The 57,671-nt window shown below is 63.5% G+C and carries 49 protein-coding genes, 4 tRNA genes, 1 pseudogene and 1 riboswitch (2 of these 55 cut by a window edge); of the genes and pseudogenes, 33 read left to right on the forward strand and 21 right to left on the reverse strand.

Annotated elements, in window-relative coordinates; translation table 11 throughout:
- The 8 genes from purQ to AB0I57_RS13855 form a co-directional block, all read left to right on the forward strand.
- On the forward strand, nt 1-619 hold the 3' portion of the coding sequence (gene purQ, locus AB0I57_RS13820) for a phosphoribosylformylglycinamidine synthase subunit PurQ (protein ID WP_358335809.1). 59 nt of this gene lie to the left of the window's left edge; the window shows 619 of its 678 coding nt (coding positions 60-678); the start codon falls outside the window, past its left edge; it ends in the stop codon at nt 617-619.
- Between the two features lie 107 nt (nt 620-726).
- Nucleotides 727-1,080 carry a VOC family protein gene (locus AB0I57_RS13825; protein ID WP_358335812.1) on the forward strand — a complete coding sequence of 118 codons (354 nt, stop codon included), beginning with the start codon at nt 727-729 and terminating at the stop codon, nt 1,078-1,080.
- A 29-nt stretch (nt 1,081-1,109) separates the two neighbouring features.
- Nucleotides 1,110-2,393: a M18 family aminopeptidase gene (locus tag AB0I57_RS13830; RefSeq protein WP_358335814.1), complete on the forward strand. Its 1,284-nt coding sequence runs from the start codon at nt 1,110-1,112 to the stop codon at nt 2,391-2,393.
- Nucleotides 2,394-2,587: 194 nt separating this feature from the next.
- Nucleotides 2,588-3,919: a DUF4185 domain-containing protein gene (locus AB0I57_RS13835; RefSeq protein ID WP_358335817.1), complete on the forward strand. Its 1,332-nt coding sequence runs from the start codon at nt 2,588-2,590 to the stop codon at nt 3,917-3,919.
- 127 nt (nt 3,920-4,046) lie between these two features.
- Nucleotides 4,047-6,323, forward strand: coding sequence for a phosphoribosylformylglycinamidine synthase subunit PurL (gene purL, locus AB0I57_RS13840; RefSeq protein ID WP_358335820.1), 2,277 nt, complete (start codon nt 4,047-4,049; stop codon nt 6,321-6,323).
- A 3-nt stretch (nt 6,324-6,326) separates the two neighbouring features.
- Nucleotides 6,327-8,096: an alpha/beta hydrolase gene (locus tag AB0I57_RS13845; RefSeq protein WP_358335824.1), complete on the forward strand. Its 1,770-nt coding sequence runs from the start codon at nt 6,327-6,329 to the stop codon at nt 8,094-8,096.
- Complete coding sequence (locus tag AB0I57_RS13850; RefSeq protein ID WP_358335827.1) at nt 8,093-8,734, forward strand: CPBP family intramembrane glutamic endopeptidase; 642 nt, start codon at nt 8,093-8,095, stop codon at nt 8,732-8,734. Before AB0I57_RS13845 ends, AB0I57_RS13850 begins: the two co-directional genes overlap by 4 nt.
- A 9-nt stretch (nt 8,735-8,743) precedes the next feature.
- Nucleotides 8,744-9,139 carry a sterol carrier family protein gene (locus tag AB0I57_RS13855; protein WP_358335830.1) on the forward strand — a complete coding sequence of 132 codons (396 nt, stop codon included), beginning with the start codon at nt 8,744-8,746 and terminating at the stop codon, nt 9,137-9,139.
- Here the strand turns inward: AB0I57_RS13855 and AB0I57_RS13860 are convergent.
- Nucleotides 9,136-10,503 carry a cyclopropane-fatty-acyl-phospholipid synthase family protein gene (locus AB0I57_RS13860; RefSeq protein WP_358335833.1) on the reverse strand — a complete coding sequence of 456 codons (1,368 nt, stop codon included), beginning with the start codon at nt 10,501-10,503 and terminating at the stop codon, nt 9,136-9,138. The two genes, AB0I57_RS13855 and AB0I57_RS13860, sit on opposite strands and share 4 nt — an antisense overlap.
- Before the next feature lie 173 nt (nt 10,504-10,676).
- Between AB0I57_RS13860 and purF the strand changes: the two genes are divergently transcribed.
- A complete protein-coding gene (purF, locus tag AB0I57_RS13865) occupies nt 10,677-12,254 on the forward strand; it encodes an amidophosphoribosyltransferase (RefSeq protein ID WP_358335836.1) in 1,578 nt (525 codons plus the stop codon).
- A 236-nt stretch (nt 12,255-12,490) separates the two neighbouring features.
- Nucleotides 12,491-13,570, forward strand: a complete 1,080-nt coding sequence (gene purM, locus AB0I57_RS13870) for a phosphoribosylformylglycinamidine cyclo-ligase (protein ID WP_358335839.1) — start codon at nt 12,491-12,493, stop codon at nt 13,568-13,570.
- 140 nt (nt 13,571-13,710) lie between these two features.
- On the opposite strand, the gene AB0I57_RS13875 is transcribed toward purM, so the two are convergent.
- The 4 genes from AB0I57_RS13875 to AB0I57_RS13890 form a co-directional block, all read right to left on the reverse strand.
- Nucleotides 13,711-13,911 carry a DUF3073 domain-containing protein gene (locus AB0I57_RS13875; protein WP_358335842.1) on the reverse strand — a complete coding sequence of 67 codons (201 nt, stop codon included), beginning with the start codon at nt 13,909-13,911 and terminating at the stop codon, nt 13,711-13,713.
- Nucleotides 13,912-14,092: 181 nt separating this feature from the next.
- The gene (locus AB0I57_RS13880) at nt 14,093-15,046 is read right to left on the reverse strand and encodes an asparaginase (protein WP_358335845.1); all 954 of its coding nucleotides are present in this window, start codon (nt 15,044-15,046) and stop codon (nt 14,093-14,095) included.
- Nucleotides 15,046-15,711, reverse strand: a complete 666-nt coding sequence (locus AB0I57_RS13885) for an MOSC domain-containing protein (RefSeq protein ID WP_358335848.1) — start codon at nt 15,709-15,711, stop codon at nt 15,046-15,048. The genes AB0I57_RS13880 and AB0I57_RS13885 overlap by 1 nt, the downstream gene beginning before the upstream one ends.
- Nucleotides 15,708-16,829 carry a folate-binding protein gene (locus AB0I57_RS13890; protein ID WP_358335851.1) on the reverse strand — a complete coding sequence of 374 codons (1,122 nt, stop codon included), beginning with the start codon at nt 16,827-16,829 and terminating at the stop codon, nt 15,708-15,710. The genes AB0I57_RS13885 and AB0I57_RS13890 overlap by 4 nt, the downstream gene beginning before the upstream one ends.
- A 61-nt stretch (nt 16,830-16,890) precedes the next feature.
- Between AB0I57_RS13890 and AB0I57_RS13895 the strand changes: the two genes are divergently transcribed.
- The 5 genes from AB0I57_RS13895 (at nt 16,891) to cydC (ending at nt 23,812) form a co-directional block, all read left to right on the forward strand.
- Nucleotides 16,891-17,763: an aminodeoxychorismate lyase gene (locus tag AB0I57_RS13895; RefSeq protein WP_358335854.1), complete on the forward strand. Its 873-nt coding sequence runs from the start codon at nt 16,891-16,893 to the stop codon at nt 17,761-17,763.
- 133 nt (nt 17,764-17,896) lie between these two features.
- Nucleotides 17,897-19,393: a cytochrome ubiquinol oxidase subunit I gene (locus AB0I57_RS13900; RefSeq protein WP_358335857.1), complete on the forward strand. Its 1,497-nt coding sequence runs from the start codon at nt 17,897-17,899 to the stop codon at nt 19,391-19,393.
- Nucleotides 19,394-19,405: 12 nt separating this feature from the next.
- Complete coding sequence (gene cydB / locus AB0I57_RS13905; protein ID WP_358335860.1) at nt 19,406-20,443, forward strand: cytochrome d ubiquinol oxidase subunit II; 1,038 nt, start codon at nt 19,406-19,408, stop codon at nt 20,441-20,443.
- Nucleotides 20,440-22,143 carry a thiol reductant ABC exporter subunit CydD gene (cydD, locus tag AB0I57_RS13910; RefSeq protein WP_358335862.1) on the forward strand — a complete coding sequence of 568 codons (1,704 nt, stop codon included), beginning with the start codon at nt 20,440-20,442 and terminating at the stop codon, nt 22,141-22,143. Before cydB ends, cydD begins: the two co-directional genes overlap by 4 nt.
- Nucleotides 22,133-23,812: a thiol reductant ABC exporter subunit CydC gene (cydC, locus tag AB0I57_RS13915; RefSeq protein WP_358335865.1), complete on the forward strand. Its 1,680-nt coding sequence runs from the start codon at nt 22,133-22,135 to the stop codon at nt 23,810-23,812. The genes cydD and cydC overlap by 11 nt, the downstream gene beginning before the upstream one ends.
- 285 nt (nt 23,813-24,097) lie before the next feature.
- Here cydC and AB0I57_RS13920 read toward each other — a convergent pair whose 3' ends face one another.
- The 4 genes from AB0I57_RS13920 to AB0I57_RS13935 form a co-directional block, all read right to left on the reverse strand.
- Entirely contained in the window at nt 24,098-24,739 is a 642-nt protein-coding gene (locus AB0I57_RS13920) for an FABP family protein (RefSeq protein WP_358336435.1), read from the reverse strand.
- Between the two features lie 320 nt (nt 24,740-25,059).
- On the reverse strand, nt 25,060-25,362 hold the full coding sequence (locus tag AB0I57_RS13925; RefSeq protein ID WP_358335868.1) for a DUF1416 domain-containing protein: 303 nt from the start codon (nt 25,360-25,362) through the stop codon (nt 25,060-25,062).
- 3 nt (nt 25,363-25,365) lie between these two features.
- Nucleotides 25,366-26,202 carry a sulfurtransferase gene (locus tag AB0I57_RS13930; protein ID WP_358335871.1) on the reverse strand — a complete coding sequence of 279 codons (837 nt, stop codon included), beginning with the start codon at nt 26,200-26,202 and terminating at the stop codon, nt 25,366-25,368.
- Between the two features lie 541 nt (nt 26,203-26,743).
- Nucleotides 26,744-27,514, reverse strand: a complete 771-nt coding sequence (locus AB0I57_RS13935; protein WP_358335874.1) for an LmeA family phospholipid-binding protein — start codon at nt 27,512-27,514, stop codon at nt 26,744-26,746.
- Between the two features lie 136 nt (nt 27,515-27,650).
- On the opposite strand from AB0I57_RS13935, the gene AB0I57_RS13940 reads away from it, so the two are divergent.
- The 6 genes and pseudogenes from AB0I57_RS13940 (at nt 27,651) to pstB (ending at nt 33,586) form a co-directional block, all read left to right on the forward strand.
- Nucleotides 27,651-28,421 carry a response regulator transcription factor gene (locus AB0I57_RS13940; protein WP_358336438.1) on the forward strand — a complete coding sequence of 257 codons (771 nt, stop codon included), beginning with the start codon at nt 27,651-27,653 and terminating at the stop codon, nt 28,419-28,421.
- The gene (mshD, locus tag AB0I57_RS13945; protein WP_358335877.1) at nt 28,421-29,341 is read left to right on the forward strand and encodes a mycothiol synthase; all 921 of its coding nucleotides are present in this window, start codon (nt 28,421-28,423) and stop codon (nt 29,339-29,341) included. Before AB0I57_RS13940 ends, mshD begins: the two co-directional genes overlap by 1 nt.
- A gap of 248 nt (nt 29,342-29,589) precedes the next feature.
- Nucleotides 29,590-30,708, forward strand: coding sequence for a phosphate ABC transporter substrate-binding protein PstS (gene pstS / locus AB0I57_RS13950; protein WP_358335880.1), 1,119 nt, complete (start codon nt 29,590-29,592; stop codon nt 30,706-30,708).
- A 67-nt stretch (nt 30,709-30,775) separates the two neighbouring features.
- Nucleotides 30,776-31,854 (forward strand): annotated as a pseudogene (gene pstC, locus AB0I57_RS13955) (phosphate ABC transporter permease subunit PstC).
- 3 nt (nt 31,855-31,857) lie between these two features.
- Nucleotides 31,858-32,766, forward strand: a complete 909-nt coding sequence (gene pstA / locus AB0I57_RS13960) for a phosphate ABC transporter permease PstA (protein WP_358335883.1) — start codon at nt 31,858-31,860, stop codon at nt 32,764-32,766.
- 43 nt (nt 32,767-32,809) lie between these two features.
- Nucleotides 32,810-33,586: a phosphate ABC transporter ATP-binding protein PstB gene (gene pstB / locus AB0I57_RS13965; protein WP_358335886.1), complete on the forward strand. Its 777-nt coding sequence runs from the start codon at nt 32,810-32,812 to the stop codon at nt 33,584-33,586.
- Nucleotides 33,587-33,658: 72 nt separating this feature from the next.
- Here the strand turns inward: pstB and phoU are convergent, their stop codons facing one another.
- From phoU to AB0I57_RS13985, 4 genes are all read right to left on the reverse strand, one after another.
- Entirely contained in the window at nt 33,659-34,357 is a 699-nt protein-coding gene (gene phoU, locus AB0I57_RS13970; protein ID WP_358335889.1) for a phosphate signaling complex protein PhoU, read from the reverse strand.
- An 86-nt stretch (nt 34,358-34,443) separates the two neighbouring features.
- Nucleotides 34,444-36,303, reverse strand: coding sequence for an LCP family protein (locus tag AB0I57_RS13975; protein ID WP_358335891.1), 1,860 nt, complete (start codon nt 36,301-36,303; stop codon nt 34,444-34,446).
- 121 nt (nt 36,304-36,424) lie between these two features.
- The gene (dusB, locus tag AB0I57_RS13980) at nt 36,425-37,567 is read right to left on the reverse strand and encodes a tRNA dihydrouridine synthase DusB (protein ID WP_358335894.1); all 1,143 of its coding nucleotides are present in this window, start codon (nt 37,565-37,567) and stop codon (nt 36,425-36,427) included.
- Between the two features lie 78 nt (nt 37,568-37,645).
- Nucleotides 37,646-38,602, reverse strand: coding sequence for an acyl-ACP desaturase (locus tag AB0I57_RS13985; protein ID WP_358335897.1), 957 nt, complete (start codon nt 38,600-38,602; stop codon nt 37,646-37,648).
- A 790-nt stretch (nt 38,603-39,392) separates the two neighbouring features.
- Between AB0I57_RS13985 and AB0I57_RS13990 the strand changes: the two genes are divergently transcribed.
- Together AB0I57_RS13990 and AB0I57_RS13995 are read left to right on the forward strand one after the other, a co-directional pair.
- Nucleotides 39,393-39,944 (forward strand): hypothetical protein, encoded by a 552-nt coding sequence (locus AB0I57_RS13990; RefSeq protein WP_358335900.1) that lies wholly within the window; start codon nt 39,393-39,395, stop codon nt 39,942-39,944.
- 229 nt (nt 39,945-40,173) lie between these two features.
- A complete protein-coding gene (locus AB0I57_RS13995; RefSeq protein ID WP_358335902.1) occupies nt 40,174-41,496 on the forward strand; it encodes an MFS transporter in 1,323 nt (440 codons plus the stop codon).
- A 181-nt stretch (nt 41,497-41,677) separates the two neighbouring features.
- On the opposite strand, the gene AB0I57_RS14000 is transcribed toward AB0I57_RS13995, so the two are convergent.
- Nucleotides 41,678-41,750, reverse strand: a tRNA-Lys gene (locus AB0I57_RS14000).
- Between the two features lie 340 nt (nt 41,751-42,090).
- On the opposite strand from AB0I57_RS14000, the gene AB0I57_RS14005 reads away from it, so the two are divergent.
- From AB0I57_RS14005 to AB0I57_RS14025, 5 genes are all read left to right on the forward strand, one after another.
- Nucleotides 42,091-42,747 (forward strand): TetR family transcriptional regulator, encoded by a 657-nt coding sequence (locus tag AB0I57_RS14005; protein WP_358335905.1) that lies wholly within the window; start codon nt 42,091-42,093, stop codon nt 42,745-42,747.
- Between the two features lie 98 nt (nt 42,748-42,845).
- Nucleotides 42,846-42,918: transfer RNA gene (locus AB0I57_RS14010), tRNA-Glu, on the forward strand.
- Between the two features lie 114 nt (nt 42,919-43,032).
- Nucleotides 43,033-43,106: transfer RNA gene (locus AB0I57_RS14015), tRNA-Asp, on the forward strand.
- A 66-nt stretch (nt 43,107-43,172) separates the two neighbouring features.
- Nucleotides 43,173-43,249 (forward strand) — tRNA-Phe (locus AB0I57_RS14020).
- A gap of 120 nt (nt 43,250-43,369) precedes the next feature.
- Complete coding sequence (locus tag AB0I57_RS14025; protein WP_358335908.1) at nt 43,370-44,023, forward strand: TetR family transcriptional regulator; 654 nt, start codon at nt 43,370-43,372, stop codon at nt 44,021-44,023.
- Between the two features lie 22 nt (nt 44,024-44,045).
- Here AB0I57_RS14025 and AB0I57_RS14030 read toward each other — a convergent pair whose 3' ends face one another.
- The 5 genes from AB0I57_RS14030 to AB0I57_RS14050 form a co-directional block, all read right to left on the reverse strand.
- On the reverse strand, nt 44,046-45,101 hold the full coding sequence (locus AB0I57_RS14030; protein WP_358335911.1) for a YbhN family protein: 1,056 nt from the start codon (nt 45,099-45,101) through the stop codon (nt 44,046-44,048).
- 233 nt (nt 45,102-45,334) lie between these two features.
- Complete coding sequence (locus AB0I57_RS14035; protein ID WP_358335914.1) at nt 45,335-46,219, reverse strand: universal stress protein; 885 nt, start codon at nt 46,217-46,219, stop codon at nt 45,335-45,337.
- Nucleotides 46,220-46,488: 269 nt separating this feature from the next.
- Nucleotides 46,489-47,397, reverse strand: coding sequence for a universal stress protein (locus AB0I57_RS14040; protein ID WP_358335917.1), 909 nt, complete (start codon nt 47,395-47,397; stop codon nt 46,489-46,491).
- A gap of 145 nt (nt 47,398-47,542) precedes the next feature.
- Nucleotides 47,543-49,096 (reverse strand): CYTH and CHAD domain-containing protein, encoded by a 1,554-nt coding sequence (locus AB0I57_RS14045; RefSeq protein WP_358335920.1) that lies wholly within the window; start codon nt 49,094-49,096, stop codon nt 47,543-47,545.
- 42 nt (nt 49,097-49,138) lie between these two features.
- On the reverse strand, nt 49,139-50,038 hold the full coding sequence (locus AB0I57_RS14050; RefSeq protein WP_358335923.1) for a pseudouridine synthase: 900 nt from the start codon (nt 50,036-50,038) through the stop codon (nt 49,139-49,141).
- 188 nt (nt 50,039-50,226) lie between these two features.
- On the opposite strand from AB0I57_RS14050, the gene AB0I57_RS14055 reads away from it, so the two are divergent.
- Nucleotides 50,227-52,227 (forward strand): CocE/NonD family hydrolase, encoded by a 2,001-nt coding sequence (locus AB0I57_RS14055; RefSeq protein WP_358335926.1) that lies wholly within the window; start codon nt 50,227-50,229, stop codon nt 52,225-52,227.
- Between the two features lie 40 nt (nt 52,228-52,267).
- The gene (locus tag AB0I57_RS14060; RefSeq protein WP_358335929.1) at nt 52,268-53,146 is read left to right on the forward strand and encodes an oxidoreductase; all 879 of its coding nucleotides are present in this window, start codon (nt 52,268-52,270) and stop codon (nt 53,144-53,146) included.
- A 24-nt stretch (nt 53,147-53,170) separates the two neighbouring features.
- Here the strand turns inward: AB0I57_RS14060 and AB0I57_RS14065 are convergent, their stop codons facing one another.
- Nucleotides 53,171-53,593 carry an organic hydroperoxide resistance protein gene (locus AB0I57_RS14065; protein ID WP_358335932.1) on the reverse strand — a complete coding sequence of 141 codons (423 nt, stop codon included), beginning with the start codon at nt 53,591-53,593 and terminating at the stop codon, nt 53,171-53,173.
- Between the two features lie 3 nt (nt 53,594-53,596).
- Nucleotides 53,597-54,055, reverse strand: a complete 459-nt coding sequence (locus tag AB0I57_RS14070; RefSeq protein ID WP_358335935.1) for a MarR family transcriptional regulator — start codon at nt 54,053-54,055, stop codon at nt 53,597-53,599.
- 62 nt (nt 54,056-54,117) lie between these two features.
- Nucleotides 54,118-54,223: riboswitch (TPP riboswitch) on the forward strand.
- 46 nt (nt 54,224-54,269) lie between these two features.
- Here AB0I57_RS14070 and AB0I57_RS14075 point away from each other — a divergent pair.
- The 3 genes from AB0I57_RS14075 to AB0I57_RS14085 all read left to right on the forward strand — a co-directional run.
- Entirely contained in the window at nt 54,270-55,034 is a 765-nt protein-coding gene (locus AB0I57_RS14075) for a 3-oxoacyl-ACP reductase (protein WP_358335938.1), read from the forward strand.
- A 1-nt stretch (nt 55,035) separates the two neighbouring features.
- The gene (locus tag AB0I57_RS14080) at nt 55,036-56,325 is read left to right on the forward strand and encodes an LLM class flavin-dependent oxidoreductase (protein ID WP_358335941.1); all 1,290 of its coding nucleotides are present in this window, start codon (nt 55,036-55,038) and stop codon (nt 56,323-56,325) included.
- Between the two features lie 100 nt (nt 56,326-56,425).
- A protein-coding gene (locus tag AB0I57_RS14085; protein ID WP_358335944.1) for an ATP-dependent Clp protease ATP-binding subunit crosses the window boundary here: on the forward strand, nt 56,426-57,671 show its 5' portion. Its footprint extends 1,175 nt past the window's final position; 1,246 of the gene's 2,421 nt are visible here — the first part of the coding sequence; its start codon is at nt 56,426-56,428; its stop codon lies beyond the right edge, outside the window.

The following is a 57,671-nucleotide window of genomic DNA, read 5'->3' on the forward strand; positions in this document are numbered from 1 at the left end:
ACGAGCGGTGAGCCTCGCCGGCGGCGAGGCCGTCAGCCTCTGGCACGGCGACGCCGACCTCGAGGGTGTGGACGCTGTCATCGTGCCCGGCGGCTTCTCTTACGGCGACTATCTGCGTGCGGGCGCTATCGCTCGATTCGCTCCCGTCATGGGGAAAGTCATTCAGGCGGCGCGGGGTGGTATGCCGATCTTGGGCATCTGCAACGGGTTTCAGATTCTGTGCGAAGCAGGCCTCCTGCCCGGCGCACTCACCCGCAACCAGGGCCTGCATTTCATTTGCCGCGACGAATGGCTGAAGGTCGAGTCGACCTCTACGGCGTGGACGTCCCGCTACGAGCCGGGTGCTGAGATCCTCATCCCACTCAAGTCGGGTGAGGGCCGTTACCAGGCCTCGGAGGATGTCCTCGATGAACTCGAGGGCGACGGCCGCGTGGTGTTTCGGTATGCGGGCGACAATCTCAACGGTTCACAGCGTGGCATCGCCGGTATCGCGTCAGCCGATGGCCGAATCGTGGGCCTCATGCCGCATCCCGAGCATTCCACGGAGGCGCTCACGGGCCCCAGTGACGACGGACTCGGCATGTTCTACTCCGTCCTCGACAGTGTGATCACCGCCTGACCACGCAGGCGGGGTGATCACCGCCTGACCACGCAGGCGGGGTGATCACCGCCTGACGCATCGGGCTCTGGCCGAAGTGTGTCGGTGGCCATCTCTACGGTGCAGGCATGGCAATCACACTCGGCATGATCACGTTCGATACAACGGATCCCAGGTCGCTCGCGGCTTGGTGGGCGAAGCAGATGGGCGGCACGATCGAGCAGGAGAATGAGGGTTGGTTCTGTGTCGTCGGCCTTCCGAAGTCTCCGCAGAAACTTGCGTTCCAGAAGGTCGACAGCCCCACCCCGGGAAAGAATCGCGTCCATCTCGATCTGGGGTCCGACGACCTCGACGGCGAGGTGACCAGACTGACCTCGGACGGCGCGAGCATGGTCGATCAGCACGATATGAACGGTTTCCGCTGGGTCACGCTCGCCGATCCGGACGGTAACCAGTTCTGTATCGCGGGTCACGAGGCTTAGACAGTCACGAGGAAGGCATGATTGGCGCCATGCCTTCCACAACGTGGGCCGACGCCCAGGGACTGTGTACCTTCATCGACGCGTCACCGTCGCCGTTCCACGTGTGCGCGACGGTGGCGATGTCGCTCAGCGGCAACGGGTTCACCGAGCTGCAGGAAACGGATTCGTGGCCGGGGGAACCTGGACGCTACTTCGTGGTACGCGGCGGATCGCTCATCGCGTGGAGTACTGAACACGTCGGTCGGACAGCGCCGTTCCGTATCGTCGGTGCGCATACGGACAGTCCGAACCTGCGTGTCAAGCAGCATCCGGATCTGACGTCGGCCGGATGGCAGATGGTGAGCCTGGAACCGTACGGAGGCGCCTGGCTCAACTCGTGGCTCGACCGCGACCTCGGTATCTCGGGTCGGCTCAGTGTGCGGGTCGGCAACAAGGTGGAGCAGAAGCTGGTCCGGATCGACCAACCGATTCTGCGGGTGCCGCAACTGGCCATCCACCTTTCCGAGGACCGCAAGGGTGTGCATCTGGACCCGCAACGCCACCTCAACGCGATATGGGGTGTCGGGACCGAGCGGCGGTCGTTCATCGACTTCGTGGCAGGTCACGCAGAGGTGCCGGCCGACTCGGTGCTCGGGTGGGAGCTGATGACCCACGACCTTGCACCCAGCGCGCTGGTCGGAGCTGAACAGGACCTGGTCAGCGCTCCGAGGCTCGACAACCAGGGAACCTGCTACGCGGGAACCCTGGCATTGCTTGCGGCCGCCGAGAATCCGGGCGTCCACGCCCCAGTCCTCGTGCTGTTCGACCATGAGGAAGTGGGCAGCATGTCGGATCGCGGGGCATTCTCGGATCTGCTGAACACGGTTCTCGAGAGGATCGTCCTCGGGCGCGGCGGTGGACGAGAAGAATTTCTGCAAGCCATGGCGGGGTCGGTGTGTGCGTCCGGCGACATGGCGCACGCAACTCACCCCAACTACCCGGACCGGCACGAGCCCACCCACCGGATCGCCATCAATGGCGGGCCGGTACTCAAGGTCAACCAGAACCTGCGATACGCCACCGACGCGGCCGGAACAGGCGCGTTCGCTTTGGCCTGTGACCAGGCGGGGGTGCCTCTGCAGAAGTACGTACACCGGGCTGACTTGCCGTGCGGATCCACCATCGGTCCGATCACCGCGTCGCGAACCGGGTTGAGCACCGTCGATGTCGGGGCTGCCCAGCTGGGGATGCACTCGTCGAGGGAACTCATGGGCGCCCGTGACATACGGGCATACTCCGATGCCCTTGCGGCCTTTCTGGCGCCGCTGGACTAGCATGGCTCGGCCCGTGCTCGCCGAGGAGGACGGGCATCAAGTGTGCCCGATGCTGTTGACAGTTAATAACAATTGTCACATCAGACACTACAGTAACTGATTGTTCGTGCCAGGCTGGGCCTGGCTTTCTTCTGTCCCATTTGTCGAACCCCGAGAGGACCTTGCCTGTGCGCCCACCGAAATTGTCTTGGCCTGTGACGTTGTCTGCGGCTGTGGTCGCAATCACCCTCTCGGCGTCGGCGGTCGCGCCTGCCTCGGCAGCGGGCGGACCTTGCGGTCAGGGCGGATCGGGAAGTTCCAGCGGCAGCAGTGGTTCGAGCGGCAGCAGTGGTTCGAGCGGCAGCAGTGGTTCCAGCGGCAGTCTCCGCGTGCTGGCCGCGGCGATGCCGTGGATCATCGGCCCTCCGGACGGCGGCGTCCCTCAACTGACCGGCAGGACCAAGGCGATTGAGATGGTCACCGGTCCGGGCAGCCCGAACGACACCATCAAACGCTTCAACGTCTCGGGCACCGACCTGGGCATCATGTGGGACAACGGCAACGCCGTGGGTCAGAATGACGTGCTGATGGCCTTCGGTGACACCGTCGGCGACTGCGATGCCCCCGGCGACGATTGGCGCAGCAACGTGCTCTTCCGCAGCTCCGATATGGACTTGTCCGACGGCATGCGCATCGACAGTTCACCGCTGAACGGGCCGAACAACTCGAAGGAGATCATCCCCGGTTTCGGCATCCCGGGTGAGTTCACGACCATTCCCACCGCGGGCATCGCGGTGGACGGCGTGCAGTACGTCCGGTTCATGTCGGTGAAGTCCTGGGACCAGCCGGGTTACTGGACCACCAACTATTCGGCCATCGCGTCCTCGATCGACAACGGCGAGAACTGGGTCTTGGAGCCCACGACCGTCCGCGCCAACATCGAGGGCATCGACATTCCGGGAATCGCGGCGGTCACCCCCGGCAACTCGAACTTCCAGCAGAGCGCCTTCGTCCACGGCGACGACGGCTACGTCTACGAGTTCGGTACCCCGTCAGGCCGACAGGGTAGCGCGCTGCTCGCCCGGGTTCTCGGTCCGCAGATCCGCGACCTGAACGCGTACGAGTACTGGGACGGCGAAGATTGGACCCCTGACCTGAAGCTCGCGGTACCGGTGATCAAATCGCCAGTCAGCGAGCTGGGTGTCCAGTGGAACGGCTATCTGAACAAGTACGTGGCGATGTACACCGACGCCTCGAACTCGCTAGTGATCCGGCAGGCGGACCGCCTCGAAGGCCCGTGGAGTGGGACCCAGACCATTCTGAGCGGGCATCTGGTTCCGTCGCTCTACGGCGGCTTCATGCATCCCTGGTCGAGCGGGCAATACCTCTATTTCGTGGCCACCACCTGGGACCGCTACAACGTTATCTACATGCGCACTGACCTCGACGGTCTGCAGATGGCGTCGACCGACAAGATTGACCGGCCGGACCCCGCGACGACCGGCGAGGCGCAGCTGCTGAAGATCGAATACCCGGACGAACAGTGATCGGCCGACGCAGCTGATCGACTGCGGCCAGTCCGTACGTGGGCGGGCCGCCGGATAGACTGGCGAACGGCACGCCATCACCAGGGCGTGCCGTTTCGACTCCCGCAGGAAAGGGACTCCACCTCCAGTGTCAGCACACCCGGTCGATACCGTCAGCGCCGCAGCCGCTACTCCTGAAGTCGCACAGCCCTTCAAGGAACTCGGCCTCAAGGACGACGAGTACGCCCGCATCAAGGAGATACTGGGTCGTCGACCCACCGACGCCGAGCTCGCGATGTACTCGGTGATGTGGAGTGAACACTGCTCCTACAAGTCGTCCAAGGTGCACCTGAGGTACTTCGGCGAAACCACGACGGACGAGATGCGCTCGTCGATGCTCGCCGGGATCGGTGAGAACGCGGGTGTGGTCGACATCGGCGACGGCTGGGCGGTCACCTTCAAGGTCGAGAGCCACAACCACCCGTCATACGTCGAGCCCTACCAGGGAGCGGCCACGGGTGTCGGCGGCATCGTCCGCGACATCATGGCCATGGGCGCGCGACCCATCGCAGTCATGGACCAACTGCGCTTCGGCGCGGCGGATGCCCCCGACACCCGTCGGGTCGTCGACGGCGTGGTCCGCGGCATCGGCGGCTACGGCAACTCCCTCGGTCTGCCCAACGTCGGTGGCGAGACTGTGTTCGACGAGTCCTACGCGGGCAACCCCCTGGTTAACGCGCTGTGCGCCGGCGCGATGCGGGTCGAGGACCTACACCTGGCATTCGCGTCAGGAGCGGGCAACAAGATCATCCTGTTCGGCGCCCGCACCGGCCTCGACGGCATCGGCGGTGTTTCCGTGCTGGCCTCGGAGACGTTCGACGAGGCGCAGGGACGCAAGAAACTCCCGGCTGTGCAGGTCGGTGACCCGTTCACCGAGAAGGTACTCATCGAGTGTTGCCTCGAGCTGTACTCGGCCAAGCTCGTGGTCGGCATCCAGGACCTCGGCGGTGCCGGCCTGTCCTGCGCCACGTCGGAGCTGGCCGCGGCCGGTGACGGCGGAATGCACATCAACCTCGAGCAGGTTCCGATGCGTGCCACCGGAATGACCCCCGCCGAGGTGCTTTCCAGCGAGTCGCAGGAGCGCATGTGCGCTGTTGTCGCGCCTGAGAACGTCGACGCGTTCATGGAGGTCTGCAAGAAGTGGGACGTCCTCGCCACCGTGATCGGAGAGGTCACCGACGGTGAGCGCCTGACGATCTCCTGGCATGGCGAGACCGTTGTCGACGTTCCGCCACGCACCGTCGCCCACGAGGGTCCTGTGTACGAGCGGCCGGTCCAGCGTCCGGAGAGCCAGGACGCCCTGATAACGAACACCACCGCGGGTTTGACACGCCCCGAGTCAGCGGAGGAGTTGAAGGCGACTCTGCTGAAGATGCTTGCTTCTCCGGCGCTTTGTAGCCGCAAGTGGATCACTGAGCAGTACGACCGTTACGTGCGCGGCAACACGGTCCTCGCCGAGAACGCCGACTCCGGTGTGATCCGTGTCGACGAAAAGACCGGTCGCGGAATTGCACTCGCCACCGATGCGTCCGGTCGCTACACGTCCCTCGATCCCTACACCGGCGCGCAACTCGCACTCGCCGAGGCGTTCCGCAACGTCGCTGTCACCGGGGCAACCCCGAAGGCCGTCAGCAACTGTCTCAACTTCGGTTCGCCGGAGGATCCGGGCGTGATGTGGCAGTTCCAGCAGGCCGTCCGCGGTCTGGCGGACGGTTGTGCGAAGCTCGGCATCCCCGTCACCGGCGGTAACGTCAGCTTCTACAACCAGACCGGTTCCACCGCGATCCTGCCCACCCCGGTGGTGGCCGTGCTCGGGGTCATCGACGATGTGCACAGGCGCATCCCTACCGGCCTAGGCCTCGAGCCGGGCGAGACGCTGATCCTCCTCGGCGATACACACGACGAGTTCGACGGCTCGATCTGGTCTCAGGTCGAGCACGGGCACCTCGGCGGAGTGCCGCCGAAGGTGGACCTCGAGCGAGAGCAACTGCTGGCCGACATCCTCCTCGCCGCGTCGCGAGACGGCCTGGTTTCAGCCGCCCACGACCTGTCCGAAGGGGGGCTCGCTCAGGCGGTAGTGGAGGCTGCGCTTGCAGGTGAGACCGGTTGTCGCATACTGCTTCCCGACGGCGCCGACCCGTTTGTCACACTGTTCTCGGAGTCGACGGGCCGTGTGCTCGTCGCTGTTCCGCGGACAGAGGAAACCCGATTCACCGGGATGTGTACGGCCCGCGGCCTTCCATGGGTACGCATCGGTGTGGTCGACGAAGGTTCCGATTCCGTCGAGGTACAGGGACAGTTCTCGGTTACATTGACACAGTTGCGTGAGACCTTCGAGGGAACACTACCGGCACTATTCGGGTGATGGATGGTCGAATCGGGAGCTCTGGACAGGGTTGAGACAGGGCCGCGGGGGCGCCCGCGGTTGGTGGACCCTGCTGTCCTCCACGGCCCTCGGCTCGACCGGATGTGGCGATTCCTGCGCCTCGACTTCACTGGTATCGCCTTCGCGACACTGTTCTTCTGCTGGTCGCTGACGCCTTCGCTGCTTCCCCGCGACTGGTTGTTCCAGGGTCTGATCGGCGGCATCAACGGGGCGATCGGGTACACGGTCGGAGCATCCATCGGCTGGGTTGTGCGGCGGTTCCTCCTGCGGCGCCGATCCTGGTGGCCGCCACCGGAACCGTGGGCGACAGCGCTGAAGGCGATCGTCGTTCTCGTCTGTGTACTCGCGAGCATCGTGATGCTCGCATACTCCGCGGCGTGGCAACGGGAACTCGCCGCGCTGATGGGTGCCGAGGGGACGACCACCACCGGGTACATACGCACCGGCGGCTTGAGCATCCTCGTGGTTGCCGCGATCATCTCGGTGTGGCGACTGTTGCGAGAACTGGTGCGGTGGATCGCGGGACGACTCATCCGACGCTGGCGCCTCACGATCCCGACAGCTACCACGGTGGGCATCCTCATAGTGACGGTGCTGTTCTTCCTTCTCGTCGACGGCGTCTTCAAGCGAGGCGTCTACTCAGCTACCAACGCGGCATTCAGCCTCCAGAACTCGTCCACCCGAAACGGTGCCGAACAACCTCTCGATCCAGCGAAGTCGGGTAGCCCCGAGTCGTACGCACCTTGGGACACACTCGGTTACGAGGGCCGGAACTTCGTTTCCCGGGGTCTCAGTGCCGACGAACTCACCGCGACGAATGGTGTACCCGCAAAGAATCCGATTCGCGTCTACGCCGGTCTGGATACGGCGGAGGACGCCGATGAGCGGATGGATATCGTCATCGACGAACTCGAGCGCACCGGAGCATTCGACCGGGAGATTCTCGCCATCATCCCGACCACCGGCACCGGCTGGGTCAACCCGACTGCGGCCCAGGCGATCGAGTTGGTGCACAACGGTGACACGGCGCTGGTGGCGAGCCAGTACTCGTTCCTGCCGAGCTGGATCTCGTTCCTCGCCGACCGTGACAAGGCCGAAGAGGCGGGAAAGATGCTGATCGACCGGGTGCACGAGCGATGGTTGCGCGAACCCGAGGCGACCCGCCCCAAGTTGATCGTGTACGGCGAGAGTCTGGGCACCCAAGCGGGGGAAGGAGCCTTCAGCACTCTGGCAGATATCCGGCAGACCGTCGACGGCGTGCTGTGGGTCGGGCCTCCCAACGGGAATCGCTTGTGGGGAGAACTGGTTCGGAACAGAGATGCGGGAAGCACCGAGATCGAACCTGTGTACGGGGGAGGTCTGGTGGTGCGGTTCGCAGACAACACCACCGACATGACCGAGAACGCCGATCAGTGGAGTTCGCCGCGCATCCTGTACATCCAGTTTCCGTCCGACCCAGTGGTGTGGTGGTCACCGGACCTCGCGTTCACCCGTCCGGACTGGCTGAGGGAACCGCCCGGCCAGGATCGGTCTCCGTCTATGAAATGGTTTCCGTTCGTGACGTTTTGGCAGGTGTCGGCCGATCTCACCAATGCCGCCGGGGTACCGGACGGGCACGGACACAACTATGGGACGCTCGTCCTCGACGGATGGATCGCCGTCGTACAGCCAGAGGGGTGGACCGCTGCCGACACCGAACGGGTCCGGTCGACTCTCGAATCCGTCGCCGGTACAGAGGGTCCCGAGAAGTGACCAAATTGGCTTCCGTTGCGGGCGCAGCGGCGACAGTGGTGTGGAACAACGTGATACTTCCGCGGTCGGGTTTGGGTCCGACCGGACGGGCCGTCGCCGGCGGCGCGTTCGGACTTGCAGCCGTGGCGTCAGCACGGTCGGCGGGGTATGGCGTAGACGAACTCGGGCTGTCTGTGACGAAGATGCCTGCAGGGCTGAGATACGGTACTGCCGCCTCGGCCCTCCCGATCGCCGGATACGTGACTGCACTTAGCGTTTCGGCGTTGCGGAAGCGGGTTCCGCCGAGGCAGACGTCCCCGGACCTCGCCGGTTGGGTGCTGTTCCGCATTCCCGTCGGAACCGTAGTCCATGAAGAATTGGTGTTCCGCAGTGCTCTGTCGGCGATACTCGGCCGATCCTGGCCATCCGCAACGGCTCGTGTCCTGCATGCGACGACGTTCGGGTTGTGGCACATTCGCGCTGCGCGGATATCGGAGGACTCGGTCGCCGGGACACTGTTGGTCACCTGTGCATTCGCATGGCTCCTCGATTGGTTGCGCCGACGCAGCGGCAGCGTCGTAGCTCCCGCGCTACTGCATCTTTCCGTCAATGTCGCGGGAGCAATCGTGGTCGAATCGATGCGCAGACGCGCCCACTAGATTGACTTCATGCCCTCGCGTCGTGCTGTAGATCCCGCCGAACTCAGAGCCGCCGTCCTCGAGGTCGGTTCATGGCTGCTCGGCGACACCGACGAGCAGCCGGCGCGCGCACAGCTGGCCGCAGCCGTCCGGCTCAGCGCACGGACCCTCGAGCAGGTCGCTCCCGGTTCGAGCGTCGAGGTCCGGGTCCCACCGTTCGTCGCGGTGCAGTGCATCGCAGGACCTCGGCATACCCGCGGTACCCCGCCCAATGTGGTGGAGACGGACCCCAAGACGTGGTTGTTACTGGTGACGGGACTTCTCGAATTCGACGACGCCAGCGCTCGGGGTGACGTTACGGCTTCGGGGAGCCGTGCGGGGGAGATCTCTCATTGGCTGCCGTTGCTGAGCGTCCAGCAGCGTTAGCCCATCCACATCGCGCGGGTGCGTGGCAGGCCACTCGAGCCGTCGTCCGAGGGGCGTACGGCGAGCACCTGATGGATCGTCAGACGGCCCTTCTCTTCGAACCCCAAAGCACTGGCCGCGAGGTAGAGCAACCAGGTGCGGGCGCGCTCCGCTCCGACGAGCTCGACCGCATCGTCCCAGGAGCCTCGCAGTCGGTCCACCCACGCCCGCAGGGTGAGCGCGTAGTGCTCGCGCAGCGCCTCGGTGTCGCGGACTTCGAGCCCGGCCCGCTCGAATGCGTCGATGGTTTTGCTCAGCGGCAGCACCTCGCCGTCCGGGAAGATGTAGTTCTCGATCAGTCCCGGCGAGTTGCCCGCATCGGTGCGAGAGCAAACCGAGGCGATGGCGTGGTTGAGCAGGCGTCCGCGCGGACGCAACAGACCGAAGAGTCGCTCGGCGTATACGGGAAGGGCCGATGCGCCGACGTGCTCGGACATGCCGATGCTCGAGATCACGTCGTAGGGTCCGTCCATCACGTCGCGATAGTCCTGCACCCGTATTTCGACCTGGTCCGAGAGTCCGGCCTCCGCGACCCGGGACCGGGCCCATTGTGCCTGTTCATGACTGAGGGTGACACCGACGACGGAGACGTTGTATTTCTGCGCGGCGTGGATCGCCATCGAACCCCAGCCGCAGCCCACGTCCAGTAGTCGCATCCCGGACTCGAGCCCCAGCTTGCGGCAGACCAGGTCGAGCTTGTCGTTTTGGGCCTCGTCCAGCGATCCGCGCGCGCTTGGATCGTCGGCTCGCTGGTCCCAGTACCCACACGAGTAGACCATCGTCGGCCCGAGGAACAGTCGGTAGAAATCATTTCCCACGTCGTAGTGATGTGAGACCGACGATGCGTCCCGCTGCTTACTGTGCTTGGTGCCGCGCCGCCGGGGCACCTCGACAGATGGCGGTCGGGGTGGCAATCCGAGTCCGCCGAGTCGAACGAACGTCGCCAGCGACCGCACGACCGTTCGGCGACCGCCCAGGCGGACGACCGTCGGCAGCGACCGGACGCCCGTTCGGCGCTCGGCTCCGCGCAGGCTGAGGGTTTCCAATCGGCTGACGAGGCCGGGAAGAGCCAGGAGACGGAAGACGTCGCCTTCGATTTCGAGGTCACCGGCCACATACGCCCGAACGAGGCCGAGCTCGTTCGGCGACCACAGAACCCGTCGGATTGCACGGCGGTTGCGGAAGACGACCGTGACGTCCGATTCCGGTCCCGCTTCGGAGCCATCCCAACAGCGGACATGCACGGGCGGGGGAATGCCCATCACACCCTCGAAGGCGGTCAACAGGCGCTGCGCTGCGGTCGGAGCCGTGCAAGGGGTGATCATCAGAAAGCCCCCGCTCTGTAGTTCGAGGCTGCTTATCCGTGCTGAAAACCATCCTAGTTTTCTCGGTCGTCGGGGAACCAGGGCGTGTTGGATCGGGACCGTGGACGAAGCACTGGTGGATGGCACGTAGACTGACCTTGCCGATCACACGCCCATCCCCAGGGAGCACGCTGGTGACCAGAGCCGATATGTCGGTCCAGAGTCCAAATCTCCAATCTTCGAGCCCGTCCGACGAGGACGAGAACGAGCCCCGCGAAGAGTGTGGGGTATTCGGCGTCTGGGCGCCCGGAGAAGATGTAGCGAAACTCACCTACTACGGACTTTATGCGCTGCAGCACCGTGGGCAGGAGGCTGCAGGAATCGCAGTCGCCGACGGGTCGCAAGTACTGGTCTTCAAGGACATCGGGTTGGTCAGCCAGGTGTTCGATGAGCAGACTCTGGCAGCAATGCCCGGCCACGTCGCGGTGGGCCACTGTCGTTACTCGACGACGGGTTCGTCGACGTGGGACAACGCGCAGCCGATCTTTCGGACCACCGCTGCCGGTAGTGGTATTGCTCTCGGGCACAACGGAAATCTCGTCAACACCGCAGAGCTCGCCGACCGTGCGCGGGCAGCGGGGCTGATCAACGCCAGGCACCCCGGCGGTGCCACATCCGACTCGGACATCGTCGGCGCGCTTCTTGCCGACGCTGCCGCAGACACCACTGTCGAGCAGGCGGCCATGACGTTGCTGCCCACCTTGCGGGGTGCGTTCTGCTTCACGTTCATGGACGAGCACACGCTCTACGCCGCTCGTGACCCGTACGGCATCCGCCCGTTGTGTTTGGGACGCCTGGACCGCGGATGGGTTGTGGCGAGCGAGACCGCGGCCCTCGACATCGTGGGCGCATCGTTCGTCCGTGAGATCGAGCCTGGCGAACTCCTCGCTATCGATGCTGACGGCGTCCGCTCCTCACGTTTCGCGAACCCCGAGCCGAAGGGCTGTGTGTTCGAGTACGTATATCTCGCACGTCCGGACAGCGTCATCGCCGGACGGTCCGTACACGCCACTCGTGTGGAGATCGGTCGCCGCCTCGCCGCCGAGCATCCCGTCGACGGTGATCTGGTCATCCCGGTACCGGAGTCGGGCACCCCCGCGGCGGTTGGGTATGCGCAGGGGTCGGGGATTCCCTACGGCCAGGGTCTGATGAAGAACGCCTACGTCGGCCGTACATTCATTCAGCCGTCGCAGACGATTCGCCAGCTGGGTATCCGCCTCAAGCTCAACCCACTCAAGGAAGTCATTCGCGGCAAGCGCCTCGTGGTGGTGGACGACTCCATCGTCCGCGGTAACACCCAGCGCGCGCTCATCCGTATGCTCCGGGAGGCTGGTGCCGTGGAGATCCATGTCAGGATCGCGTCTCCGCCGGTCAAGTGGCCTTGCTTTTACGGCATCGACTTCGCCTCCCCGGCCGAACTGATTGCCAACGGCGCGACCGGCGGTGCGGAACCCGGCAGCTTCGACGAGATGCTCGAGGGTGTCCGCCGCTCCATCGGCGCCGACACCCTCGGCTACATCTCCATCGACAGTATGATCGCCGCCACGGAGCAACCGGCGTCGCGACTGTGTGCAGCCTGCTTCGATGGCGAGTATCCCATCGCGGTCCCCGCGGAAATCGGCAAGAACGTTCTCGAAGGCATGCTGGAGAGCGCGGCGGGGAGCCCCGCGACTCGGGACAACGACAATGCGAGTGCCCTCAGTCGGCCATAGACAGGTGAAGATTGGCGGTGGCTCCGGCTGACGGGGAACCGCCTCGCTGATCGGGATCGAGGAGTCTCGAATCGGGAGGTCGCATGTGCTCATTCCTGCTGCCTGCTGATCCGGATCCGCACCCTCAACTGGGGATTGATCTGTCGATTCCGGTACCGTGAGGACGCAATCACAGCACTCGATTGCTTGACCGAAAAGACTATTGACGAGCAACAGAAGGCTGGAGTAGCAACCAAATGACCGAGGATCCGACAACTCGTTCTGGCGCGTCGTACGCTGACGCAGGAGTGGATATCGCCGCGGGCGATCGGGCGGTTGAACTCTTCGCCCCCCTGGCCAAGAGGGCCAGTCGTCCCGAGGTTCTCGGGGGTCTCGGCGGATTTGCGGGTCTGTTCTCGCTCAAGGGTGACTACAAGGAACCGCTTCTCGCAGCCTCAACCGATGGCGTGGGCACCAAGCTCGCAGTCGCGCAGGCGCTCGACAAGCATGACACCGTAGGCCTGGATCTGGTCGCAATGGTGGTCGACGACCTCGTTGTGTGCGGTGCCGAGCCGCTATTCCTGCAGGACTACATCGCCGTTGGCCGAGTCGTTCCGGAACGTGTCGCGGAACTTGTCAACGGCATCGCTGAAGGTTGCATCCAGGCTGGTTGTGCTCTGCTCGGTGGTGAGACGGCCGAGCATCCCGGCGTGATGGCCGATGGCGACTACGATCTCTCGGCGACAGGAGTAGGCGTCGTCGAGGCCGATCAAGTACTCGGACCCGACCGCGTCCGTCCGGGCGATGTCGTGATCGCCATGGGGTCGTCGGGACTCCATTCCAACGGGTACTCGCTTGCCCGCAAGGTCCTGCTCGAGATCGGCCACATGAGTCTCACGGCGCATGTGGACGAGTTCAGTCGCACGCTGGGCGAGGAGATGCTCGAACCTACCAAGATCTACGCGAAAGATTGCTTGGCGCTCGCTGCCGAGACCGAGGTGCGAACGTTCTGCCACGTCACTGGGGGCGGACTGGCCGGGAACCTTGCGCGCGTCATGCCCAAGGGCCTCGTCGCCGAACTGGACCGCGGAACCTGGAGTCCCGCCCCGATCTTCGCGATGATCGCGCAGCGCGGAAGGGTTGAGCGAGCGGAGATGGAGCAGACCTTCAACATGGGCGTCGGCATGGTCGCAGTTGTGGCACCTGAGGACGTCGATCGTGCGTTGGCCGTGCTGACGGCACGGCACATCGACTGCTGGACCCTCGGCAGCATCAAGAAGTCGCAGGATGTTTCGGCTGCTCGCGCGGTTCTTGCCGGCGATCACCCAAGATTCTGATCGCGCAACGTTTCGGGGGCTGACACCGTTCGTGGGGAACCCGAGGTGAATCGGCTCCCGAAACGTCTACGCCCAGCCGACGCTCAGGTCGAAATGAGGGGGAGCCGTCGGCTCCCCCTCATTTGGTTTGTGTACGGATTTCAGCGCCGCCAGTCGTCGTCGTCCTCCTGGGAGTAACCGTCCCGGTCGGCACGCTGGTCGGCGAAGACCTCGTCCCGACGCGAGTTGGACGACCCACCTGAGAGCTCTCTTTGCAGGCTGTCAAAATCCGTGGTCGGTACGCTGTACTTCAGCTCGCGTGCAACCTTGGTCTGCTTTGCCTTAGCCCGGCCGCGGCCCATGGCTGACCCCCTCGCGCTTTCGCGGGGCGGCCTGGGGAATTTGGCGGCCCCGTTTGAGTGTGTATGTTCCTGCCCCACACTCTAGCGTGGAAAAGTCGCTCGCGCTTCCATCCCCACCCGAAAGGCGTGTCAGTTAAGTCTCACCCTGTCCGCAAATGGCCCCGATGAAGGCAATTCGCGTTCAGAAGACTCCGGGAATCGCGCAAACAGTGCCCACCCTGACCCCGCCTCCGAGTACGGGCTGCGATGCGAGAGCCGCCAGATCCTCCGTCCACCGGACGCCCATGTGGCGGAGAAGTGCTGCAGCGAGGGGCAACCGGGCACGCTCGTGACCATCGTCGATTTTGAGCGCGAAGGCCGAACCGTCAGGCAGCGCGCCCGCGTAGACACCGTCGGCACCCACCTTCGAAAGCAATCCGGGCACGACCGGCATCAGTCGTGCATCGTCTTTGCCGGTCCCTGACACGAGATACGGATGCTCACGGATGGCGTCGGCGACGGCGAGTTCGGGAGTGCCGGACTCGGCCGTCACGAGCCGCGCGAACGCCCGAGCCAGGTGCGTCAACGACAGCGGCACGATCGGCAGCCCACATCCGTCGATTCCGAGTTCGGCATCGACGTCACCGCTGATGGCGCCAAGAGTTTCCACGACCGCGAGTTGCAGCGGATGCGTCGGCTCGAGGTAGCTGTCGAGGGGCCAGTCGTTGACAAGACAGGTCGCGAGCATCGCTGCGTGCTTGCCCGAGCAGTTCATGTACACCGGTCGGGGGAGTTCACCCGCAGCCAGCAGTTCGGCACGTGCGAGCTCGTTGGAAGGCAGATCTGCAGGGCACCGGAGGTGGGACTCATCGAGACCGTGGCGCATGAGGAGTTGCTCGACGAGTTCGATGTGGTCTGATTCACCCTCGTGGGAGGCCGCTGCGATCGCGAGTTCTTCGGAACTGGACGGCGCGAAACCGTTCCGCAGCATCGTCACAACCTGCCAAGGCTTGTTCGACGATCGTGGATAGATCGGTGTGTGCACCTCACCGAGGCTGAGTGCGATCTCACCGTCCGCGCGCAGGATCACCGCCGAACCACGGTGAACGCACTCACGGAATCCCGAACGCACGACCTCGACCAGTTCGGTACTCACTATCGCACTCGCGCTTCCAGTCCGGCGATCTGCCGCCGGGCCTTCTCGGCGACGGTCGGCGCCAGGTTCTCCTGCTGCTCGAGCAGTGCGACGAGTCGCTGTGGGTCGCGGCCCGTGAACAGGTCGCGCACGGTGACACCGTGGGCGGGCACGTGGATGCGGTGGACGGCGTCGCCTGCAGCGACGGAACCCTCGGCTACCACACGCAGGTACGCACCCGTGTCGGCGCGCTGCGTGAAGCGTTTGACCCATTTCGGTTCGGAGGCCCATCGGCCGAACGTGGCACACGGCGTGCGGGGGCCCGTCACTTCCAGTTCGGTTGTGCCGATCTGCCAGCGCTCACCGATCACAGCGTCAGTCGTGGCGATGTCGTCCAAGCGCAAATTCTCGCCGAACCAGCCTGGCGGAAGCTCGCGCCCGAGTTCCGATTCCCAGCGCCTCGCCTCGTTCTCCTGATATGCGTAGACCGCCTTGAACGGGCCGCCGTGATTGACGGTATCGCAGACGTAGTCACCCGACAGCCCAGCCGTCGTCACACGCACAGCGCCGTCGACGGGCCGCTTGTCGATCGCGGTGCGGGTCACACGCTTGCTCCCGCTGTCGCGTTCGCTGTACAGGACGCAGACGGCCAGCACCTTTCCCGGATCGCCAATGACGGTGTTCATCGGCCCCTCAACCGATCGACAGCGGCGCGGCCGGCTTGGATCCCGTCGTCCTCGGGTACGGAGTCGGGGTCGATGGAGGCGGCGCAGGGGCCGGCTACCAATTCGGTGTCGACGGGAATGGAGCGTTTGACGAGGGCGAGCGCGATGGGTCCGAGGTCGTGATGGTCGATCACCGTGCCGATCCGACCAACCGCGCGGCCACCGGCGGTGACCGGTTCCCCGGTCGTCGGCCTGCCCTCTGCGCTGCCATCGAGGTGCAGCAGAACCAGCCGGCGAGGCGGCTTGCCGAGGTTGTGAACCCGGGCCACCGTCTCCTGTCCTCGGTAGCAGCCCTTCTCGAGGTGGACGGCGCCGTGTTCGGTCGGGCCGCCGATCCAGCGCACCTCGTGTGGGATGGTTCGATCGTCCGTGTCGAGACCGATCCGGGGTCGCAGGGCGGCGACCCGCAACGCCTCGAACGCCCAGGTTCCAGCCGGGGCTGCTCCGGCTGCGGTGAGTCGATTCCACCAGTCGCCCAGATGCTGACGCGGAATTAGCAGATCGAACGAATACGCCGTCGGCCAGGGCATGCGGCGGACGAAGCCCCCACCGGGCACCGAGACGGCTGCGTACGGCTCCTCCGGTGAGGTGACGCCTGCTCGGTGGAGCACGGATGCTGCATCGGGGCCGATCATGCTGAGGACTGCCAGTTCGTTGCCGTCACGTGGCTCGGCCTTGGCCCAGAACACCATCTTGGTGAGGAACTGCAGCAGGTCCGGGCCGCGGCCCTCCTCGGTGTCGATCCACGTGATGCCGTCCAGGTCGGTCTGGACGAAGTGGTGTTCGACGCGCCCGTTGGCATCGAGGCTGAGGTTCTCGGCGCTGGAGGCATCGGGGAGTTCAGCAACGTGCTGGCTCGAGATGGTATGCAGCCAAGTCAGCCGCTCGGGTCCGCCGATCGCGATGACGAACCGATTCGACCGGTCCAGCACTACCGCGGAACGTTCGGCTTTGCGCTGTTCACCCAGTGGGTCGCCGTGGTGCCACGCAACACCGGTGTCGGGGGAGTCAGCCGGTGCAGGGACCGCGCCTTCGAAGCTGAGTAGTGGGCTGGGTGAGACGGGCAGTATGTCGGCCACTGCACCAGTCTAGGGACAACGACCTGGCGGCGGTGTAGTGCAGGGTCGATAGGCTGGCCATATGTCTGAGCAAGTGCTGGTGACGCTGGACCGCGAGGTGAGAGACGCCGATGCCCCGCTGTTGTACGCGGATGATCTAGCGGTGGTCCGCGGCGACGGGGTGTTCGAGACACTGCTGGTACGTGGAGGGCGTGCCCTCAAGTTGGAGCCACATCTCGCCCGTCTCCAGACATCGGCTCGTGCTCTGGGATTGCCCAACCCCAATCCGGTCGAGTGGCGAGAGGCCGTGAAGATCGCGGAGCAGGAGTGGGGAGATGAGCGGGAGGGTGCGATGCGCCTCGTGCTCAGTCGCGGACGCGAGTCCGGCGGAGCCGAGACGGCGTTCGTCACCGTCGCACCGGTGTCCGAACGGATCCTTCAGGCGCGGCGAACCGGGGTGTCTGTGCTCATGCTGGCCCGGGGTTTCTCGGTGGACTTGTCGGCGAGTGCGCCATGGCAACTGCTCGGTGCCAAGACTCTGTCCTACGCCACGAACATGGCCGCCCTGCGATATGCGGCCACATTGGGCGCTGACGATGTGATCTTCGTCTCCAGTGAGGGCAATGTGTTGGAAGGGCCACGTTCGACGGTGCTCATCGCTCGTGAGAAGACGCTTCTCACTCCGCCCCCCGATCACGGAATCCTGCCCGGCACTACGCAACAGGCCCTCTACGAAGTGGCGTCCGATAGAGGATTCCGGTGCGAGTACGCCGCCCTGCGCCCGGCAGATCTGATTGCAGCGGACGGGGTATGGCTGATCTCGAGCGTCACCACCGTTGCCCGTGTGCGAAAGATCGACGGACTCGTGTTGCCGGCCGCCCCCCTCGGCGATGAAATCGTTGAGTTGGTAGACCTGGCGATCGAGACAGCGGGTACCGAGTTCACCGAGGTTTGACACTTCTACTACATTTCGTAGTAGTAACGCTCCGGGGGCAGAATGGCTCCGCAGTGCGTTGCCTTCAGGGTCCGGGCGCAAGCCCTCGTACCGGCCCTGGAGCCTGTCCTACGGGCCTAACTTCGGAGTAGCCATGGATGCCTTGGACGTCTCCCGGTGGCAGTTCGGCATAACCACCGTTTATCACTTCATTCTCGTCCCGCTGACGATCGGGCTCGCGCCGCTGATCGCTGTCATGCAAACAATGTGGGTGGTCACCGGAAGGGACCACTGGTATCGGCTGACCAAGTTCTTCGGGAAGCTGTTCCTGATCAACTTCGCTCTCGGTGTCGCAACCGGCATCGTCCAGGAGTTCCAGTTCGGAATGAACTGGAGCGAATACTCGCGCTTCGTCGGTGACGTGTTCGGCGCTCCGCTCGCTCTCGAAGGTCTTGTCGCGTTCTTCCTCGAGTCGACCTTCCTGGGACTGTGGATCTTCGGCTGGGGACGGCTACCCAAACTCGTCCACCTCGCCACCATCTGGCTGGTGGCGATCGGGGTGAACGCGTCTGCGTACTTCATCATCACCGCCAACTCCTTCATGCAGCACCCGGTAGGGGCGGACTTCAATCCAGAGACGGGGCGCGCCGAACTCGTCAGTATCTGGGCGTTGCTCACCAACAACACCGCGCTGGCGGCCTTCCCGCACGTCGTGGCCGGCGCATTCCTCACCGCAGGCACCTTCGTGGCAGGCATCGGTGGCTGGTGGATGGTGCGCAGCATGCGCAAGTCCAAGGAGGCCACCGAACCGGCTGTTGCGCAGAAACATGAAGAAACCGCACGAACGATGTTCCGTCCGGTCACCATCCTCGCGCTCTGGGTGATGGTGGCGTCCGGTATCGGGCTGGCCATCACGGGTGACATCCAGGGCAAGCTGATGTTCGAGCAGCAACCCATGAAGATGGCATCCGCTGAATCGCTGTGCCACACCGAGACCGGGGCAGACTTCTCGATACTCACCGTCGGCACCCAGAACAACTGCGAGAACATCACTCAGCTCATCAAGATTCCAGGGCTCACCTCTTACCTGGCCGACGGCGACTTCAATTCCACGATCGAAGGGGTCACCGAGCTCCAGGAACGGTACGAGCAGATGTATGGGCCCGGGGACTACCGGCCGAACCTGTTCGTCACCTACTGGACCTTCCGGGCGATGATCGGATGGGCAGCGGGCTCGGCACTACTCGCGGTCGTCGGGCTGTGGATGACGCGCGGGGGCCGCGTGCCGGACAAGAAGTGGTTCGGCCGGTTGTCCATCCTGGTGATCCCGACGCCCTTCCTCGCGAACAGCGCTGGATGGGTGTTCACCGAGATGGGCCGTCAACCGTGGGTCGTGGCACCCAACCCGACCGGCGTGGACATGATCCGGCTGACGGTCGCCGAGGGTGTCTCGAATCACTCCGCATGGACTGTCTGGGTCTCGCTGATCACGTTCACGATCGTCTACGGCGCACTCGCCGTCGTGTGGTTCGGACTCATCCGGCGCTACACGATCGAGGGTCCGCTCGAACACGACGAGCATCCGCCGGGCGAAGACCATGACGAGCCCGAAGAGCCGGACTCGCCCAAGCCACTGTCGTTCGCGTACTAGGGGGAGTCGGTCATGGGACTTCAAGAAGTATGGTTCATCCTGATCGCGGTGCTCTTCATCGGGTACTTCGTGCTAGAGGGGTTCGACTTCGGCGTCGGGATGCTGATGCCCGTCCTGGGCAGGCGGAAGGACCCGAAGGGTGACACCCGCCGGCGGGTGGTGCTCAACACCATCGGCCCCGTGTGGGACGGCAACGAGGTATGGCTCATCACTGGCGGCGGTGCGTTGTTTGCGGCGTTCCCCGAGTGGTACGCGACTTTGTTCTCGGGCTTCTACCTACCGCTGCTGATCATTCTCGTGGCGCTGATCGTCCGAATCTGTGCCATCGAGTATCGCGGCAAGATAGACGACGACACATGGCGAAGGCGCTGTGACTGGGGCATTGTCTTCGGCTCCTGGGTACCCGCGGTGCTCTGGGGTGTCGCATTCGCGAACATCGTGCGCGGCGTTGCTATCGACGCCGACAAGCAGGTCACTTCGGGATTCTTCGACCTGCTCAATCCGTACGCGCTTCTCGGTGGTCTCACGACCGCTCTCGTCTTCGCGCTGCACGGTGCCGTATTCCTGGCACTCAAAACGGCGGACGAAGTACGCACGGACGCGGTTGCATTGGCGTCCCGATTGGCCCTTCCGACCGTCCCGGTCGCCGGCGGGTTCGTATTGTGGACCCAGTTGGCGTATGGCAAGGGGTGGACATGGATTCTCGTCGTAGCCGCCGCCGCTGCGCTCCTCGCGGTCGTCGCGCTCACCCGCGCCGAACGTGAGGGATGGGCCTTCCTGTTCACATCGGTGGCTGTCATCGGTACGGTCGCTCTGCTGTTCGGTTCACTGTTCCCCAACGTCATGCCGTCCACGCTCGATGCTGCTTACAGCCTGACCATCGAGAACGCGTCGTCGAGCCCGTACACGTTGAAGGTGATGACGTGGGCCGCAGCCTTCCTCACCCCCGTGGTGCTGATCTACCAGGGTTGGACGTACTGGGTGTTCCGTCAAAGGATTTCGACCAAGCACATCCCGCCGTCAATCGGGCTCTCGTCGAAGCGCACATGACAATCGAGGTGGGTGACGCTCCCGTACCGGCACAGATCGGTCCCGGTCGGGAGCGCGCTTCCCGGCGGCCCATCGATCCACGTCTGTGGCGTTACTCGGCCGCTGCGCGCGGGTATCTCGTACTGACGGTCGGGTTGTCGCTGGTCAACGTCGCGATGGTCATAGTGTCCGCGCTCATGATCGGGCGGGTGCTCGGTGGTGTGATCGTCACTGACGTCACCGATCCCCGGCAGTGGTCCACCGAACTGGTCGTACTCGCACTTGCGGTGGGTGTGAGGGTGGTCGGTACGTGGCTACAGTCCCGGTTCGCGCACCGCGCTGCCACGCGCGTCGTCGCAGAACTGCGAGGTGAGGTTCTCGGTGTCGCAACCCGGATGCATTCGCGTGACCTCGATCCCCGACGAGACGAGATCGCGACCGTCCTCACCCGCGGAATCGACGGACTGCTGCCATATCTCACGGGCTACCTACCCGCGCTGGTCCTTGCGGCGACACTCACTCCGGCAACGTTGGCGGTCATCGCCTTTCAAGATCTGACTTCCGCGGCGATCATCTTCGTCACGCTGCCTCTGATTCCGATCTTCATGATCCTCATCGGCCTGCTGACCAAGGGCAAGGCCGCGAAGACCCTGACTGCAATGACCACGCTGTCCTCGCAGCTGCTCGACCTTTTGGCTGGGCTGCCGACACTTCGCGCACTCGGACGCGAACAGGGGCCCGCGACGCGGATACGCGAACTCGGTGATGCTCACCGTCGTACGACGATGTCGTCGCTTCGGGTGGCCTTCCTGTCCGCGATGGTGCTCGAATTGTTGGCGACCCTGTGCGTGGCACTCGTCGCTGTCAGCATCGGGCTGCGGCTGGTATTCGGGGACATGGGTCTCGAAGCGGGGATCGTGGCACTGATCCTCGCGCCCGAGGTGTATCTCCCGCTGCGGATGGTCGGTGCCCAGTTTCATGCCGCAGAAGACGGGATAGCCGCGGCGAACAAGGCCTTCGCGGTCATCGAATCGGACCGGAGCGTTTCTGATCACGGCAGTGAAGTCGTCGAGGCCAATGGTGCGCGTATCGAATTCGAGGATGTGGATGTTCGATCGCGTGACGGGTGCGCACCTCGCGGCTTGACCGGCACTCTCGAACCCGGAATGGTGTCGGTGCTGACCGGCCCGAACGGGTCCGGGAAATCGACTGCGGTGCAAGCTCTTCTCGGACTCGTTGCCATCGACCATGGCAAGGTGCGGGTTGCCGGCGTGGCAGTAGAGGCGCTCGACCGGGCTGCGTGGTGGGCTCAGGTGGCGTGGCTCCCGCAGCACCCGGTTCTCGTTCCCGGGACCCTCGACGAGAACCTTCGGCTCATCGGTGAGGTTGTCGATCTCGAGCAGTCTTGCACCGCAACTGGTTTCGATTCGGTTCTCACCGAGCTTCCCGACGGGTGGGGCACCCGGGTCGGAGCGGGGGGAGTGGGGCTCTCGCTCGGCCAGCGTCAGCGACTCGCCCTGACTCGGGTGCTCGCGACCCGCCGCCCTGTGCTGGTGCTGGACGAACCCACCGCACATCTGGACGAGGATTCGGAGCGGACCGTGCTCGCCTCCCTACGGCGTTTGGCTGCCGAGGGGCGGACCGTTGTGATCGTGGGGCACCGCCCGTCTCTGCTGGCGGCCGCTGATCGTGTGATCGAGGTGAGGGCCGATGTCGGGTGATCCGTTGTTGCGCGCATTGCCACTTCTGGCTCTGCAGCCCGGCCGCGTACTGCGCGCCGTCGCCGCAGGAGTCGCGACCTTGGGCAGTGCGCTCGCATTGGCCGCATTGTCGGCATGGTTGATCACGCGTGCATGGCAGATGCCGCCGGTCCTGGACCTCAGCGTGGCCGTGGTGACGGTGCGGGCTCTCGGAATCTCTCGCGGAGTGTTCCGGTATCTCGAGAGGCTGGCCACGCACGACACCGCGTTGCGTGGGATGACCTCCGCCCGTACGCAGTTGTACCAACGACTGGCCGACGGAGAACCCGCTGCTGCGGCAGGTCTGCGTCGCGGTGAGCTCCTCGCCCGTACAGGCGCGGACGTCGACACCCTCGGTGACGTGGTGGTGCGCGCACTCGTCCCCATCGCCGTCGCCTTCATCCTGGCCTTGTCCGCCGTGGGCGTACTCGCTTTCATTTCCCCTGCTGCAGCGTTGGTGCTTGCTGTCGCGCTCGCGGTGTCGGGGGTTGCGGCGCCTTGGCTGTCTGCTCGTGCCGCTCGCACAGCCGAGACGTCGAGCGCGCAGGCACGAGCGCAGTTCAGCGAGAACGCCGTCACCGCCCTCGATCACGCGGCGGAACTCCGGGTGGCCGGCCGGCTCGACCGGACGGTGTCGCAGGCCGTGGATGCCGACCGTGACGCGGTGGTCGGCACCGATCGTGCCGCTGTACCGGTCGCCTTCGCGGACGCAGCCACCCCCCTCGCTACCGGAGTGAGCGTGATCGCGGCGCTGCTCATCGGGATGAACCTCTACTCGTCCGGGACGATGAGCCCCATGGCGATGGGAATCCTTGTGCTGCTACCGCTTTCGGCTTTCGAGGCCACGACCGTACTGCCCGCGGCAGCGGTGGCACTGACCCGGGCCAGAATCGCGTCGAGGCGCATCCTCGCGGTCTTGGACGCGGCGGTCGCCGAATCGAGCACCGGGAACCGGGATCTGGACGGCCCGGCCGAGATCGTTGCGAGTGCGCTGCGGTCCGGGTGGACAGCCGACGCTGTCACCGCACCCGTCGATCTCGAACTCCGGCCAGGAGCACGCGTCGCGGTGGTCGGACGCAGCGGTGCCGGAAAGACAGCGACCCTGATGACGCTCGCCGGACTGCTTCCACCGATTTCAGGGACCGTCCGAGTAGACGGCGTGGATCTGAGCAGTGTGGAGTCGGGCGCTCTTCGTCGGAACGTCGGCTTCTTCGCTGAGGACGCGCACCTGTTCGACACGTCGGTGCTCGAGAATCTGCGGGTGGCGCGTGGAGACATTCGAGAATCCGAGGCGCTGGAGGTTCTTCGTGCCGTCGGGCTCGGGGATTGGGTGTCCGGGCTACCGGAGGGGGTGGATACGACGCTCGCCGGCGGTGCCAGGGCGGTATCGGGTGGACAGCGCCGCCGACTGCTCCTCGCCCGGGCGATTCTGTCGCCGGCGCGTGTGCTGCTGCTCGACGAACCGACCGAACACCTCGAGGCAGACGAGGGTGCGGACCTGATCCGAAGACTTCTCGCCGGCGACGGCGGACTTGTCTCGCCCCAGCGCACCGTGGTGGTGGTCACGCACCAGCTTCCGGAAAATACCGGCGCTGACCAGGTGATACGGCTTGAGAAATCGCAGAGAAATAATCCGTTGCCGACTCCGTGAGGGCGGCGTACCTTCTTCTGTACACGAGGAAGGAGGTGGTCTGAAGTTGAATGACAAACGGACACGTGAGGTGGCTGCAGGCTAGCCGCTAACGCTGACGGAATTCACTGACCTCGCGAGCGGCCGGCGAATCCCATGCAGCTACCCGGCCCTCGAGCCCCGGTCTTTGTCCAGATCGGAACCGGTGCCACAAGCACCGACGGCTCGGGGGCCGTTCGGCGTCCGGGGGACGTGATCGACCGGGGGACTGATCGACGCTCGCCCTGCACGAGCACGCCCGAGGGCTCAGCCGATGTAGCGCGAGAGCCGCGCGGAGAGGCGGGGGAGGAGTTCACCGTCGGCAATGACGCGTTCCTCGACGTAGGCCAGGTCGCCACCCTCGACGATGCCGTAGAGACGCTTCGCGCCGCCGACGAGGGCACCGGAGGAACTGCGGATCACGACATCGGTCGCTAGTTCCCAGGACGACTGGGTGAGGGCACGGCCGTAGAACAGTTCGACTACGCCGGAACTGTGGGTGAGGAGTAGTTCGACGACTTCTTCGTTGGTGCTGCCAGGGGCCCCGTCTCCGCTCATCCGCCAGAAGCCGGACTCGCGAAGGTCGGGACGTACGTACGCGCCTTCGTCGTCGAGAACCCAGGACCGAGATTCCCAGCTGAGGTAGTTGCCACCGTTGTGGGACACGATGATCTGCTGCCCGAAGCGGTAGTCCCCTGTGCTGGCGTCGTGACCTTCCCCTTCGCCACGCCATACACCCACGAGAGGCAGAAGTGCGAGGAGGTCGTTGTTCAGATCAGGGCCGAGGCGGAGATTGGCGGTGTCCTCCGGCAACGGAAGGTCGGGAAGCTGCGGTATGTTCCGCGACGCGGTCGTCTTGGAGCGCTCGATGGCATCTGCGACGGCAGCATCGCCGCTACCGCGACGCACACCTGGGGTGTCCCCGGCCGAAGCATCGGACGCCGGATGTTCGGGGGAAGGATCTGCGCCTGCGTCCGGGGTGTGACTCACGGCTAGTCGGTCACCAGACGGTAGATCATGTAGACGGAGAACCACGTGATCAACACAGCGGCAAGGACAAGAAGTACCTCGAAGAAGACAACCACGGTGACATCTTAAACCGAGGCTGCCGAGCGGTCGAAACGGGAGAGTATGCCGAGACTGCGGTCGTACCGATTTCGCGGCCCACGTGGCAGAAGGGCCCGCTCCGACTCGGAGCGGGCCCTTCTTGGGTCGGTTGGGGTGATCTACTAGGCGACGTTGACGTCGACGTTGACGACGCCAGCGCCGGTCGGGCTCACCGTGGAGGTGCCGTTGCCTGAACTGGACAGCGCGCGCACGGTCCAGTTACCGGGGGCCGCGAAGAAACGGAAGTCTCCGGTGCCCGACGCGACGACCTCGGCGGTGAACTCTCCGCCACCGTCGAGGAGGCGGACGAACGCGCCTCCGATCGGCTGGCCGTCAGCGGCGAGGACACGGCCGGTGATGACCGTTTCCTTCTCCACGTCTACGCCTGCAGGCAGGGTCTGGGTCTGTACTGGTGCTCCGCACATGATTCAGTGAACCTCCAACTCGATTGGTGCGCCGACGAGTGAGCCGTATTCGACCCAGCTGCCGTCGTAGTTCTTGACATTCGGCTTGCCGAGGATTTCCTTGAGCACGAACCAGGTGTGGCTAGAGCGCTCGCCGATACGGCAGTACGCGATCGTGGCCTTGGACTCGTCGTAGCCCTTCTCTGCGTAGAGCTTCTCGAGGTCGTCGTCGGACTTGAACGTGCCGTCCTCGTTAGCGGTGGTGCTCCACGGGATGTTGATCGCGCCGGGGACGTGTCCACGCTGCTGAGCCTGCTCCTGCGGCAGGTGCGCAGGCGCGAGGATCTTGCCGGAGAATTCGTCGGGCGAACGGACGTCGATAAGGTTCTTGTTCCCAATGGCGTCGATGACCTCGTCGCGGAACGCGCGGATCGACAGGTCGGGGGCCTCGGCCTGGTACTTGGTGGCGGGGCGGGAAACAGTCTCCTTGGACAACGGGCGTCCGTCGAGTTCCCACTTCTTGCGGCCGCCGTCGATCAGCTTGACGTCATCGTGGCCGTAGAGCTTGAAGTACCAGTACGCGTAGGCGGCGAACCAGTTGTTGTTGCCTCCGTAAAGGACGATCGTGTCGTCGTTGGCCACTCCTTTGGCGGAGAGGAGGTCAGAGAACTGCTGCTGGTTCAGGAAGTCGCGACGGACGCCGTCCTGCAGGTCCTTCCGCCAGTCGAGGCGGATGGCGCCTTCGATGTGGCCACCGTCGTATGCGCTGGTGTCCTCGTCGACCTCGACGAAAACCGTCTTGGGGGCGTTGAGGTTCTGCTCAGCCCAGTCGGCGGAGACTAGGACATCGGAGCGGGCCATGGTGTTCCTCTCGGTGAAATAACTTCGGTGTACTTGCTCGGTTCGGGTAGTGGTGACCAACGTCACGAAACGACGGCCACGGACGCCGACCTTCAGGGTGTCGTGTGATGTGGATAAGTGAGAAAGCGATTCTGCTGACGTCCGTTATACGGGCTCGGGTGCCGAGAAACGATGGAAGTAAGTCGTCATCGCCGTCTTGATCACGTGCATGAAGTCCGCGGAGTCAGCAGAAAGCGACAGCCCTGGTGATCAGCGGCAGGTACAGCAACAAGCCCCGAGGCGACACAGGTCAACCGTGCGGCGTCGGGTGAGCATTAGCTCCTGGCTGGATTGCACGGCCGTCAGTTTACCTGGTTTTCCACGACTTCGAAGCCGGGGGCCGAATGCGGGAGTTCTTCAGCGATCCACACAGCGGTCGGGTCGGATACTTCGCTGCGGTCGAGCGTGGATGTTGCGCGCTTCGTCGTGCGCCGAGTTTCAAAGGGAGAGATAAGTATTCACTGCCCGCCATCTGCTAGGCAGTGGTCGTCGGTTGCGTCTTCTACAGCCCGTTGAGGTTGATGGTGACGTTGTCACCCACGCCTTCGATGACGATCTGCGACCCCTGCGCGTAGACCTCTGTCGGCTGCACCCCGAACGGGAGTTCTCTGGGGTCGATCGTCAGAGTGAAGAGTCCGAGGATCGAGTGAGCTAGTGGATCCGGAATCGAGAAGTCGGCGGCACCTTCCGGCCCGAAGTAGAAGTTGCTGGCGACAATCTCCACCTGAGGACCGTCGAGCACCAGGTCAGCCTGAACGCTGACCTTGGTCTCGACGGGCCCCACCGGGACAGTGCCCGTGAGGACCACACCGCCGGCGGTGGGCAATCCCGAACCGCCGGAACCGCCCGTGCCATCCGATATGTTGGCCGGCGGGGCCGAGACTTGTAGGTCTGCAATCTGGAGGAACTGGCCCAGGTCGGTAGCGTCGATGAGCATCTTGCCGGAGAGATGATCGACCGGAATCGTGGTGACGCTGCCGTTCACCAGTTCCGACAGCGGCGCGGAGACACCCTGCAAGCTGGATTCGATCGTCACCTCACCGACTTCGTCCGTCTGCACTCCTCTGGCTCGAATCTCGATGTCGCCGTACTTGCCTTCCCACGCCTGGGTGAGGAACGGGAAACCGTGGACCGTTACCTCGGGGTCTGCCGTGAGCGAAGCGCCCGCCCTCAGCTCTCTCGACACCCGGTACTCGGCGTACGCCGCCGAACCGAAGTCGACGACGAGACCGAGAGCAACGAGGAAAACGATTCCAATGATGAGTTTCCGCACGGCCCCATTGTGGCTGACACGCTCATATCAGGTGTCGGCGCGATGTGCTTGTGCAGGCTTGCCGGGTTCGGCGTACCGAATTTGGACCGTGGCGCGTTAGTCTGTCACGGACAAAACAGTCGCGATGGGAGGTCGTGTGGAGTTACTGCTTCTAACCTCCGACCCCAACCCCGAGGTGGTTCTGCCTGCTCTCGCGCTGTTGGCGCATTCGGTGAGACCTGCTCCCAAGGAGGTCTCGTCACTCCTCGAAGCCCACTCGGCCGACGTCGCTCTAGTGGACGCGCGCGTCGACCTCGCAGCTGCGCGTGGTCTTTGCAGGCTGTTGGGCAGCGCGGGTTCTGCGGTTCCGGTGGTGGCAGTACTGACCGAGGGCGGCCTGGTGGCCGTCAATTCCGACTGGGGACTCGACGACATCCTGCTCCCGGACACCGGGCCGGCCGAGGTTGATGCCCGTCTCCGACTCTTGGTGGGACGAAGTGGTGGCGGCGCGAGTCCGGAGTCTTCGGGCACGATCACACTCGGTGAACTGGTCATCGATGAGGGCACCTATACGGCCCGACTTCGTGGACGTCCCCTCGATCTCACCTACAAGGAGTTCGAACTCCTCAAATACCTTGCACAGCACGCGGGACGAGTCTTCACCCGCGCGCAGTTGCTGCAAGAGGTGTGGGGATACGACTTCTTCGGCGGTACGCGCACGGTCGACGTCCACGTTCGTCGTCTGCGCGCCAAACTGGGGAGCGAGTATGAATCCTTGATCGGCACAGTGCGCAATGTCGGTTACAAAGCAGTTCGTCCCGCGCGCACCAAACCGGGCGCGCCCGGTCAATCGGCGGAGGGTGCGGAGCTCGGCGACGACCACGGTGACGAGGGTGCCGAATTCGAAGGCGCTGAAGGGTCGATCTGATGGAGCGTCCGGCGTTGTATTGGTCGACACGACTCGAGCCCCAACAGGTGGCCGGCGTGTCCGCTCTCTTGGATCGGGCGGCGGCAGCGGACGGTACCAACCCTGTCTCGGAGCAGGGAGTCCACGCTGTGTCCGGCTCCGGTGGCCTGGATGGCGTACGTCATCTGGTCTGGACCGATGACGAGCGGATCATCGGATACGCCCAACTGCAGCCAGGACACGGGGACCATCCCGCTATGGCCGAACTCGCGGTGGCACCCGAGGCGCGCGGTCGCGGGATCGGCGGAAGGCTCGTGACCGAAGCCATATCCGAGGGAGGGCCGGATGCGAGGGTATGGGCACACGGAAACCTGCCCGCGGCGCAGGCGGTAGCGCGGCGCCTCGAGCTCACCGGCGCCCGCGAGCTGCTGCAGTTGCGACGCCCGCTTGTCGACGCTGGGCTTCCGGAGCTCGTTGTACCGGAAGATGTCTCACTTCGCGTCTATCGGGGGGTCCAGGACGATTCCGAGGTGCTTCGCGTCAACGGGGCCGCATTTGCCTGGCATCCCGAGCAGGGGTCGTGGACTGAGCGTGAGATGGCCGAGCGCCGCGCCGCGGCCTGGTTCGATCCAGCCGGGTTGTTCATGGCGTTCGCCACCTCGGACGAGGATCGTCTCCTCGGGTTCCACTGGACCAAGGTGCACCCGAAGCAGGGCGAGGACCCCGCAATCGGAGAGGTCTATGTCGTGGCCGTCGATCCCGACGCGCAGGGACGGGGTCTCGGCCAGTTGCTGACACTCGCCGGGTTGCACTATCTCCGCGACCGCGGGCTCGCTTCGGTGCTGCTCTATGTGGAAGGCGACAACATATCCGCACTGCGGACATACCAGCGGCTCGGGTTCGAGAAGTACCACGTCGACGTGGCGTATGCACGAGTGTGACGTACTGCACCGGAACGTTTTCGGGGGTCTGGCCGCGCTGGTCTCGGGATGCCTGGACGTCAGTGGCGCACTAGGTGGACAGGTACTTTCTCTGTTCACTTTCCGTTCACCGGTGATGGTCCATCTGGTAATCGGATACCCCTAGGTTTCTTCGTGGGCAACGCCGTGTTGCCCGGTACAGGACTGTCTTGTGCCGCGCCCCAAGTCGCCGCCCGTGCCAGGGCGTGACGGTAAATCCGGAGGACTAGGTGAATTTCAAGCGCAGCGGAACCGTATTCGGTGCAGTGGCCGTGGGAGCACTGACCTTGGCCGCGTGTGGAAGTGACAACAACGCCACGTTGAGCGGCATCGACGCCTCTGCGTCGAATGCCACCTGTGAAGGCACAGCCAACCTCTCTGCGGCTGGTTCCACGGCGCAGAAGAATGCCATGGACCAGTTCGTGTCCACCTACATCTCCGTCTGCCAGGAAAAGGGTAAGCAAGTCAACGTCGCGTACAACCCGACTGGTTCGGGTGACGGACGCACCCAGTTCATCGCCGGCCAGACCGACTTCAGCGGCTCCGACTCACCGATCGAGGGCGAGCAGGCCGAGCTGGCGACAGCTCGCTGCGTCGGCGGCGAGGCCTGGAACCTCCCCATGGTGTTCGGTCCCGTTGCAATGGCGTACAACCTCGACGGTGTCGACAACCTGGTACTGAACGGCGAGGCCATCGCGAACATCTTCAACGGAACCATCACCAACTGGAACGACCCGGCCATCGCCGCGCTCAACGAGGGCGTCGCACTGCCCGACGAACGCATCACCCCGGTTGTTCGCTCCGATTCCTCGGGCACGACGGACAACTTCCAGCTGTACCTGGAGGCCGCGTCCAACGGCGCGTGGATCTCTGGTGCGGGTTCCGACTTCACCGGTGGCGCCGGCGAGGGAGCCAGGGGCTCGGCGGGCGTCGCGCAGGCGGTCGCCTCTGACAGCGGCTCGATCACGTACGTCGAGAAGTCCTTCGCGGACCAGAACAACTTGTCGATCGCGCAAATCGACAACGGTTCCGGTCCCGTCGAGTTGACCACCGAGTCCGCGTCGAAATCCATTGAGCACGCACAGTTCGTGAATGCGGATGGGGGCGATTTGACCCTCGACCTGACCTCGATCTACGGTACCAATGAGCCCGGGGCATACCCCTTGGTGCTCGTGACCTACGAGATCGTTTGCTCGAACGGCTACCCGGCTGACACCACCGCCGCGGTGAAGTCCTTTCTGACGAGCGCTGCGCACGAAGGGCAGGCCAATCTTGCCGAGCTGGGTTATGTCCCGCTTCCCGAGGCTATGCAGTCGAAGCTGACCGAGTCGATCAACGCGATCGCCTGATCGCCCACCGTCGGCTCGGGTCGCCCGGGTCCCTAGATATTCTGATGAGAAAGAAATGCCAGCGCGGATGAATTACGCGCCCATCGAGTCAGTACCGCCCACCTCCGGCCCCGCCTTCCGCGGGTCCGGAGGTGGCGGTCCGAGCGGCACCCGGAGGCCGAGTTGAGTTCCCCTCAGACACAGACCAAGACGCCGGGACCGAAGGTTGCGCTGCGCGGCAAGTCGGCGACTCGCCTCGGGGACCGCGTCTTCTCGTCGGCCGCAAGGACTGCGGCGGTCTTCATTTCCTTGCTCATCGCCGCGATCGGGGTGTTCCTGATCTGGCGCGCGATCCCTGCGTTGAGTCGCAACCAGGCGAACTTCTTCACCAGCCATGAGTGGTTCACCATCGACATCAACGACATGTCGTTCGGCGTCCTCGACCTGTTCCAGGTCACCGTAATGGTCTCGCTGTTCGCCCTGGCTCTCGCGATGCCGGTCGCACTCGGTATCGCGATCTTCCTCGCCGCGTATTCGCCGGAGTGGCTCAAGCGCCCCCTCGCGTACATGATCGACCTGCTGGCCGCAGTGCCTTCCGTCGTCTACGGGCTGTGGGGATTGCTGGTGCTGGAACCGGTGATTGAGCCATTCGCCATCTGGCTGAACGAGAATCTCGGCTGGTTCCCGTTGTTCGCGACGGGCAATACTTCGATCACCGGTGGCGGCACCATCTTCACTGCGGGCATCGTGCTCGCAGTGATGATCCTTCCCATCATCACCGCGGTGACCCGGGAGGTATTCGTGCAGACGCCCACCTCGCACATCGAGGCTGCGCTCGCGTTGGGCGCCACCCGGTGGGAGGTGGTGCGCACCACGATCATTCCGTTCGGCAAGTCCGCCTACATAAGCGGTTCGATGCTCGGATTGGGTCGCGCTCTGGGCGAGACGATGGCGCTCTACATGATCCTGCGCACCACTTCGCAGGCCTTCGGATGGTCGTTGTTCGATGGTGGCGCCACGATCGCATCCAAGATCGCACTTGGGTACGCGGAGTTCAACAACGACATCCAGGCGGGCGCCTACATCGCAGCCGGCCTGGTGCTCTTCGTGCTGACGTTCGCCGTGAACGCCGCAGCGCGTGCTGTGATCGTAGGAAAGAAGGGCTGACCGATGACCGCAATACTCGAGAAGCCAGTCAAGACGCCGACGTTCAGGGGGGTCGGCGTCCGCCGACGAATCACGGATCTCGCGGCAACAGCGATGGTGACTCTGGCAGTGGTGGTGGCGCTGATCCCACTCCTGTGGGTGCTGCTCACCGCGATCGTCAAGGGCTTGCCCGCTTTGACGTCCGCCACGTGGTTCACCAACTCGCTCAGTGGGCTCGCAGCTTCGTCGATGGGCGGTGGTATCTATCACGCGCTTGTCGGTACGATCCTGCAAGGGCTCGTATGTGCGGTGATGTCGATCCCACTCGGACTGTTCGTCGCGATCTATCTCGTGGAGTATTCAGACCGGAAGTCGCGCCTGGCCAGGGTGACCACCTTCATGATCGATATCCTCAGCGGTGTCCCGTCTATTGTTGCGGCCCTGTTCATCTACGCGCTGTGGATCACGACGTTCGGCTTCTCCAAGTCGGGATTCGCCGTGTCGCTCGCACTGGTCCTGTTGATGGTTCCCGTTGTAGCTCGCAGCACGGAGGAGATGCTCCGCGTCGTTCCACAGGATCTGCGCGAAGCGTCGTACGCTCTGGGAGTTCCGAAGTGGAAGACCGTTGTCAGGATCGTGCTTCCCACCGCACTGCCTGGAATCATCACCGGCGTCATGCTTGCACTCGCTCGGGTGATGGGCGAGGCAGCTCCGCTCCTGATCCTGGTCGGATACGCGCCCTTCATCAACTTCGACCTGTTCAACGGCGAGATGGGCACGCTTCCCGGTGTCATGGTGGCCGAGATGAACAATCCCACTGCGGCCGGCACCAACCGAATCTGGGGTGCGGCGCTGACGTTGATCCTCCTCATCGCATTGCTCAACGTTGTGGCCAAGATTGTCGGCCACTTCTCACAGATCCGCACCAAGTGATGCATAGACTTGAATTTGATCACCGATCAGTAGGGAGCCGGTAATGGCCAAGCGCCTTGATCTCAAGGACGTCAACATCTTCTACGGCAAGTTTCATGCCGTCGCAGATGTGAGGCTGTCTGTTCCGCCGCGGAATGTGACTGCCTTCATAGGCCCTTCCGGGTGTGGAAAGTCGACCGTCCTGCGGTCGCTGAACCGGATGCACGAGGTGACTCCTGGTGCACGCGTTGAGGGTTCGATCCTGCTTGACGGTGAGGACATTTACGATCCCGCCGTCGATCCAGTCGGTGTCCGCAAGACCATCGGTATGGTTTTCCAACGACCCAATCCGTTTCCGACGATGTCCATCAGGGACAACGTGGTGGCTGGGCTCAAGCTGCAAGGAGAGCGCAACAAGAAGCGGCTCGACGAGATCGCCGAACAATCCCTGCGTGGAGCGAATCTTTGGAACGAGGTCAAGGACCGCCTCGACAAGCCGGGCGGAGGTCTGTCCGGCGGTCAGCAACAACGCTTGTGCATCGCCCGCGCGATCGCCGTTTCACCCGACGTGCTCTTGATGGACGAGCCGTGTTCGGCTCTCGACCCAATTTCGACCCTTGCGATCGAAGACCTCATCACGGAGTTGAAGAAGGACTTCACGATCGTGATCGTCACCCACAACATGCAGCAGGCAGCGCGCGTCAGCGACCAGACCGCGTTCTTCAACATCGAGGCCACCGGTATGCCGGGTCGGCTCGTCGAGGTCGACGACACGGAAAAGATATTCTCCAACCCGGCGCAGAAGGCCACCGAGGACTACATTTCGGGCCGGTTCGGATAGAAGGCAATTGCGTCGAGACGCCCCGACCGCGAGTTCGGTCGGGGCGTCTCGACGCGAAATGGCTTGGAAATACTACGGTTCCGGGTATGCCGTGAGGTTGTCGGCGTCGGCGTTGACGGTCTCCGTCTCGTCGGGAAGCTTGCCGGTGACCAGGAAGATAACCCGACGACCAACCTCGACGGCGTGGTCGGCGAAACGCTCGTAGAACCGTCCGAGCAGGGTGACGTCGACGGCTGCGGCCACGCCGTTCTTCCACTCACGGTCCATCAGCACCGTAAACAGGTGACGATGGAGGTCGTCCATGGCCTCGTCCTCTTCGCGAAGGCGCGCAGCCCTTTCCGGATCGCGGGTCTCGAGAACCTCGCGGGCGGCGGCGCCGATGGACACGGCGATGCGGCCCATCTCGGCGAAGTAACCATTGACCTCTTCCGGAAGTACATGGTTGGGGTGCCGGCGGCGTGCGATCTTGGCGACGTGAAGAGCCAACGCTCCCATGCGGTCTATGTCGGCAACGATCTGGATTCCACTGACCACGGAGCGGAGATCACCGGCAACCGGTGATTGCAGGGCGAGGAGCGCGAAGGCCCGCTCCTCGCAGACGGTGCTCAGTTCAGTGATCTTGTCGTGCTCGCTGATCACCTGCTCGGCCAAGGAGAGGTCGGCCTGGAGCAACGACTGGGTGGCTCGGTCCATGGCGGCCCCCGCGAGGCCCGCCATTTCACCGAGCAGATCGGCAAGCTCGGTCATCTGTTCTGTATAGGCCACTCGCATGGGGCTATACATTACGGTGTCCGATAAACCAAGTCATGATTTTGCGATGAACGCGGGGTGAATGAATGCGCTGATAGGCGGTCTTGTCAGCAGGACACGTCACCCGCGTTCACCACGGCAAGATCGGTCGGGATCTCCGCTCCGACAGATTTGCCGATACGAACATCTGACACATTGACCGGAGTGTCGGACGCGATCGGTGTCTGTACGTTTCCGGAGAAGTTGGAGCCGAGTGCGACCTCGATGACCGTGCCAAGTCCCTTGGCGGACTCGAGGACCGCCCCGGGAAATGACGACGCGAGGGTGGCTGCCTCGGCCTCGTGTGTCGGCGAGAACCGCACGACGGTGTCGTCGGTATTGCCCGCCAAGTAGTTGCCGACATCGTAGATCTGGAATCCCTCGGCTTCCAGGTCCGCCGCTACCGTTGCGGCCAACCCCGCCTCGCCTGTCGCGTTCGAGACCTGAACGTTCACACTGGACGGGTCGACGGTCTGAACGGACTGTGGCTGCGGTTCCGGTGCCGCCTCGAGGATTGGTTCAGCGCGCTTCTCGCCGGGCAGGTCGTCGTCGTCGATGATCGCGCGGAATATTGCCTTGATGTCGTCCATTCGGGGAATTTCGTTTCCCCAGTCATTGGTGCCAGCGGTGGGCACCGTCAGGAAGGTGACTGCGCCTGCGTCGACATTCTGCAGGGAGCGCCCCAGTGTGATCAGGGACTCGGCATCGACGTTCTCGACGAACGTTTCACTGGTGAACGCGTTGATGAACCCGTTGAGTTTCGCGGGATTCAGCAGCACCTGACTCGACAGTGCTCCGCCTAGCAGGGAGGACAGGAATATCTGCTGCCGATTGATCCGCCCGTAGTCGCCAGTGCCCTCCGTCGCTACGTGCCGGGCGCGAACGAAATCCAGCGCGGTCTTTCCATCCAGCAAGTGAGTCCCCGCTTCAGGAATGACGGTGCCGAGGATTCCGTCATGGAGCGGTTGCTCGGTACAGACCTCCACACCGCCGATCTCGTCGACCATGGACTCGAAGCCGGCGAAGTCCATGCTCACGAAGTGTCCGATCTTTAGTCCGGACATCTTCTGAATCACTTTGACCAGGCATTTCGGCCCACCCAGCGCGTAGGTGGCATTCAATTTGTCGCCATAGGCTGCCGGATACTTCGTGTCTACGTAGGTTCCGGTCTCGTTGTCCCAGCCTTGGCAGGCCGGACGCTCGACGTCGAGGTCGCGGGGAAAGGACACCGCTACCACCCTGCTGCGATCGGCGGGGATGTTGACGAGCATCACAACGTCGGCCCGCGCACCCTCGGCGTCTTCGACAGTTCCTGCGCCGATCTGGCCGCTCGCGCCTGCACGGGTGTCGGTACCGACGATCAGATACGTCTCGTCGCCCATCTGCCCGAGCGCGTCGACGATGTCCTCCGACTCTGTGTCGAGGGCCGCGACCTGGCCGAACTTGCCCATTGTGGAGTTGAGGTAGCCCCAGACAGTACCTGTTCCGGCAAGCGCGCCCACCGCCACCAGGGCGACGATGGCACGTCCAGCTTTGCGGAGGCGTTTGCGCCGGCGAGACCGGTTCAGCGCCACACGCGTGAGTCCCGGATTGCCGACTGCGCGGGGTGCAGATGCGCTTCCCGGAGTTTCCGTGAGCCACTCGGGTGCAGAACCTTCGCCCGGCGGAACCGGTGTCGGCGATCGTCGTGTGCCGACGTTGGGAATGACCTCGGTGGTGTCCGGATCGCTGTTTTGGTTGCGAGGCTCGGGGCGCTCTACCCGGAAGGGGTGCTCGGTCGGGGCAGGGCGTTCGGGTGGTGGCTGTCGCGGCGGAACCGGGCGTTGACGACCCATGCGGGCATCTCGATAGTTTTGATCAGCGAGCGGGCGCTCCCAGGGGGCGCGGGATCCGGGAGCCGGTGGTTCCGAATTCTGATCATCACCCACCGATTCAACCTGCCCCTTCTTGCCTACTCGACCGTTCGTCGGCCCTGACGATTCCAGTCATGATACTTAGTGATGTTCAAGGCTTCGCAAATGAAGCGGTGTGAGATGTGTTCTTTATCTACTAGCCGCCGGAATGCATCATTTCGGCGCCGGCGGGGACCAGACAGTCCTCGGGGTCGTCGAGCCAGCCCTCGGGGAGCGCGACGGTACCCGGTGATCCCTGACGCCCGCGCGGTCCCTCTGCGTCCCTGGGAAACGGGACGGTGGGGTCGAGTTGCTCGAGGAGACTGTCGAGTTCGGTGAGGGTGCTCACCAGGGCCATCGCAACTCGCAGTTCGGACCCGGCGGGGAAGCCCCGCAGATACCAGGACACGTGCTTGCGAAGCTCTCGGAGTCCCTTGTCCTCACCGTGGTGGGCGGCGAGAAGCTCAGCGTGCCGGCGGATGATGGTGGCAACTTCGCCGAGGGTGGGAGGGGTAGGTATCGGGTTTCCATTCAGAGCGGCGCTCAATTCGGCGAACAACCACGGTCGTCCGAGGCAGCCGCGGCCGACCACGACACCGTCGCAGCCGGTCTGCGTCATCATCCGAACGGCATCCTCGGCCGCGAAGATGTCGCCGTTTCCGAGCACCGGAACCTCGCTGACGTACTCCTTGAGGCGGGCGATCTCGTTCCAGTCGGCAGTGCCGGAGTACCGCTGTGCGGCAGTGCGTGCATGCAATGCGATTGCCGCGGCGCCTTCGCCTGCGGCGATCCGACCGGCGTCGAGGTGAGTATGGTGCTCGTCGTCGATTCCGACGCGGAACTTCACGGTAACCGGGATGTCTGTACCCTCAGTGGCCTTCACTGCGGCGGCGACTATCCGACCGAACAGCGCACGCTTGTACGGTAGGGCCGCGCCGCCGCCCTTGCGCGTGACCTTGGGGACCGGGCATCCGAAGTTCATGTCGATGTGATCGGCCATGTCCTCGTCCACGATCATTTTGGCCGCGGCGTACGTGGTGTCGGGGTCGACGGTGTACAGCTGCAGTGAACGGGGGGTTTCGGTCGGGCCGAACGTGGTCATGTGCAGGGTCGCGGGGTGACGCTCGACCAGCGCGCGTGCGGTCACCATCTCGCAGACATACAGGCCGGACGTGCTGCCCGCGCGCGCCGTCTCGAGTTCACGACACAGCGTGCGGAACGCCACATTGGTGATGCCGGCCATGGGAGCCAGAACCACCGGGCTGCGCAGCTCTAGTGATCCGATACGAAGCGATGACATTGACAACCTCTTGGGAAGCGCTGGAACAACAAAATGCCCGGTACCGAATTCGGTACCGGGCTCAGGATAACTGTTGCGCTACGAAACCCGCTGCTCTTGCTTCTCGGCCTCACGGGCCAGCATGCGGTCGCGCTGCTCCTCGAACTTGGTGGCTTGGGCGTCGAGGTTCTCCAGGAACTTGCCCAGGTTTTCGCGGGTCTCTTCGCCACGGGCGGTGAGATCGCTCCGCTCGAAGATGTTCCACTTGCGCAGGACGGGCATGAGAACCTCGTCGAGGTGCTGACGGAGGTCGTAGATGCCGTGCTTGGCCATCAGCACCCCGTTGCGACGGAAGTTCGGCATGTTGGCCCCGGGCATCCGGAAGTTCTGGATGACCATGTCGATGGCTTCGAGCGCCTGATCGGGTGCGAGATCGAGAGCGGCACCACACATGTTGCGGTAGAAGATCATGTGCAGGTTCTCATCGGCTGCGATGCGCTGGAGCATCTTGTCCGCGATCGGCTCGTTGCACGCCTTGCCGGTGTTGCGGTGGCTGACGCGAGTGGCCAGCTCCTGGAAGGTCACGTAGGCGACGGAATTGAGGAAGCCCGCGTCGACGCTGGCCGGGGAGGCGAAGCCAGTGGTCATGTGCTCCATGCGGAAGCGCTCGAGCTCGACCGGGTCGACAGCGCGTGTCACCACCAAGTAGTCGCGCATCACGATTCCGTGACGGTTCTCCTCGGCAGTCCAGCGACCCACCCAGGTGCCCCATGCGCCGTCCAGCGAGAAGTGCTCTGCTATCTCACGGTGGTACGAGGGCAGGTTGTCCTCGGTGAGGAGGTTGGTGATCATCGCTGCCTTGGCGACCTCGTCGAGCTGCGATTGTCCGGGATCCCAGTCGATACCGCCCATCGCAGCGAAGTTGCGTCCTTCGTCCCATGGGATGTAGTCGTGGGGGTGCCATTCCTTGACCATGGAGAGGTGACGGTTCACGTTCTCTTCTGCAACCGGCGACAGCTCGTGGAGCAGCTCGAGTTGGGTCAGATCCCTCGCCATGCGCAATGCCTCCAGTAGCTCGAATTGACTTGAACTCGGTCGGACGTGGCCCAGCCTACGGCACCGTAGGTAGATTGGTAAGTGCATTTGAGAAGCCCGGAAAATGGTTGGAATCCGCCGCCCTTGGAAGAACCGTTCGAGGGGCTTCCAACGCGCCTAGCCTTTTCTGGGCGCTTTACCTCGGGGGTGTTTGCGAAGCACCGATCACCCCTTTTTCGACGTGTTGGTCCGCCGATTCATACAGATCTGGACCAGGTGATTGCCCGCAATCGAGTCCTGAGTGTTGCCAAGTCGTCGAGTATCGGTGCCCTCAATGGTGCCGAATATGCCTGTACGCCTGCGTGATCGGATAATCGAGACACTGTTGTTCCCTAGCATTCAACCCTGATGCGACTCTGCCTGGTGCACGAATACGAGTTGGCGCCATGCGGGCCAATGGCAGACTTGCCGTGGAGATCTGCTTCGTGCTGCTGATGGTTGTGATGTTGTGTCGCTCAAGATGTTCCGAAAGACTGCTGAAGGACTTGTGTCTGGCTGCCGGGTACGGGTGCCATCGACTCGGATCGACCAGCTTTGCCGCGTCTGCTCTGTGAATTAGAGGGCGGCGATACGTCTGTTGCGGTCCGGTTGGTTGCTCCCGAGAATCGTTACATGGGCAACGACATGAGTCGATCGGAAGGATTCGTCACCAGGTTGCCCGAAGCCATGCGTGTGGACGTCGAACAATGGGAAAGTCAACAGACTTTCCGGGTAAGGATCGAGAAGCGTTGCCAACTTAGGGAGACAGGTCATGACGGCTGGGAACAGTTCATCCGCCCCTGCAACGGAGAAATCGCGTTTGCCGGCCTGGGGGAGGAAGGCCATCGGCATCGCCGTTCTCTTGGTGGTGTTGGTCGTTGCCTACTTCATCCTCGCGGCCTACCTGCCGCGTGCATGGGCTCAGCGCGTTGGGGATCTGGCTAACGGTAGTTTCGGCAGCGGAATTCTGTGGGGTCTGTTGTTCGGATTCGTGTGCACGCTTTTTCCGTTGCTGCTGTTCTACGGGGTGTACAAGTTGCTGCGGCGACGACGGTTCAAGCCGATGCAGGTCGTGTTGCTGATCCTGGGGATCTTGGTGCTGCTTCCCAATGTCTTGACGTTGAGCGTCGTGCTCGGTGGCAACAGTGCCGCGCACGCGGGGGAGCGGATCATGGACGTGGACGCACCCGGATTCCGCGGCGCGTCGCTGGCAGGCGCGATCATCGGTTTGGTGCTGTTCCTCGGTGGAATCGGCGTCAGTTACACGTACCGCAAGCGAGGTGAGGATCTCGCCGAAATTCGGAAAGAAGTGAACGACAAGTAAGCCAGTCGTCTACCGGATTCCGGTGGGATGTCGGTGCATGCTCGTCTCGTGCCGACAACGCGCACGGGACTCACTTGCGTTCGAATCAGTTGCCGGTCGAACCGTTCGCAGGTAGACCCGAGTTCATGCTGTCCGCATCGCGCAGCCTCGATGTTGATCATCATGGCGGCGTGCTCCTGCGGGTGTCGAAACATCGCCCCCGATGGTCTCTCGCTGCCCGGACTCGAGCATGAGCAGAACTGCAAGGGGCTTCGCGAGCAACACGCGCTCGGGGTCCGATTCACCGAACCGGCTGCGGACGTTGTTCGGAATCGGCGCAGGCAATGCGATGGAGTCTTTCGACTGGAGCATTTACGCGACCTTTGCGGTGTTCTTTGCGCCGCAGTTCTTCCACAGCGGCAGTTCGATTTCCAACATCCTCGCTACGCTGGCCGTTTTCGCAGTCGGGTTTGTGGCACGCCCCTTCGGCGGGTTCCTCTTCGGCTGGTTGGCGGACATGAGAGGCCGTCAACTGTCGATGAGCCTGACGGTTGGTTTGGCTGCTGCGGGCAGCTTGGCAATAGGCTCCAGTCCTACCTATGACACCATCGGAATCTGGGCGGCTGTCCTCTTGGTGGCAGCCCGGCTGGTTCAGGGTCTCGCGCAGGGCGGCGAGCTGCCAGTCGCGCAGACATATCTCAGCGAGGTGGCGCCGCGCGAGCGGCGAGGGCTGTGGTCCAGCCTCATCTACTTCTCCGGCGGCATCGGGGTCATAGCAGGCACTCTGCTGGCCGCAATCTTGTCGTCGGCATTGACCGACGAGCAGATGCGCGACTTCGGCTGGCGGATCCCCTTCATCCTCGGGGGTATGTTCGCCCTGTTCTCTCTGCACATGCGTCGGAGGATGGCGGAAACCGAAACCTTCACGCGGGCAATCGAAGCGGCGAAGGCTGAGCCCGAGTGCGCATCGGCGTGGAAGAAGATGTGGCAGCGCCGAAGACTGCTGTTGAGCGTCTGTGGCGTGACGGTGGGTGCGACGGTGGTGTACTACGTGTGGGCGGTGTCGGCACCCGTTTACGCGATTTCCGTGCGGGGGGTGCCCGCGACCGGAGCGCTCTGGGCCGGCGTGCTCGCCAACTTGGTGTTTCTGGCTGCGCTTCCATTCTGGGGGATCGTTTCCGACAAGATCGGGCGAAAGCCCGTCCTGATCTTCGGTACGGTGGCGCTGATGTTTTTGCTGCACCCACTCAACTCGATCGTCAAAGGGCAAGCGTGGCAGCTGTTCATCGCGATGGCGATCGCGATGATCTTGATCGCCTGCATCACCTCCCTTCTGCCTGCCGTCTTCGCGGAACTGTTCCCGACAGGGATCCGGGCTACGGGGGTCGGCGTCCCTTACTCTCTCGTGGTCGCGTTGTTCGGCGGTACGGCGCCATACCTGCAGACATTTTTCGCGGACAAGGAGATTGCAAGTGCCTTTACCTGGTATGCGATCGGGGTGATGTCCATCACTGTCGTCACGCTCGTTTTGATGCCCGAGACCAAAGCCCGGGACCTGGATACGGCGAATTGACCGGCGCCCGGAGGAGCCGGCCGCTACCGAGTCGTACTGGCGGGCAATCTCGGACTCCGAGCGCGCATCGAAGGTGCCGGGTACATCCATCACGGTCTTGTGTTCGCTCGCGAGGTCGCGGTTGGCTTCCCGATGGGGCTTCGAACGAGCATCGCGACCAGGGCGAAACTGGTCAGAACGGTGCCCCCAGTAGGACTCGAACCTACGACCTGCGGATTAAAAGTCCGTAGCTCTACCAACTGAGCTATAGGGGCGCGGGGTGAGAGTCTAATGTGCCAAGGGCAAGCGCTGGCACAGCACCCCTGAGACGGTGTGTTGAGTGGAAGAGATAAAGGTCGGCTCGGGTGCGCACCCCCTGCAGTGCACCCGAGCCGACAGCAAATTATACCACTTGGTGTGTTTTCGAAGGTTATCGAATTCAACTACATATTCAACTACAACTTGATCCTGCAGCCCGTTAAACAGACAGGTTTAATACTTCTGGACTGTTTTGTAGGTTTTTTCAAAACGGGGATACTGTTATGCAATGTCACCGACCTCGTCCAACCAGGGCGATGGTGGGGACTACCACACCTGGAAGAAGGATGCATCGTCATGGCACGTCAACAAGAACGTGCGCGGCGCACCCGCGCCGCGCTGGTGGAGTCCGCTGCGATCGAGTTCGCCAAGCGCGGGTATGCCGCCGCGTCGGTCAACACGATCTTGGAAGGGTCGAACGCCACCAAGGGGGCAATGTACTTCCACTTCCAGTCCAAGGAAGACCTGGCCCGCGCCGTTCTCCAGGCCGGAGTGGAGCAGTTCACCGCCCTGACGGAGCGCTGGAAACGCCGTACCGATATCGGGCCTTTCGACGCCCTCCACGGCTTCGTGGTGGATCTGGCGAAGTTGTTCCATACATCTGTGATCGTTCGGGCAGAGTTCCGGTTGATCGTCGAGCCCGAGTTCTATCCCGACGTACTCTCCGGTGGCTCGCAGGTGTGGGGGCGCACGGCGCATGAGCTTGCCGTCCGTGCAGAGGGGCAGGGGCTGCTGCGCGCTGGTGCCGATCCCGAGAAGTTCACCCGCGTCCTGGCTGCCTCTCTCGCCGGCCAGAGGTACATGTCGGACATGATTGCGCTCGAGGGAGACCTCGGCACACGGTTCGAGGAATCACTCGACGTGGTCCTCGCGGCGATGGCCTCGAAGGAATGGTTGGAGAAATTCGAGAGGGAGGGATGGCCAGATTGCGGCTCGGAACTGCCCGAATTGTAGTCTGAACTGGCGATTTGGGGATTTCTCGCTTTCTGTCCTAAGCTATCCAAGCTCCCAACGGAATGCCGTTGAGGTACTGGTTCGGAGAAATCCGACGGGCCCCCTTCGTCTAGCGGCCTAGGACGCCGCCCTTTCAAGGCGGTAGCGCGGGTTCGAATCCCGTAGGGGGTACGTTTGACCGGTGTCGAGCATGCGGTATGGTTCGGCAGCAGCAAATGTGACAATTAGGATCGTGTTGCGCTCTATAGGCGCTCTACGTTCGTAATACACAGCAGGACAAAGCAAGGCCCTGTGGCGCAGTTGGTTAGCGCGCCGCCCTGTCACGGCGGAGGTCGCGGGTTCGAGTCCCGTCAGGGTCGCAGGAGTGTTGCCGGCGTTCACCGTTGGCAGCATATTGCGATTGGCATTCGGTTCGGGTGCCGCCCGGCCAGGTAGCTCAGTTGGTACGAGCGTCCGCCTGAAAAGCGGAAGGTCGCCGGTTCGATCCCGGCCCTGGCCACCACAAGATGTCGAAACCGGCGTTGTCGAACGCGTCGGCAGCGGGCTTTCTCTGGTCCGTATGCCAAGTAGGTGACGCAGTCCGTGGTCCTGCAGCCATACACGGGTGGCTAGGCTAGCCTCCATGACCAGTGCAGGAGAGCCCATCGTGGCGGGTAGCGACGGGTTGCTGACATTGCTACGCAATGGCCAACTACCTTCCCGCGGTGCCAAGGCGCCGCAGCGGGATCGCTATAAACGTGTCGTCGCAGCTGCGATGGAACTCGCCTCCGAGGGTGGGTATGACAGTGTGCAGATGCGTGCCATCGCAGACCGCGCCCAGGTCGCGCTTGGAACCGTGTACCGATACTTCCCCTCCAAGAACCACATGCTCGTGATGGGGCTCTTGATGGTGTTCGAGGAGATGCGCACCCGGTTCGAGGACGTCGAGATCCCGGGTGCGACGCCGTCCGAGCGCATTCTGTTCGTTCTCAGGAAGAACACGGAAGTGCTCGAGAAGGACCGCCTCAGGTACGAAGCCATGGTGCGCGCATTCATGTTCGCCGACGCGTCCGCGACGGCAGAGTTGGATGCCTTCGGTGCTTTGATGACCGAGATGTTCGCCAAGGCCATCGGCGTCGACAAGGTCTCCGACGACCAACTCAATGCGATCCGGGTGATCGGCGACGTGTGGATGTCGAGTCTGGTGTCATGGGTGGCGGGCCGAATTTCCGTCGACGAGGTTATGGCCCATCTCAGTCTTGCCGTCCGCCTGGCTTTCCGGAGGCTGGGGGGGTAGTGCGTGGGCGGGGGGACTCAACCTACCGGCGACGCCACAGCTGTTCGAGATCAGGGCCGTCACCGTTCTGCTGCGTGCCCCGATATCGCACCGCAAAGACGACCCATCCTATGGCGACTATGAGCAGGAAGCTCACCAACCTGTAGACGACGATCGCAGACACCGCTTCGGCACCGGTCATCCCACTTGCGGTAAGTGCAGGGACCAGAACTGCATCCATGACGCCGAGTCCACCGGGCAGAAGCGGGATCGCCGAGCCGGCCGCGCTGCCGGCCGCATATGCTACGGCGAGTCCGGCGAAGCCGGGGTGCCCCCCGATCGAGTAGCACGCGAATGCGAGACAGGAAACGTCGGCGATCCAGTTGAACAGCGACCAACCGAATGCGCGCACCGTGTCAGTACGCTTCATCCGGACGGCGCTCAACTGGCTCACTGTGTGCTTCCACCGGCGAACCCCGGTCAGTGGAGGCCTTTTTCGCAGCGAGTTGAAGGCGCGGAGGGCGGTGATGCCCACGCCCTCGAGAGCGTTCGGTCTAGTCGCCGCATACTGGGCGAGGATGATGAAGGCGCACAGGGCGCCGAACGTGAAGATCAGTGAGAACGGGTTGGTCGCGGCGCCCACCAGCAGAGCCCCTGTCAGCCCGACGATCGCCAGCCCGACAGCTTGGAGTGCGCCGGCCATCACGAGTTGCCATGTCGCGACGACAGGTGTCGCGCCCCAGATTCGGGTCTGCCGGTAGATGAAGGTTACGGACAGCACCGGCCCACCCGGGAGTGTTCCGCTCATGGAGTTGGCGGCGTAGGTGACCGCCAGAGACTGCCGCTGCCGCACGTGCACACCCGCGACCCCGAGCAGGCACCTCTGGACACGCGCAAAGCTGGACATCGACGCCAATGATGCAGCGATGGCAGCGGCCACCCATCCCCAATGCAGGTCGCCGAGGTTGCGGACGCTATCGGACAGGTCCGGCCAGATCAGGATCAGCTCGACCGTGAGCACGGCGACGAGTACGCCACCGATTACCCATTCGGTCCGCAGTCTGCGCGGCTTCCGGTGATTGTCTTCGGCGTCGGTCATACGAGTCCATTACGCGTGGCAGGTGATTACACCGTATACCCGCCATCGGCATCGTGTTCTCGTCTTGGTGGGCCGCGAATGTGAGCGACGATTCGTGTCCTGAACAACACGGCCTTGTCCGACTTGCGACCACCGCCCACCCGGTCGCTCGCGAACTCACCGAGAGCGTAGCGTTCGCTGCCTACGTGGAAGTGCGACTCTCGTTGGCGCCCAGCGTGTCCGGGCGATATTTGTCACTCGCTTCGGCAGATCATGATCGGGCAGGTTGCATGGTGGAGCAGATTCTGGCTTGTCGACCCCATCAGCGCGCCGAGCACCGGTCCTCGGCCATGACTGCCGACGACGATCAACTGTGCATCCTTCGCGTGCTTCATCATTGCGTCTGCTGCCGAGCCCTGCTCGGCAATCTGTGTCACGACTACATCAGGGAATGTTTCCGACTCGCCGGCTAGGCCCTCAGCGAGCAGAGCCTCTTCTTCTTGTCTCACGGCGTCCCAGTCCACGAGCAAACCTCTCGTTCCGCCACCCATCGAGGGGGAGCCCTGCCACGTGTGGACACCGACAAGGGGTGCGTCGAAGAACGACGCGAATTCGAATGCGCGTGTCACTGCCTCCCGGCTGAGATCGCTTCCGTCGATGCCGACCACGACCGGACGCTGGTCCGGCGGGGCACCTTCTCCCCGGAGAACGACGACCGGGCACGGCGCGCGGTTGGCCACGTGGAGTGCGGTCGAGCCGACGAACACAGAGCGGAAGGCTCCCGCACCCGTGGACCCGAGCACTATCAGTCTGGCTCGGGTTGAGGCTTCGAGCAGAGCGGCACCGCTGCGACCTGGGCTGATGGTGGTGTCCATCTCGAGATCGGGAAATTGTTGTCCCAGTAGGCTCTGAGCTGCGTCGATGATGGCTTCACCATCCTCACGGACCTGAGTGAGAAACCGCGACTCCAGCATCACTGCCGCGGGACTGTACATCGGGCCGTCCTGGGGGAGCGCGTGGACGAGGGACAGTGGGGCGTCCCACTTGGACGCAACCGCCGCGCCCCACAGGACCGCTTTGGTGGAGGTGTCGGAGCCGTCCAAGCCGACGACGACGCTGTGGCCTGCAGGTGTGCTCAAGGTGGGCTCCTTCCGTGACGCCGGTGCACGACTGAATGTGCCCTGCTCCCACAGTGCCTTACGTCCTGTCTCTACTTCCAGCGTTCCGGACCGACTTCCTTACCCCCTTCAAGTCCAACGCCATCCCTTGACGGGACGGAAACTACGATTCTGCCGGGACGGAAAATACGATTCTGCCGGGACGGAAAATACGGTTCTGACGGGATGCAAAATACGACTCTCGATGGCGCCCATCGTGTCCGGGCGCCATCGAGAGTCTTGCCAGGTGGTCAGTGGTGCTCTCGGCGGCAGATCATCACCGGGCAATGGGCGTGGTGGAGCAGGTTCTGGCTCGTCGAACCCATCAACGCGCCGAGCACCCGTCCTCGGCCGTGGCTGCCGACGACGATCAACTGTCCGCCCTCCGCGTGCTTCATCAGCGCAGTTGCCGGGGCACTCTGCTCGGCAACCCGTGTTACGGGTACGTCCGGATACATTTCCGACTCGCCGGCGAGGGACTCGGACAGGAGGGCCACTTCCTCCTCTTTCATGGCTTCCCAGTCCATCATCAGCTTTCTCGTTCCGCTCCCGAGCGTGGGGTTGCCCTGCCACGTGTGGACGCAGATCAGTGGTGCATCGAAGAACGACGCGAACTCGAATGCGTGGTTCGCCGCCTCCCGGCTGAGATCGCTTCCGTCGAGGCCGACGACCACCGGGCGCTGGTCCGGGGGACCGCTTTCTCCCCGGAGAACGACGACCGGGCACTTTGCGTGGTTGGCGACGTGCAGTGCGGTCGAGCCGACGAGCGCGGAGCGGATCGTTCCCGAACCGGTGGATCCGAGAACTATCAACCTGGCCCGTTCGGCGGCTGCGAGCAAGTTCTTGCCACCGGAACCCGGTGTGATGGTGATGTCGATATCGAGTTTGGGAAACTGCTGCTCCAGCATCTTTCGCGACTTGTCGATAATGGCCTCGCCATCCTCGCGAATCTCCCCAGGAGCCCGCTCTTCCATCGTGCCGGCCGCCGCGGGGCTGTACTGGTTCGCGTGGTACAGCGGGCCTTCACGCGGGAGCACGTGGACCAGGGACAGTGGGGTTTCCCACTTGGACGCGACCTCCGCGCCCCAAAGGGCTGCGCTGGTGGAGGTGTCGGAGCCGTCGATGCCGACGACAACGGAGTGACCGTGGGGTGTACTCATATTGGTTCCCTTTTATGACGCTAGTGCGCGACTGACCATTCCTGGCTCCACACTGCCCTGCGACCGGTCCCTACTTCAAGATTTTTCTCATCGATGTTTTCCTACTTCAAGATTGTTCCTGCACTTTCCTATTCCAAGCTATTTCTTACTTCAAGATCTTTCCTGCCGCGGTTTTTGCTCTCTTCCAGTACGGCTTCAACTCCGCTGCGAGGGAGTCACCGATCGTCAGTTCTCGGTGGAAGAGCATCCCGAAGCCGAAACCTGGGCTCGATTGGGACGAATGCCGGTTTTCGGCCGCCATGCGGAGAAGATGCTGTCGTGACATCACCGCGTCCTGATAGTCGCCGAGGACGTCCTGGAATTCCTTGAATGTGTCCAGGGCATGCTCCGACCTGCCCGGGCTGAGTTGCTGCGTCGCTTCGATGGCGTAGCGCATCCGTTTCGAGCGCTTGCGCGCCAGGTGAATGAGCACGTCGCGATCTACACGTGCCTCGGACTGTCGCGCCCGCTTCACCCGATGCTCGACGGAGCGTGTCAGCTTCCGCAGAGTGCTCTTGACCTCCGCGGCAGAGGGTGCGCCCTTGCCGGACTCGATGCCGACGCCGAACGCATCCAAGGAGGACAGCAATGCCAGATAGCGGTCTGAACTCAGCGTGGCGAGTGCTTCGAGCCGTGTGGAGGCGACAAGACCGGAGAAGTACTCGTCGAGTCGCGCTCGCACGATCTCCCGGTCGGGCATCTCGTCGATCTCGTCGACGGCAGTGACGAGCCTGTCCCACTGCACTTCGGCGTCTCGTAGATCAGCCAGGCTTCGTCCCAACCATCGCAGTTCGTCGATGAGGTTCTCCGTGGCTTCCCTCGAGCTCAGGTGGGATCCGTATACCCGCAACACACTGCGGATGCGCCTCGCCGCCACCCTGAGGGCATGGACGGAATCGTCTGTGCCGCGTCGGACCTCGACGTCTGCGCGAATGAGAGCCTGGACCTGTGTATCGAGGTACTCGCTCAGCAGGCGTCGCGGGCGGGGCTTCTTCGTCGTCGCTTTCGCAGACGCACGGCGTGACGGCAAGGCGACGGCGTCACCGAGTGCCCGCCGGAGTTTGGAGGGACTGCCCGAACGTGTCATTCCGGATTCGACAAGGCGAGAGTCTATGGCGTCCAACAGGTTCTGATCACATTTACCCTTCTCCACCTCGATCTCACGCCACACCCGCTCGTCGGGACCTGAGGTGCCGTCGGGGACAGCGGCAATGACGACGTCCGACACGACTTCCGCCAGCGTCGTGCCCGACGAGTCCAAGAGGCGATGACGCTCACGGTCGGTGCTGATCAGGGCAACCGGGTTCACAGTGGCGCCGCGAGTGATGGCGATGAGCAGATCGGTGAAGGCAGCGGGAACCTCGACGCCGGATTCCGCGGCGTCGGGGGGTAGTTGCAATTCGGTTCTCGAGTCCGTCCCGGCGGGAAGTTTCAGATGCCATCCTGCGTCGTCTCCGCCTTCTCTGCGGCGGAGTGTGATCCCGGATTCCAGGAGTCGGAGGTCGATGGTGTCGTAATAGAGGGCTGAAAGCTGAATGGAATCGATCAGCGGTTCCCTGTAGACGCCCGGCAGTCCGGAAAGGCTTGGAATCTGCTGATCCGAGCCGGACTCGTACTTCCGCTCCACCTCGGTGAGGGCCTCAGGCGTTGGTGTACTCATGTCACCATCATTCATTTTGGAGCTGGTGAATGGGAAGCCCTGTCATGTGGGCCAGTCGAGGCAGCGCTTACTGGTGAAGCGGCGTCGTGCACCGGAGTACGGATCTTGGAACTCCACCGATAGAGCAAGCAGCTGAAGCGGTGTCGAATAGTCTTGGGCATCAACATCATAGAAGTCAGGGTAGAAGTTGTCGCCGTAGATCGGGATGCCTAACGAGCTCATGTGGACGCGCAACTGATGCGTCTTGCCGGTGTGGGGCCTGAGGCGGTACCGGGCGGAATCGCCTCGCACCTCGACCAGTTCGATGCGGCTCTCACTGTTGGCCGGCCCGTCTACCTCGTAAGCCTTCAAGATGCCGCGTTCCTTGATGATCCGGCTTCGGACCGTGGCAGGCAGTTCTAGGGCGGGGTCGTAGCGGGCCAGCGCCTCGTAGTCCTTCGTAACCTTTTTCTGATCGAACAGCGACTGGTAGCTGCGTCGCACCTCAGGTCGCACGGTGAAGATCAGAACCCCGGCAGTCAACCGGTCCAATCGGTGCGCAGGAGTCAGTTCGGGGAGATCGAGAAGGCGTCGCAGGCGGACCAGTGCCGACTCCGCGACGTACGCACCGCGGGGCGTACTGGCAAGAAAGTGGGGTTTGTCGATGACAACCAGGTTCTCGTCGCGGTGGAGGATCTCGATCTCGAAGGGCACCCGGCTCTCGACTGGCGGATCCCGGTACAGGTAGACGAACTTGCGGGGCGTGAACCGGGTGGATTCGGTGATCGGCAGGCCGCGCTCCTCCACTACTTCCTCGGCGGCCACCTTCTCTCGAAGCCGGATCTCGTCGTTCGGAAATCGTGCGACGAGGTATTCGAGGATCGTGGACCACGCGCCGTCGTCCGGCATCCTCAGTCGAGTCGGGTTGAGGCCGTTGCGGACGGGAAGCGGAGCGTCGGGCACTCTGCCACGGTAGTCGAGGCCCCGACTCGTCGTTGACCGCACGGACAGTCGGGGGTGCATCCGCTAAGTTTGTTATTACTTGTGACGTGGGCCACTCTCGGCTGGCCGAACGGGCGCGTCATCGGAGCAACTCGCGAGAGGTCTTGGTGATGGTGCATCAGCGGACATTTCGACCGGTTACAGCAACGATGTCTCTCATGGTGGCCTTGGGGCTCGCGGTAGTTTCGAGCGTAACCGCGTCGGCCGATCCGACAGGCGGGGCGGCGGGCGCCCAATGGACGGCCGCGGTCGATGCGCCGCCCGCTTACCCGGTGATCGCCATCGACTGGGACGTTCCGATCACCATGAGTGATGGAACGGTCTTGAAGGCCAACGTCTATCGCCCGGCAGATGCGTCAGGCAAGCCGATCGACACCGAGATGCCCTCGGTCCTCAACATCACCCCGTATACGAAGTTGATCAGCAATGTCGTCGACTCTCTGCTCGCGGTACCGGGCTATCAAGACACGGTCGTGAACCTGGTGAATTCATACAACCTGGCAGGAACGCCGCTCGACGGAGTCGATGAGCTGGCGAGAGTGCTGACGGGGGGCGGCTTGCGGGTGTTCGCAGTCAACCGTGACCTCGTTCAGAACGGCTACACCCAGGTGGTGGTCGACGCCCGCGGCACCGGGTTCTCCCAAGGCGAATGGCAGGCGCTCGGCCCCGTCGAGCAGCGGGACTCGGTCGAGGTGATCGACTGGATGAGCAAGCAGAGTTGGTCCGACGGTCAGGTCGGGATGGCAGGAGTGTCGTATTCGGCTGTCAACTCTCTGCAGGCCGCCGGACATCGGCCGCCCGCATTGAAGGCGATCTTTCCTACGGAGCCGGGTGACGACCTACTCCGCGACATCGTGGGTACGGGCGGTGCTCTGGGGGTCGGCTTCATGCCGGCGTGGCTGGCGTTGGTCAACGGGCTCAAGTTCATTCCCAACGTGCAAGACCTAGCGCAGGGGCGCTTCGACCAGCAATGGCTGCAGGACCGGTTGCGCGATCCGCTGACGCTGTTCCCCGAACTGATCGACGCCGTAACAGCGCAGAAGTGGAGTGACTTCGATTCGAACACGCTGCAGGTGGTGCAGGACGGTCAGTTCTATGAGGAGCGCAAGACGCAGACGCAGAACATAGCGGTTCCGACCATGCTCTACGGCGCTTGGCACGACCTCTTCGCGGATAGTGAGCCACGGCTGTACAACGAGATCCCGCTGCCTGCCGGCGAGAAGCAGTTGATCATGGGTAACGGCTACCACATCACTTTAGGGAGCGGTCTCGGAGAACCTGGTGCGCCACCGCGGCTGGATGTTCTCGAACGCGCGTGGTTCGACAAGTGGCTCAAGGGTATTGACAACGGAATCGAGGCGTACGGCCCACTCACCCTGTATCAGCAGGGCAATGGCTGGACGACCACCGATCAGTTCCCGCGAGCCGGTGTCGACTATCAACGGATGTACCTGTCCGGAGCCCCCAGCGGCACGGCCGGTCACGCGGCGTACGACGGCAGCCTGATTCCGTCGGAGCCCGTCGAATCGGCCCGGCTCACCGTCTCGCCTGGCCTGCGCGGGTTTTGCTCGAGAGACGCGGTACAGGGAACGGCGGGCGCGGCCGTCGTCCTCGGGTCGGTGTGCAGCAAGGACTCCCGGTTTCAGGAAGCCGAGGGATTGACGTTCACCAGCGCTCCAGTCGAGCAGCCCACTGCGTTGTCGGGACCGATCAACCTGCACCTCGAAACGGTACTCGACGCCACAGATGGATTCTGGGCGGTCACGCTCAACGACGTCTCTCCCGATGGCACTTCGACTACTCTCACCAATGGGGCGCTCACCGCATCGATGAGAGCTGTGGACGACTCGAAGAGTACGAAGTCGGCGAACGGCGATTACACTGACGCCCAACACTTTCTGACGTTGAAAACCCGCCAGCCCCAGGCTCCGGGTGAAGTGACTCCAATCGACATCAATCTCATTCCCACCGATGCCGTTTTGGCACCTGGGCATCGGCTACGCGTCGATGTGTACGCGAGCAGTGTTCCCCGGTACCTACCGATCGGACCGGTGCTCGCCGAGAGTCAATTGAGGCCACAGCACGTTCAACTCGCTGCGGACCGGCCGAGCTTCGTCAATCTTCCGCTGGTCGGGGGGCAGGTGTGGTGACGAGTTTCGCCGCGAGCGACGCCGTCCGTAGTCTGAAGCCATGACCAAATGGACAGAATCGGACATCGTCGATCAGCACGGCCGCACATTCGTCGTTACCGGCGCCAACAGTGGCCTGGGCGAGGTAGCTGCGCGAGCTCTGGGTAAGGCCGGTGCGCACGTTGTCCTCGCCTGCCGCAACACCGACAAGGGAGAAGTGGTCGCGCGATCGATCGGTGACAACGCCGAAGTTCGTCGTCTCGATCTGGCGGATCTGAAGTCCGTGCGCGAGTTCGCCGCAGGCATCAATTCTCTCGATGTGTTGGTGAACAACGCAGGTGTGATGGCAGTGCCGCAGAGCAAGACCGCCGATGGATTCGAAATGCAGATCGGCACAAATCATCTGGGACACTTTGCGCTGACCGGGCTGCTTCTTGACAAGATCACCGATCGCGTCGCCACGATGTCGAGTGGGATGCACCAGATCGGATCCGTCGATCTGGACGATCTCAATTGGGAATCCCGCAGGTACAGCCGGTGGGGAGCGTACGGGCAGTCGAAGCTTGCAAATCTTCTGTTCACATACGAGTTGCAGCGCCGGCTATCGGCGGCGGGTTCGGCGGTCAAGGCCGTGGCCGCACATCCTGGCTACGCGGCGACGAACCTGCAGTCACACACCGAGTCGATTCTGGACAGGGTGATGGGGGTCGGCAACGCGGTCTTCGCGCAGTCGGCGGAGATGGGTACGTTGCCGATGCTGTATGCGGCCACCGTTTCCGATGTGAAGGGCGGCAGTTACATCGGGCCGGATGGACTGGGTGAGCAGCGTGGTTACCCGAAGGTGGTCAGTTCGAACAAGAAATCGCGGGACGAGCGGACCGCAGCCGCTCTGTGGTCGCTGTCGGAGGACTTGACGGGCGTCGAGTACAAGTTCACCTGAGCCGACGCCCGATCAGTCCGCTACTCAGTCTTCGGTTACCTCGAGGTTGACCTCGATGTTGCCGCGAGTTGCGTTGGAGTAGGGGCACACCTGGTGCGCCTTCTCGGTCAGGTCGAGTGCTTCCTGGCGCGGCAGGTTGGGAAGTGAGACCTCGAGGGTCACGGCCAAACCGAACCCGCCGCCATCGATCGGACCGATCCCGACGCGGGCGCCGACCGCCGAGTCGGTGACATCAGCCTTGCTCTGACGGGCGATCAGCTGCAGCGCCGAGTGGAAGCACGCCGCGTACCCGGCGGCGAACAACTGCTCGGGGTTGGTTCCGTCGCCAGACCCACCCATTTCTTTGGGGATAGAGAGGTTCAGGTCGAGCTTTCCGTCCGACGTTCGGGCGTGACCGTTGCGGCCCTCTCCGGTGGCGAGGGCCTCTGCGGTGTACAGAATGTTCATGGCCTAGTTCTTTCTCGTGGGGGTTGTAGCGTTCCAACGGTGGAGCGAATCGGTGAGGCGGGTCAGGGTGTCGCGCAGGGTGCCGAGTTCGTCGACGCCCATGCCCGTCGAGTGTGTGAGTTCGGACGGGATGCCCACGGCCTCGCTGCGAAGCGCGGCGCCCGCGTCCGTGAGGTGGATGCCGACCCTGCGTTCGTCGGCAGACTCACGCCGGCGTTCGACGAGCCCGAGGGTTTCGAGCCTCTTGAGTAGGGGGGACAGTGTGCCGGTGTCGAGATCGAGAGCATCGCAGAGCTCGCTCACTCCGCGACCGTCCTGTTCCCACAGCGCCAACAGCACAAGGTACTGCGGGTAGGTCACTCCCAACTTGTCGAGAATCGACCGGTAGGTGGAAGTCATGGCCCGGGAAGCCGAGTACAGGGCGAAGCACACCTGGCGGTCGAGTGCGAGGTCATCGGTCACCGCTGAATAGTTGCACACAACTTAGTTGCGCACAACCTATTGGAGCGACGCCTACACTGTGGCCTAGTGACGTGGGGTGCTGTCCGGTCGGAATGCCGGGCGGCTGAGAACACACCCATTGAACCTGAACTGGGTAATTCCGGCGAAGGGATGTCGCGGAGTCGACGCGTGCGCTCATGAGACGTCTGTTCACCGGCGTAATGGAAGGTGAAACATGCAGTTCGACAAGCAAATCGTCCTCGTGACCGGGGGAGGCCGTGGTCTCGGAACCTCGATCGTGCGGTCGTTCGCGCGCGAGGGTGCTCGCGTAATCGTGAACTATCGGAACAGTCGGGATGCGGCCGAGGAACTGGCGTCGTCTCTCGGTGCAGGCATCGCGATTGCGCTGCAAGCCGACGTCACGGACGCGGAGCAAGTGAGAGGTTTGTACGCCGCAGCCGAGCAGCACTTCGGCTCTCCGGTGACGACGGTGGTCAACAACGCGCTGATCGACTACTCCTTCAACGGGGATGCCCGCGACGAGGCCGATGCCATCGCGTGGGAGGCGTTCGATACCCAGTTCCGGGGGAGCGTTCAAGCGGCTCTCAACACGACACAGGCTGCGCTGCCGGGTATGCGTTCTCTCGGGTTCGGCCGGATCGTCAACGTCGGAACCAACCTGTTCCAGAACCCGGTCGTCCCTTACCACGACTACACCGCCGCCAAGGCCGCGGTGTTGTCTCTGACGCGCACCCTCGCCGCCGACCTCGGTCCGGACGGCATCACCGTGAACATGGTGTCTGGTGGCCTGCTGCGCACCACCGATGCGAGCGCTGCGACGCCCGACGAGGTGTTCGACTTGATTGCGCAGAGCACTCCGTTGCGGAGCGTCACCACTCCGGACGAATTCGCCGACGCGGTACTGTTTTTCGCATCTCCGTGGTCGCGCGCGGTAACCGGCCAGAACCTCGTGGTCGACGGCGGACTGGTCAAGGACTGAAGTGATCAGGCAACTGCACTTCAACGCTTTTCTGTTCGGGTGCGGTCATCACGGTGCGTCCTGGCGGCATCCGGCGTCGCCGGTGGAACGGCTGGGCGATATCACCTACTACGAGGAACTGGCGCGGACCGCCGAACGTGGTTGCCTCGATGCGGTGTTCTTCGCGGACGGGCACTCGGTGCGCGATCCTGCTTCAGGTTCGTGGTGGTTCTTCGAGCCGCTCACCGCACTGTCGGCGATGGCTCGCGCCACCGAGCGGGTCGGCCTGGTGAGCACGGTGTCGACCACGTTCTACACGCCGTTCCACGCGGCCCGGATGCTGGCCTCGCTCGACCACATCAGCGGCGGCCGCGTCGGCTGGAACGTCGTGACGTCGATGTTCGACGCAGAGGCTCGCAACCACGGTCTAGAAGAGATGCCGTCGCACGACGAGCGGTATTCGCGTGCGGCAGAGTTCGTCGACGTGGCACTGGCCCTGTGGAATTCGTGGGAGCCGGATGCTCTCGTCCTCGACCGAGAAGGAATCTTCGCGGATCCGGCCAAGGTGAATCCGATCCATCATCGAGGCGATCACTTTCTGGTCGACGGACCACTGACCGTGCCGCACTCGCCGCAGGGCCGCCCCGTGCTGTTCCAGGCAGGCGCGTCCGATCAGGGGCGTGATCTGGCTGCCCGGTATGCCGAGGGAATATACGCAGTCGCCTACGACCTCGCGGCCGCACAGAGCTACTACGAAGACGTCAAGAGGCGCATCCGTCGGGTGGGCCGCGACCCGGACGAGGTCATCGTCATGCCAGGTCTGGTCACATATGTCGGATCGACCACCGAGGAGGCCCGGCGCAAGAAGGCGGAACTCGACGCGCTCCTACCGGTAGAGCAGTCGCTGGCGCAGCTGTCGATGTTCGTCCAGCAGGACTGCAGCGGGTGGGAACTGGACGCGCCGGTTCCAGCGCTTCCGCCGCTGTCCGAGTTCACCGGGCCGCAGGGCCGGTACGACACGATCCTGCGGATTATCGAGAAGGACCGGCCCACCGTGCGGGCCTTGCTGGGCACGTTGGCGGCCGGTGGCGGCCACTGCACGATGATCGGCACCCCGGAGTCGATCGCCGACGAGATCGAACGGTGGTTCCGCCGCGGCGGGGCCGACGGCTTCAACCTGATGCCGCCGCTATACCCGAGCGGCCTGGCCGACTTCGTCGACGAGGTGATCCCCGTGCTGGCGAAGCGGGGTCTGTTCCGTGCCCGGTACGAAACGAAGACGCTGCGTGCCCACCTTCGTGGAAGCGAGTAATCATGCCTGTGACAAATGCCCCACAAATCTGGGAATTGATTGACTATCGGGCACGTTAGTTGAGTCAATATTGCTCAACTTCCCACAGGAGGCACTCGGAATGCCAGCATTCTTCGGGCCACAGGGCCCCGGACGCATCGATATCAGCCGTCTCATGAGCAAGGCCACCCAGGAGCTCATGGCAGGTGCGGCACGGTTTGCCGCAGGTCGTGGTGACTCTGACCTCGATGCACTGCACGTTCTGCGTGTCATGGCAGAGCAGGACCCCGTCAAGTCCCTGATGCAGCGTGCCGGAGCCGACCCCTCGGCAGTCTCAGCCGCCGTCGAATCGCGGCTTCCCCAGAGCCGGAACGCGTCGAACTTTGCTGTGCCCACACTCAGCGGTGCGCTCAAGACAGCCCTGCTCGAGGCTCACCAACTCGGTCGGGCCCTCGGGTCCACCTACATCGACCCCGAGCACCTCTTCCTTGCGCTTGCCGCTGACCACGACCTCGCGGCAGGGAAGTTGCTCGCATCCGAGGGCATCACCCCGGAACGCCTGCAGACTGCGATACAGGGCGGTCCGGTCGAGGAGAATTCAGGCAGTGGGACGCCGACGCTGGACAAGTACGGCTTCGATCTCACCGAGCGTGCGCGCGGCGGGGGAGTCGACCCTGTAATCGGCCGGGCCGACGAGATCGAGCAGACCATCGAGATCCTGTCGCGCCGCACGAAGAACAATCCCGTACTGGTCGGCGAAGCCGGAGTCGGTAAGACGGCGATCGTCGAGGGGCTGGCGCAGCGCATCGTCGACGGCAAGGTGCCCGACCGGTTGACGGGTAAGCGCATCGTGCAACTCGATCTGTCGAGCATGGTGTCGGGCACTCGATACCGCGGCGACTTCGAGGAGCGCTTGAACAAGGCAATCGACGAGATTTCTGCCCACTCAAATGAATTGATCGTCTTCATCGACGAGGTTCACTCCATCGCGGGCGCCGGAGGTGGTGCCGAGGGCGCGATGGACGCGGGCAACATCCTCAAGCCGAAGCTGGCCCGCGGTGAGCTGCACATCGTGGGCGCTACCACGCTCGACGAGTACCGCACCCACATCGAGAAGGATCCGGCGCTCGAACGTCGATTTCAACCGGTGACGGTCGCGGAGCCGAGCACCGAGGACGCAATCGCGATCCTGTCCGGTCTGCGAGATCGGTACGAGGAGCACCACGGCGTCCGGTACACCGACGAGGCGATCTCCGCCGCTGTCGAGTTGTCTGCCCGCTACATAGGCGACCGCTTCCTGCCGGACAAGGCGATCGACCTGATCGATCAGGCCGGTGCCCGCCTGCGGCTACGGACACCGAGCCTCG

It is taken from the genome of Rhodococcus sp. NPDC049939, assembly GCF_040656415.1.
Classification (GTDB): Bacteria; Actinomycetota; Actinomycetes; order Mycobacteriales; family Mycobacteriaceae; genus Rhodococcus_F.

What these genes read in the sequence shown, in the direction of transcription:
- AB0I57_RS13825 (WP_358335812.1), top strand. Translation starts at nt 727, where the DNA reads ATGGCAATCACACTCGGCATGATCACGTTCGATACAACGGATCCCAGG.
- AB0I57_RS13830 (WP_358335814.1), top strand. Translation starts at nt 1,110, where the DNA reads ATGCCTTCCACAACGTGGGCCGACGCCCAGGGACTGTGTACCTTCATC.
- AB0I57_RS13845 (WP_358335824.1), top strand. Translation starts at nt 6,327, where the DNA reads ATGGTCGAATCGGGAGCTCTGGACAGGGTTGAGACAGGGCCGCGGGGG.
- AB0I57_RS13855 (WP_358335830.1), top strand. Translation starts at nt 8,744, where the DNA reads ATGCCCTCGCGTCGTGCTGTAGATCCCGCCGAACTCAGAGCCGCCGTC.
- AB0I57_RS13860 (WP_358335833.1), bottom strand. Translation starts at nt 10,503, where the DNA reads ATGATCACCCCTTGCACGGCTCCGACCGCAGCGCAGCGCCTGTTGACC.
- purM (WP_358335839.1), top strand. Translation starts at nt 12,491, where the DNA reads ATGACCGAGGATCCGACAACTCGTTCTGGCGCGTCGTACGCTGACGCA.
- AB0I57_RS13875 (WP_358335842.1), bottom strand. Translation starts at nt 13,911, where the DNA reads ATGGGCCGCGGCCGGGCTAAGGCAAAGCAGACCAAGGTTGCACGCGAG.
- AB0I57_RS13885 (WP_358335848.1), bottom strand. Translation starts at nt 15,711, where the DNA reads ATGAACACCGTCATTGGCGATCCGGGAAAGGTGCTGGCCGTCTGCGTC.
- AB0I57_RS13895 (WP_358335854.1), top strand. Translation starts at nt 16,891, where the DNA reads ATGTCTGAGCAAGTGCTGGTGACGCTGGACCGCGAGGTGAGAGACGCC.
- AB0I57_RS13900 (WP_358335857.1), top strand. Translation starts at nt 17,897, where the DNA reads ATGGATGCCTTGGACGTCTCCCGGTGGCAGTTCGGCATAACCACCGTT.
- cydB (WP_358335860.1), top strand. Translation starts at nt 19,406, where the DNA reads ATGGGACTTCAAGAAGTATGGTTCATCCTGATCGCGGTGCTCTTCATC.
- cydD (WP_358335862.1), top strand. Translation starts at nt 20,440, where the DNA reads ATGACAATCGAGGTGGGTGACGCTCCCGTACCGGCACAGATCGGTCCC.
- cydC (WP_358335865.1), top strand. Translation starts at nt 22,133, where the DNA reads ATGTCGGGTGATCCGTTGTTGCGCGCATTGCCACTTCTGGCTCTGCAG.
- AB0I57_RS13925 (WP_358335868.1), bottom strand. Translation starts at nt 25,362, where the DNA reads ATGTGCGGAGCACCAGTACAGACCCAGACCCTGCCTGCAGGCGTAGAC.
- AB0I57_RS13930 (WP_358335871.1), bottom strand. Translation starts at nt 26,202, where the DNA reads ATGGCCCGCTCCGATGTCCTAGTCTCCGCCGACTGGGCTGAGCAGAAC.
- mshD (WP_358335877.1), top strand. Translation starts at nt 28,421, where the DNA reads ATGGAGCGTCCGGCGTTGTATTGGTCGACACGACTCGAGCCCCAACAG.
- pstA (WP_358335883.1), top strand. Translation starts at nt 31,858, where the DNA reads ATGACCGCAATACTCGAGAAGCCAGTCAAGACGCCGACGTTCAGGGGG.
- pstB (WP_358335886.1), top strand. Translation starts at nt 32,810, where the DNA reads ATGGCCAAGCGCCTTGATCTCAAGGACGTCAACATCTTCTACGGCAAG.
- phoU (WP_358335889.1), bottom strand. Translation starts at nt 34,357, where the DNA reads ATGCGAGTGGCCTATACAGAACAGATGACCGAGCTTGCCGATCTGCTC.
- dusB (WP_358335894.1), bottom strand. Translation starts at nt 37,567, where the DNA reads ATGTCATCGCTTCGTATCGGATCACTAGAGCTGCGCAGCCCGGTGGTT.
- AB0I57_RS13985 (WP_358335897.1), bottom strand. Translation starts at nt 38,602, where the DNA reads ATGGCGAGGGATCTGACCCAACTCGAGCTGCTCCACGAGCTGTCGCCG.
- AB0I57_RS13990 (WP_358335900.1), top strand. Translation starts at nt 39,393, where the DNA reads ATGACGGCTGGGAACAGTTCATCCGCCCCTGCAACGGAGAAATCGCGT.
- AB0I57_RS13995 (WP_358335902.1), top strand. Translation starts at nt 40,174, where the DNA reads ATGAGCAGAACTGCAAGGGGCTTCGCGAGCAACACGCGCTCGGGGTCC.
- AB0I57_RS14005 (WP_358335905.1), top strand. Translation starts at nt 42,091, where the DNA reads ATGGCACGTCAACAAGAACGTGCGCGGCGCACCCGCGCCGCGCTGGTG.
- AB0I57_RS14025 (WP_358335908.1), top strand. Translation starts at nt 43,370, where the DNA reads ATGACCAGTGCAGGAGAGCCCATCGTGGCGGGTAGCGACGGGTTGCTG.
- AB0I57_RS14030 (WP_358335911.1), bottom strand. Translation starts at nt 45,101, where the DNA reads ATGACCGACGCCGAAGACAATCACCGGAAGCCGCGCAGACTGCGGACC.
- AB0I57_RS14040 (WP_358335917.1), bottom strand. Translation starts at nt 47,397, where the DNA reads ATGAGTACACCCCACGGTCACTCCGTTGTCGTCGGCATCGACGGCTCC.
- AB0I57_RS14045 (WP_358335920.1), bottom strand. Translation starts at nt 49,096, where the DNA reads ATGAGTACACCAACGCCTGAGGCCCTCACCGAGGTGGAGCGGAAGTAC.
- AB0I57_RS14055 (WP_358335926.1), top strand. Translation starts at nt 50,227, where the DNA reads ATGTCTCTCATGGTGGCCTTGGGGCTCGCGGTAGTTTCGAGCGTAACC.
- AB0I57_RS14060 (WP_358335929.1), top strand. Translation starts at nt 52,268, where the DNA reads ATGACCAAATGGACAGAATCGGACATCGTCGATCAGCACGGCCGCACA.
- AB0I57_RS14065 (WP_358335932.1), bottom strand. Translation starts at nt 53,593, where the DNA reads ATGAACATTCTGTACACCGCAGAGGCCCTCGCCACCGGAGAGGGCCGC.
- AB0I57_RS14075 (WP_358335938.1), top strand. Translation starts at nt 54,270, where the DNA reads ATGCAGTTCGACAAGCAAATCGTCCTCGTGACCGGGGGAGGCCGTGGT.